Origin of the sequence: Olsenella kribbiana, assembly GCF_036408795.1 — a bacterium.
GTDB classification, from domain to species: Bacteria; Actinomycetota; Coriobacteriia; order Coriobacteriales; family Atopobiaceae; genus Olsenella_L; species Olsenella_L kribbiana.
Window position 1 is genome coordinate 56971 of sequence record NZ_JAZGJP010000007.1, and the last position, 56273, is coordinate 113243.

The following is a 56273-nucleotide window of genomic DNA, read 5'->3' on the forward strand; positions in this document are numbered from 1 at the left end:
CCGTCGGCGCCAAGGAGCTCATATGCAGAATAAGCGCCTGTTCGCTTATGCACTCATGCTGCCCTGTGCGGTGTTCATTACGCTCTTCCTGCTCATCCCCATGTTCGCCACCTTCCTGTCGACCGTCACCGGTACGGGTGCCTTCTCACTGGATGGGTATTGGCAGACGCTCACTGACACCTATTTCCAGCAGGTCTTCTGGCGCACCATCAGGCTGTCCCTGATCACGGTGGCCATCTGCATCCTGCTTGGCTTTCCGGCAGCCTACTATGTGGCACGTGTCGCGAAGAAGAAGAGCCTCTTCATCGCGATGACACTGTTCCCGCTCATGACAAGCCCGGTTGTGCGCTCGTTCAGCTGGATGGTGCTTCTCGGCAAGAAGGGCACAGCCAACACGCTTCTGCAGTCTCTTGGCATCATCTCTTCGCCCATTCCGATGCTCTACAACGAGTTCTCGATTGTCGTCGGCCTGGTGCAGCTTTTCCTTCCGCTGATGATCATCTCGACGGTGGGCGTGATGGAGAACATCGACGAAGACCTGATGCTCGCATCGAACAGCCTCGGTGCAAGCCGTACCACGAGCTTCTGGCGCATCATGTTCCCGCTTTCGGTGCCGGGCCTCATCACGGGCTCTGTGCTCGTCTTCTGCGGCAGCCTCACTGCCTATACGACACCTCAGCTCCTCGGCGGCTCCGATACGCGCATGCTGGCGACGCTGATCTATCAGGACGGCCTCTCGCTCAATGACTGGACCGCAGCCTCTGTGGTCGCAATCATCATGATCGTGATTGCGGTCATCGCAACGCTTCTTATCGGCAAGCTGGCCCGCAAGGTCAATCCGGCAGCAGCCTGATGCTGCAGCTTTCGAAGCAAGATTTTTCGGACGTTTAGGGAGACCCATGGCACTTCTGGAACTCAAGGATGTCACAGCCGGCTACGGCGACAACATGATCTTGAAGCATTACAACATCGCGATCGAGAAGGGAAAGCTCGTTTCCCTGCTGGGCCCTTCGGGCTGCGGCAAGACCACGACGCTGCGCCTGATTGCCGGCTTTTCTGAGCCCCGGTCGGGCGAGGTGCTCTTCGACGGCAAGGAAATCACCCGCATCCCCCCCCAACAAGCGCAACTTCGGCTTCGTGTTCCAGAGCTATGCGCTCTTTCCGCACATGACGATCTTCGACAATGTGGCCTATGGCCTCAAGATGCGCGGCGTCGGCAAGGCAGAGATTGCCGAGCGCGTTCCCGAGATGCTCAAGACCGTCGATCTCGAAGGGCTCGAGAAGCGCTATCCGCGCGAGCTTTCCGGCGGCCAGCGCCAGCGTGTCGCCCTTGCCCGTGCTCTTGTCATCAAGCCGGACCTGCTTCTGATGGATGAGCCACTCTCGAACCTCGATGCAAAGCTCCGCGTGAAGATGCGTGTCGAGATTCGCCGCATCCAGCAGGAGCTGGGCATCACGACCATCTACGTGACGCATGACCAGGAGGAGTGCTTCGCTATCTCCGATGAGGTCGCGATTATGAACAACGGCGTCATCGAGCAGATGGACGATCCGCAGCGCATCTACCAGCACCCTAAGACCGAGTTTGTCATGAACTTCGTCGGCTTCGACAACCGCATCGAGCTGGTACGCGAGGATGGGTTCTGGAAGGCCAAGGACGGCACGAAGATCGAGGCCGCAGAGCCGCTCGATGCCGCAGAGGCGCTTGCCTATCTCCGCTCGGACGATGTGGAGCTTGCGCCCTGGGGCACGGAGGCCAAAAACTCTGTTCCGGGCACGATCGATGTCAAGACCTATCTGGGCAGGCGCTATCAGTACAACATCACGACCCCGCTTGGCACGCTTGTCGCCCGCGTCGAGGATGGATCTGGCAAGGTGGGGGACAAGGTGGCGCTCGTGCTGCTGCCTGAACGCATGGCTCTTATCCGGAAGCCGCAGCACTAAAGGGGAGATGGCTTTCGGTTTGACAAGGGAGAACGAAAGGATGCCGCACACAATGAACAGCAACAATCTGAATCCGCAGGTGACCCGTCGCTCGATGCTCGGCCTTGTGGCTGCAGCAGGCTCTGCGCTTGCGCTCTCTGGCTGCGATACGGACTCTGATTCCGACGCCAGCTCGACGGGCACGGTTGCCACGATCGAGGGTGCCTACGATTCCAATGGTGCCCAGCTCGTGATCTCTACCTGGGGCTTCAACTCCGACCAGAAGCGCGAGCTCGTGTTCGAGCCGTTCGAGAAGGCCTTCAACTGCACGATCACGGTCGAGGAAGGCAACAACGGCGACCGTCTTGCCAAGATCCAGCAGAAGCCGGAGTCCTACGATATCATCCAGCTCTCCGACTACTACATGCAGCAGGCCATCGATGCCGGCCTCGTCGCCAAGATCTCTCCGAGCGATCTTTCGAATTATGATTCGCTCTACGACAAGGCAAAGACGCCCAACGGCGAAGACTATGGCCCGGCCTATACCTTCACCCGTCTCGGCATCGTCTATGACAAGTCCGTCATCACCGAGCCGATCACGTCCTGGGCAGATCTGTGGAGGTCCGACCTTGCCGGAAAGCTTACAATTCCCGACTTCTCCACGACGGCAGGCCCGTGGATGCTGAACATCGCGGCCGGCCAGCTTGGCCAGGAGCTCACGGCCGACAACGCCCAGGCTGCCATGGACAAGCTTGCCGAGCTCAAGCCGAACCTCGTGAAGATCTACACCAAGTCCTCCGACGTCGTGAACATGTTCAATCAGGGCGAGGTCTCCTGTGCCGTCATCCTCGACTTCTCGTCGCTGACGATCCAGGAGGCATCCGACGACTTCGTCTGGGTCGATCCGACCGAGGGCACCTGGGGTTCCACGAACGTCACCGATGTCTGCGCAAAGAGCGCCAATGCCGATCTTGCCAAGGCCTTCATCAACTACACCCTCGACAAGGACGAGCAGACCCGCAATGCGCAGACGGGCGACGCGCCGTCGCGTCCGGATGTCGAGCTCACCGAGGACGAGGCCAAGGGCATGACCTACGGCGAGGATGTCGTGAACTCCATCCAGCTGCCGGACCTCGAGCTGCTGATCGAGAACAAGGCGACGTGGCAGAGCATGTGGAACAACCAGCTCAACACGAACGCCTAGCACGCACCGTGCTCCCGGCGCCTCGCAGGGGCGCCGGGAGGTCATTGCACGCCTTTGCAGGGGAGAAGCATGAAGCGCCGCACAAACCATACTCTTGTTGCCATCCTGACCGCTCTGGTCTACCTCTTCCTGGTAGGCCCGCTTGTGGTCATCGCTGTCTCTTCGTTCGGCAAGGAGGAGTACCTGCAGTTCCCGATTACGGGCTTCACGACGAAGTGGTTCTTCCACATGTTCAAGGTGGGAGACTTCGTCCCTGCCTGCGTCATGAGCCTCGAGATTGCAGCGCTTGCGACCGTGCTTGCCCTTGCGATCGGCGTGCCTGCCGCCTATGCCTATAGCCGCCATGAATTCCCGGGCAAGGCTGCCATCAATGTCATCTTCCAGTCGCCTGTCCTTATCCCCGGCATCGTAATGGGCTTTGTCCTCATGCGCTACATCGTGGTCCTCTTCAATCTCCCGATCTTTGCAAGCCTCCTTGTCGGACACACGCTCCTGTGCATCCCCTATGTGATGCGCAATGTCGCCTCTGCCCTCCAGAATGTGGATGTCTCGGTCGAAGAGGCGGCTCTCTCGCTGGGCGCCACAAGGACGCAGATGCTCACCGGCATCGTGCTTCCGAACATCAAGTCGGGCATGCTTGCTGCCTGCATCCTGTCTGTGATCAATTCCTTCAACAATGTCCCGCTGTCGGTCTTTCTGTCTGGCCCGGGCACGACGCTTCTTCCCATCGCGATGCTGAACTACGTCGAGTACCACTTCGATCCTACTGTGGCTGCCCTATCGACCGCTCTTATGGGCGTCACCATCATCGTGATGATCGTCGTGGACAAGACGATGGGACTCGACAAGATCGCTTAGGAGCTTACCTATGAAGGCAGATCTTCTGCTGCAGGGCGCACAGGTCTTCGACAGCGCCTACCGCTGCTTCCGCACCGCTTCTGTCGCAATCCTGGATGGCAGGATCCTCTATGCCGGCACAGATGAGGAAGTCTTGAAGCAGATCGAGCCCCAGGAGGTCGCAGACCTTTCCGGACGCTGGGTCATTCCGGGACTCATCGATATCCATATGCATATCGAAAGCTCGATGGTCACGCCTCCGGTGTTCCTCAAGGCCGCCCTGCAGCATGGCACCTCGACCTGCATCGCGGAGCCCCATGAGATTGCCAATGTCTTCGGCACGGAGGGCATCGAGGAGTTCATCCGGCTTGCGCCGGCAGACGATCCGGAACATGCCGAGGTCTTCTTCGGGGCACCGAGCTCCGTTCCCTCGACAGATCTCGAGGATGCCGGCGCTGCTGTCACCCCTGAAGACATCTCTTTCCTTATGAAGAATCCCCGCGTGCGCTGCCTCGGTGAGGTCATGGATTGCCGTACGGTCATCTCCGACCCCGGATCGCGTGCCGCACGTGTCGTGAAGGCGGCCGAAGCATCCCGTACGGTGCCCATCATCGAGGGGCATGTGCCGGCATTTCTGGGCCTCGACCTTGCGCGCATCCTCTATGCCGGCATCGACTCGGACCATTGCGAGCAGACGCCCGAGCGCATGCGCCAGCGCTTCGAGATGGGCATGTTCGTCGAGGTGCAGCTCAAGTCCGTGACAAAGGAAAACATTGCGTATCTGGCAGCGCACCCCGAGCTCACAGGGCTCTGGAGCTTCGTGACCGACGATGTGATGGCGGACCAGCTCCAGCACGATCACCTTGCACGGGTCGTGCGCCAGGCAATCTCGTATGGCCTCGACCCTGCCTCTGCCATCATTGCAGCCACATCGTCTCCTGCAGCACGCATGGACCTGCGCGACAGAGGACGCATCGCCCCTGGACGCCTGGCAGACCTCGTCGTGCTCGATTCGCTTGAGGGCTTCCATGTGGCTTCTGTCATGCATCGCGGCTGCTGGGTGGACAGAGACTCTGCCGACACTTCGTCCCGCCATGACTTCCCTGAGCGCTACTACGAAAGCATCCACCTCGCGCCACGGACGCTGGACGATTTCGCGCTTTTGGCCCCCGAGGGTGCCGGCGCGACCGTCAGGGTGCACACGATGGAGATACAGAAGAGCTCGACCTTCACGCCGGATGTGGTGCGCGAGCTTCCTGTGAAGGATGGCCGCATCGACTGGAAGGGGACAGGCGGCCTTGCGCTGGCACGTGTCTTCGAGCGCCACCACGGCCTCGGCCTTTCGGGCACAGCCCTTCTTTCGGGCGCATGCCTCAAGGAAGGAGCCGTTGCCTCGACCTGGGTACATGACCACCACAACCTGCTCGTTGTCGGCGCAAATGAAGAGGACATGGTGCTTGCCGCGAATTCCGTCATCGCACGCCAGGGAGGCCTTGTCGTCGTGCGCGATGGCAAGATTGTGGCAGAGATGCCGCTGCCGGTAGCAGGCATCCTGACGGAAGATCCGCTTCCTTTGGCAGCGCAGAGGCTTGCAGCCGTGACACGTGCCCTCAAGGACCAGGGATGGGGCAACAGCAACCCGGTCATGTCCCTCTGCACGATTGCGCTTCCGGTCAGCCCGGCGCTCAAGGTGACCGACCGCGGGCTTGTGGATGTGCGCCAGGGAAAGCTGGTCGATCTTGTCCTTCCAGAGGGAGAGGAGGCATGAGAATGGCAAGAAAGGTCCTGATGGATGCCGATCCGGGAAACGACGATGCGCTTGCCCTCATGATGCTTGCGGCGCAGCCCGACATCGATCTGGTGGCGCTCACGACCGTGGCAGGCAATGTGCCGGCAGATGTGACAGCGCGCAATGCGCTCGACCTTGTGGCATTCCTCGGCCTCGATATCCCGGTCGCCCAGGGATCTGTACCTCTCCTTGCACCCTATGAGCGGCTCTCCGCGAGCCTCATGGGTCCGCGGGGACTTGGGGCTGCCGAGCTTCCTCACACAGAAGGCACGCTCTCGGAGCTGCCGTCTGCCGAGCTCATCTGGCAGATGCTGTGCCGCTATCCGCACGAGCTCGAGATTCTGGCGACAGGGCCGCTCACGAATCTGGCGCTGCTCATCCGGCTGCATCCTGAAGCACCCCGCCTCATCAAGCGGCTTGTCCTTATGGGCGGTTCGCGCTTCGGCGGCAATACGTCTCCTGCTGCCGAGTTCAATATCCATACCGACCCTGAAGCGGCACATATCGTGTTTTCCTCCGGTGTGCCGCTTTCCATGGTGGGACTCGAAGTCGGCTACGACCACCGGCTCAAAAGGGACGACTTTGCCCGCCTGGCCACGTGCGCTCCCCGGATCGGTGCCTTTGCAGGCCAGCTCTTCTTCTATCCCGGAACGCCGGAGCACAGCCTTTCCGGGCGCGGGTGGCCGGTCTTCGACTCCCTTGCCGCTGCCGTGCTCATCGACCCCCAGTGCGCCCAGACTGCCGAGTGGTTTGTTGATGTGGAGACCAAGGGTGCCCTTACGTACGGCGAGACGCTGATCGACGAGAAGGGGCGTCTCAAGCAGAAGCCCCAGACAAAGGTGGTCCTCGGCTATCCGCACGACCGCTATCTGGAATTGCTGACGCAGAGCTTGAAGGCGCTTGACTGAAGGCTTCGTCTGCTCGGCCCGGACAGGCGGGAGCATCCTCTGGAGATGGAGAAGCAGCCCAGAAACGTGCTCTGGGCTGCTTTTCTGGTTCTGGCACCTGCGATGCGGGCCTAGCTTGTGCGGGATGCTTCGGCTCTGCGCAGGAGCTGCTCTGCACGCTCGGCACGCGCGAGGAACTGCTCGAGGCTGAAGTATCCTCCAGCCTCCGCCCAGAGCTGGCCGTCTGCGTAGAAGCGGAGCGTCGGGGCAGAGAGCACATCTGCCTGGGCTGCAAGGGCAGGGTGCTCGTCGAGCGAGATGTAGACGGCTGCAAGCGGAAGATGCTCCGGTACCTTTTCGCGTTCGTCAAGCCAGGAATCAATCTTCTGGTGCAGCGCTCCGCAAGGTGCGCAGGATTGTGTCCCGAACTGAAGAAGCGCCAGGGGAGAGCTGGCGATGATATCCTCCAGCTGCTCTCCTGGCGCAAGCTCTCTCAGGTGCATCCTGAACTTAGAGCTGGGCGTCGATGCGGCCCTTGAGCATTGCCTTCGGCATGCCGCCCACCATCTGGTCCACGACCTTGCCATCCTTCAGGATGAAGAAGGCCGGGATGCTCATGACATTGAACTGCTGGGCGAGCTCGGGCTGCTCGTCGGAGTTGACCTTGCCGACCTTGAGGCGGCCCTCATACTCGTTTGCGATATCCTCGACAACCGGCATCATTGCACGGCAGGGGCCGCACCAGTCTGCGTAGAAGTCGACGAGGACGGGCTCCTTGCTGTCGAGAACCTCTTTCTGGAAGTTGTCGGCTGTGAACTGATACTCCATCGTGTCTACCTGCTTTCTTGTCTCATGCACGCTCTGCGTGCTTCGTTTTGTTGATACCCATTTTATGAGGTATAAAATGCGGAGCAAGTACGCAGTTTTAATAGATGTGGTAAGGAAAAACTGACCATGGCTACCGGCAAAAGCTCTCTGGCACCCTGCTTCGCAAGTGCCGATGCAAGTATCACGGGATCGGGATGCGCCCTGAGGCGTGTCCTCGACGCGGTGGGCGGCAAATGGAAGATCCTGCTCCTCGTTGCGCTCTCGCAGTCAGAGGAGCTGCGCTACGGCGAGCTCAGGAAGCTCGTCTTCGGTATCACGAACACGATGCTTGCCTCATCCTTGAAGGAGCTCGAGGCAGACGGCCTTGTGGAGAGGCATCAGTACGACGAGATGCCGGTGCGGGTCGAGTACCGTCTCGCGCCGCGTGCCCGCACCCTCATTCCCATCCTGATGGAGCTCAAAGATTGGGGAGAGGCCCATCTCATGCAGGCAGACGAAGCCTGATCAGGCCCAGCTGCAGCCGCCGTCGATCTCGGACCTGTCGCCGATGCCGAGCTCGTAGCGCTCCGTCGCCTTCATCATGTTGAGCTCGGCGAGCTCGATCTCCCCCTCGATATACGGCTCATAGAACTTGTCGATGCCGCAGGCATCGAGCGAGCAGTCGCCGCAGTCATCTCCCCAGGAGAGGGCTTCTGTGACGATCTGGATGCGCTCCTCGCGCGTGGTATCGGCAATCTTCGTGCTTCTCATAGCGTTCCTTCCGACCAGTCTGTCTCCAGTATGGCACGAAGAGGGAGGGCTGACATATGTTCTGCCAGCCCTCCCTCATGTTCGCTCCTGCCAGATTTTAGACGTTTCCGCACCGGACCCGGTCGAGATAGTTCTTCGCTACATCTGCCAGATGGTAGACGGTCTCCACGGGCGTCGGCTCGTCCGTGTTCATATGCCATCTTGGGAAGAAGCGGGTGATGTGGAGCGTGATGGGATCTCCTTCCGTCGGGATCTCCGAGAGCCACTTCGCGATGCTCTCCACATCCTCGTCCTTGTCATTCATGCCGGGGACGATCAGGGTCGTGACCTCGAGGTGGCAGGTCGGCGTCGCAGCCAGAATCTCGATTGTCTTCTGGACAGTCGCGAAGTCTCCGGCACAGTTGTCGTAGAACTTCTGGCTTGGTCCCTTGAGGTCGATGTTCGCCGCATCGATCAGGGGCGCAAGCTTGCGGATGATAGGCTCGTTTGCGCAGCCATTCGAGACAAGGATGTTCTTGAGGCCTGCCTGATGTGCCAGCACGCTGCAGTCGCGCACATACTCCCAGCTGACAAGCGGCTCGTTGTAGGTATAGGCAATGCCCGAGACGAAGGGACCTTCTTCCCGGAGCCTCTGCGCCGAAGCCACAAGCTCTATCGGCGAGACTTCCTTCCAGGGCACGCCGCCTTCTCCGGTCTGCGAGATCTGCCAGTTCTGGCAGAAGGGGCAGCGCAGGTTGCAGCCGTAGCTGCCGACGGAGAGCACCGTCGTGCCAGGCATGAAGTCGGAGAGCGGCTTCTTCTCTATCGGATCGAGCGCTATGGATGTAAGCCTGCCGTAGCTCTCAGAGACGATCTTCCCGTCTCGGCATGCACGGGCACGGCAGAATCCAGCCTGTCCCTCCTTGAGATGGCAGGCATGCGGACAGACCGGACAGGTCACAGTGCTCTCTCGCTTCTCTTCCATCAGATGTGTCTCACCACTTCGAATCGTTCGAGCTGGACGTCTTCCTCTTTCGGATCGATGCCGCCCTTGCGGGCTGCAATCTTCACCTGCTCCTCTGGCGTATCGATGCCGTCAAGATCGGGCAGCAGGAGCCCGCGCCTGCCGTCGGGCGTCGAGACGATGACGCCGAAGCGCCTTGGGTCGAGCTCAGAGAGGCTGTCGATCGGCTCGGGGTCTCCAAGCACATCGACCGAATAGACAAGCTCGGGAAGCTCCGATTCCTTCACGGCAGAGAAGCGCGGGTCTCTCGTGGCGGCAGAGATAGCGTTGGCGCAGATCTCCTCGGCGAGGTTTGCCCTGGTCGGTGCAATCGTGCCGATGCAGCCTCTGAGCTCGCCGTCCTCCTTCAAGGAGACGAAGCATCCAGCGCGGGGCTCTGTGAGCTCGGCTGGAAGGCTGGCATCAGGAACGATGCGCTTTCCTGTCTTCACATAGGTCTCGAGAGACCTTCTTGCCAGCTGGACGAAGGGGTCCTCATGCTCCTTGCGCTCGTGCATCTTCTCCGTGTGCGCTTCTTCGTACGCTTCGAGGAAGCAGCGGCTCTCGTCGCGCTTGTCGGAGGTCGGCGTGAAGGCGGCAACGCCGTAGCCGACACCGAAAGGGCCTTCGTGGGACAGAAGCTCTGAGGAGACAGGGATGCCGTCAAGCACTCCTGCCATGATCTGGAAGCTCCGAAGACCGCATTCTGCGGCACGGTCTGCAAAGCCCCGGTCCATCGTGAGCAGGCGCAGGAAGTCTCCTGTCTGGAAGATGTCGCAGATCTCCTTGTCGAACTCGGGGCCTTCCTTTGCATATCCATAAGGCCCATCAGCCTTGAGCTTATGGGAGAGGTCGCCCGAGGCGACGAAGACGCATTTGCGTCCGAGCTTCTCTGCGGCTGCCTGGATGGCCTGGCCGAGCTCATAGTGGGCAGCAGGGGAGAGGCCAGAGAGGCCGACACGCACATACTTCGCGCCCTTGTAGTGGTGCTCGATGAAATGGACCGGGATCATCGTTGCATGGTCGAGCGAGCTGTCCTGCTCATAGGAGGTGCCGGCAGAAAGGTGGCGCTCCTGCGCAAGCCTGTCGATCTCGTCCGTGAATTCCTCGTCGTAGGCAATCTCGTAGCGTGCTTCCGGTGCTCCGAACTGAGCGAAGGAGCCACGTGCTCCCTTGCCCGGAGAGATGTGGTTGTAGTCCCGGTACATCACGGTATGGGGAGAGGAGATCACTATCGTGTCAGGAGCTATGGCAGCGATGCGCCTGCCCACTTCCTCGTAGGCATCTATCGTCTTCTGGATGCCCTTCTCTTCGCCCCGGCCGACTTCGGGGATGATCAGTGGCGGATGCGGAACCGCGAATGCAGCAGCAATGCCCATGATGTGCCTCCCAAATGCGCATGCACGCGCGACAGAGCCTGCAATGCATTGCTGTATATACCCAGGCATAAACTTTTGAACATGTGTCGGGTTTCATAGACGGCAGGGTTCTGTCCTTGAAAGGACTATGTGCAGCAAAGAAACAGAAAGGCAGAGATAGCTGCTCTTTGGCTATGCTGGATTCGATGCAATGAGGAGGACGGGAGCCGATGGAACAGCGGAGCAGCAGAGGCAGCGTGCGCAGGGCACAGGGGCTTGCCCAGGCAGGAAGGCGTCCGGATGAGAGTCCGGAGGAGTTCCGTGCCTGTGCAAGGAAGCGCCGCTATGCGACGGCTGTCGAGGCGAAGAAGGCTGCAGCCCATGGTGCGCACAAGAAGGATGCGCCGCAGCTCTATGTCTATGCCTGTCCCTATTGCGGAGGCTGGCATCTCACGCACAGAAAGCCGCGCTCTTGAGTGCAGTTTTCGGACAGATGGGCATCCATCTGCCGTATGCTTGTCAGGAAGATGAGTGAAAGCTGCGGGAAGGGGAGCCCATGGACTTCGTATCCGACGATCAGATATTGCTCGGCAGGGAAGCGGAAAGCCGCCATGAGCTGCTCCGCATGCTCTGCGCACAGGCCGAGGCCCTGGGCATCGTGAAAGACGACGAGGCAGCCTATCAGGCCTTCCTGGCAAGGGAAGAGCTCGGTGCAACCGGTCTCACCGAAGGCTTTGCCGTGCCTCATGCCAAGAGCGCCACGATTGTACGCCCTGCGGTCATGGTCTGGAAGAACAAGACCGCCGTACCCTGGCCTTCCTTCGATGAGAAGCCGGTCGATATCGCGGTTGCCCTCTTCGTGCCTGAAGCAAACAGGGAAGAGCATATCCGTCTGCTTTCGAAGACGGCTGTCCTTCTGATGGATTCTGCCTTCCGCAAGATGCTCCGGGAGAGCGAGGACGCGCACACAATAGCTTCTGCCATCTCGGATGCACTGGCGCAGGAATAGCTGCCCTGCGTTTTCCTGTCCTTTTCCGCCTGCGCCCTTCCAGCATCCGCTGGGAGGGCATCTTCTTGGAGTATTTTGGGGCTTCGGAGATTTTTGGCTACGGGCTCCTTCTTCGGGTAGGTCTTATATGTGCGCGAAGGGAGCGAGAAGAGATGGACAGCATCGAGGAATGGAAAGGGCGTCCAAGCGCAGAGCTTCCGCTCGAGATTGTAGGCGCCTTGGCGAATCCGCATATCACATTGGTGCCTGAGGGGAAGGCAGAGGCTTTGGTGAAAGACTCCGCCCTGGCCCAGGAGACGGGATATAGGCTCGACGACGATGGAGTATGGCAGATTGCCATCTCCTCAAGCCTTCCCGGCGTCACGCCTGACATGCTGCGCTGGCTCTTCTGGTGGTGCCCCAAGGCGGACGAGCGCTTCTGTGCCCTCTATCCTGAATCGCATGAGACGATCCTCTTCCGTGAGTCGGACAGCTCCTATTTCGAGCGCGCCGAGCGTCCCCATTTCCAGGACAACATGGTCTATGTGACGGAGCGCGTAGGCAGAGAGGGGACAGCTTCTGCCATTCGCTTCGTGAAGCCGGAAGAGTGCGCGCTCGATCCGAAGAAGCTCCACCAGGAAGGCGTGCCCTATGCGCTCTGCGCAGAGATCGGCACGAACCGCGGTGCCATGATGCATACGCGCTTCATCGGCCTCTTCCACAAGACAGACGAAGGGCTCCATTTCACAGGCCGCTTCTGGGTTGGCTCCATGCTTCCCTGGAAGTGGATGAGGAAGAGGATGCACTCCGAAGAGGGTGCCCGTGCACTCTGCGAGCATGCCTCCATCGAGGCCAGGAACCTGGCAGAGCGCCTGCCTTCGCTCTATGAAGCCTATGGGCCAGGAGATGAGCGCTACAGGCAGGAACCTGAGCCGAAGAAGCAGAAGAAGCACAGGAAGCGCTGAGAAGAAACGAGGCCAGAAGCGCATGCTTCCGGCCTCGATGCTTTTCCATGCTTTGTGGCAAGATCACTTCTGCTCGGGCTTGTCTTCCTGTACAGACTGGATGAAGGCGACGGGGTCAATGGCAGGCAGGATGAAGCCATTGAGTGCCGTCTGCGCCGTGAGTGTCACGAAGTTCGAGCGCATGTGCGAGTAGAGCGCCATGACGCCCTGGGTGCGGAGCACCTCTGCCGGATCGGCGTCCTTGCCGAGAGCGGACTTCGGGACAGCGACCACGGTGTGGCCTTCAAGCGTCGAGCGCGCATAGACCTTGTCCTTGTTGCCGGTCTCGGTGAGGGCAAGCTTCACTGTCAGGGGCACATCGATGCGCCAGAGCGCCTCGTTGTCCTCTGTGGCCTCCTCGAGCGGCTGCGGGATGGTCGTGAGCGTGAAGCTCGCATCATAGGTATCGGGAATCTCCTCTTCTGCCGTGAACTCGACGCGGGTCAGGCAGAGGACCTCGATGCGGAGTGGTGAAAGAAAATTCTTGCTCATTGAGCGGATCCTTCCAAGCGTGCGGGGCCCGAAGGCCAATCCGGAATCATTCAGACTTCGATGGTAACGCAAATCCGTAGCCCCAAGCCTGGCACATCTGCAAGCGCAGAAAACGGGACAGGGGAGCTCCAAGGTGACCGTATGGCTTTTCAGGTCTGGACTCGTACCTCGGCTATGATGGGATGATGCAGAAGAGCCTGGAAGGGGAGGCAATGGCAGAGAAGAAGAGCGCAGGCACGCATGCAGCAAAGCATGTAGCAAAGGGCAGGAAGGCATCTTCCAAGAGCACTTCTTCTGCCAAGAGCGCCTCTTCCAAGAAGGGCAGCTCTGCCAAGCATGCGAAGGGCGGCAAGAGCAAGAAGAAGCTCACGAAGAAGCAGGAGCTCATCCGCCACCGCGTGAAGCTTGTGGCAATCATTGCCGCTATCGTCTGTGCCATCGCCGTCGGCATCCGCCTCTTCATCTTCGAGCCGACGGTTTCGGGCACATTCCATGGGGCAGAGCTTCCGAGTGCCGAAGCTATCGAGACGAGCCCCTATGACTGGAACTTCCTCCTCCGTGGTGTCGATGGCAGGCTCCACTATGTGGTCTCCGGCACAGAGGAGAGCAGGTCTGGCATCGATGTGTCGGCTCATCAGGGAGATATCGACTGGCACAAGGTGCGTGCAGACGGCATCTCGTTTGCAATCATCCGTCTTGGCTACCGCGGCACCGAATCCGGCACGATCCAGCTCGACGAGCGCTTCAGGCAGAACCTCCTCGGCGCCCAGATGGCTGGCCTCAACATCGGCGTCTACTTCTACTCGCAGGCAACGACCGTGGCGGAAGCCGAGGAAGAGGCAGACTTCGTGCTCTCGGAGCTTGGCGCCACGCAGCTTGTGTATCCGGTCGTCTTCGACTTCGAGCCGACAGGATCTGATGGGGCACGCATCTCTGGCATGAGCGCAGACGAGATGTTCGCCGTGGCAAAAGCCTTCTGCGACAGGATTGCTGCCTCAGGCAGGACTGCCATGCTTTACGGCAACTACTACGACCTTCAGGATATGGAGTATACGGGACTCTGGCAGTATGGCTATTGGCTGGCGTCCTATACGGACCTGCCGTCGGCTGACATCCCGTTTGCGATCTGGCAGTACTCGGCAGAGGGTACGGTCTCAGGGATCGATGGGTACGTCGATCTCGATATCGACCTCTCGAAGGTGCTCCAGGCTTCGCTTGCCTAGTCCCTACCAGGGAATGCTGTCATCGAAATCGCAGTTGTAGGGACCGGCATCCTCTGCCGCTCCGTCGTCTTCGCCCTGGGCGAAAGCATCCATCTCTTCCGGATCCCCGTAGAACTCTGCCTCGGTCACCTCGTGCCAGGAGTCATCGGTCCAGTCAACGACCTCGTCTTCTGCACGCGGACGGTTCATGAAGGCCGTGAAGGCAGCCTGGGCCTCCTCGGAGCGCTCCTCCTCGATCCAGCGGCTGCGCTCGGAGACGAGCGTCACGGCCTCGTCTGCTGCCTCCTCGAAGGAATGGGGACGGCAGCGGCGCAGGTATTCTGCCATGCGCTGCATCGTCTTGGGGCCGCGCACGTACTGCGCGAGCGCAAGGCCGAATTCCTTCGGGTAGCCAATCTCCTGCGCTGCCGACACGAGGTCCTGAAGCGCCTGTCCATACTCGTCCATCGTGGCTTCCTTTCTTTATGCATGCTTCCTTGCAAGCATAGCTGTCACGCCGGCTGTTGCAGCGGCAAGAACGGAGAGCGCACCTCCCACGAGGCCGAGCATGGAAAGGCCTGAGGCTGTCACGACTGCGCCGCCTACGGCCGTGCCGAAGGAGATGCCGACATTGAAGGACATGGGCTCAAGGGAGCTTGCAAGTGTCAGGGCCTTTGGATGGCGCGTGCGGGCAGCATGCATGAAGAGGGAGACGCAGGGAACGGAAGCCAGATACATGAGGAGGGCGAGGGCAAAGATCAGGACAAGGGCAGGGACGGCCGCTCCGCCGACTGCCCAGAGGCCTATGAGGACAGCAGCCTGCGCAAGGAAGGTGACGACCAGGGCGCGCACGCTGAAGCGGGAGTCGATCCAGCCGCCTGCGAGGTTCGAGATGAAGGTCACGGCGCCGTATGCCATGAGCGTCGTGGAAGCGGCAATCGTGTCCATGCCGAGGATGGTCTCGAGGTAGGGCGTCACGTAGCCGTAGAACGTGTAGACGGAGCCCTCGCCGAAGACGAAGATCAGCATGGCAGCAATGACCTGGGGCTCCTTGAAGAGGCATGCCTGCTCCCTGAACGTGGCAGGCTCGTCGGTCGCACCCTGGCGCGGAAGGAACCAGAGGCAGAGCGCGCAGGTAAGGATAGCGAGGGCCAGCACGCCGTACATGAAGACATGCCAGTTCGCGACATCGGCTATGAACTTGCCGGCAGAGGTTGCGACGACCATTGCGACGGAGTAGGACGCATAGACAAGCGAGAGGGCCCAGGAGCTCTTCTCAGGTGTCGTGAGCTCCGGGATGAACGTGAGGCCCACGGCCAGAAGCGCGCCCGAGACAGACCCGATCAGGATACGGGAGACCAGAAGGACAGAGAAGCTGGTGGCAAGGGCGGAGATGATGTTGCCGGCACAGAAGATGAGGCTATAGGCGAGAAGCAGGCTGTATCTCTTGAAACGTCCGCAGGAGAGCGCAAGCACCGGTGTCATGACCGCATAGGGCAGGGCAAAGAGGCTGATGAGCTGGCCTGCCGTGGCAAGGCTCACATTGAGGTCGGCTGCCAGGTCGGACTCGATGCCGATGACGGAGAACTCGGAGCAGCCGAGGGAAAATCCCAGAAGGACGAGGAGCGCCAGGCAGATACGGGCGCGGACAGGGGAGACGGAAGCTTGGACAGTGCTGGACAAGAGATGTGCCTCACTTTTCTGATCGGATGAGTCCTGTCAGCCTAGCATGCCTGGCATGGGCCAAAACCATCTTCACAGCGGCGCCATCTGCTGTGCTGCCTTGATGCTGTTCTGCAGCTGGCATGTCAGTACACCTTCCTGTCTGCCATGCTGTTTGGGTCTTCAGGAACTGCGTGAAAGGTGATTTCCAGTGACAGAGGAACAGACAGTCACAGGGGCTCCGCTCAAGCGCCGCCAGATGCTCGCGCTCATAGGCCTCGTCGTGGCAGCATTCGTCTTCAATACATCTGAGTTCATGCCGGTAGGCCTCCTTTCCGATATCGCGGCAAGCTTCGCTCTCACCGATGCCCAGGCAGGCTTCATGATCTCGGTCTATGCCGCAGGTGTCGCGGTGCTGTCCTTGCCGCTCATGGCATGGGCATCGCGCTTTGGCTTCAAGGAGCTCCTGCTCTCCGTCGTCCTCATCTTTGCGGCAGGACAGGTGCTCTCGGCCCTGGCACCGACCTATGCCTTCCTGATCTGTGCCCGTCTCGTCGTCGCCGTGGCCCATGCCATCTTCTGGTCGATTGTCATGATCTGTGCCTCGAAGGTGGCAGGTCCTGCTCACGAAGCCCAGGCCATGAGCATCGTGGCGACGGGTTCCTCGATTGCACAGATTGTCGGCATGCCGCTGGGACGTGCGATCGGCCTCGTTGTGGGCTGGAGGATGACCTTCGGGCTCGTAGGCGTCGTGGCTCTCATCGACCTTGCCTTCCTCTTCCGCGTCTTTCCTTCGCTTCCCAAGGTAGAGCGCTTCACGCTTTCCCGCCTTCCGCATCTGGCAACGTGTGCGCCCCTCATCGTGCTCTTCTGCGTGACCGTGCTTCTTGCGGGAGGGCACTATGTCGCCTATGGATATATCGAGCCGTACCTCAGGGACGTGGCAGCCTTCTCGGCCTCAGGCATCACGGGCGCCCTCATCCTCTTCGGCGTTGCCGGCCTTCTTGCCTCGGTGCTCTTCGGAAAGTTCTATGACGGACACAGGAGACGCTATCTTGCGGTCTCGACAGCAGCGTTCGCGCTTGCTCTCCTGCTGCTCCTTCCAGCATCCTCATCTGCCATCGGCGAGGCAGCGGATCTCGTGGTCTGGAGCCTCGGCCTTACCTCTTTCGGCATCGCCTTCCAGGCACTCATCATCGAGATTGCAGACCCGAGAGATGCCTCTGTCGCTATGGCTGCCTACTCAGGCCTCTACAATCTCGGCATCGGCGCGGGCACAGCCTTGGGCGGAACGGCACTCGATGGACTCGGTGCGGCATCGCTCGGCTTTGTCGGAGGAGGCCTTGCGCTTGCAGGCGCCCTTGCCCTTGACTTCCTGTTCCTTCCGCTTTATATGCGGGTCAGAGATGGCGTACGCAAGACTGCGTAGAGTGCGGGACGAAAACAGACAGGTGTCCATCCGTCTGCAGAAAACAGGCCTACATGCGGTCTGAAGCCGAAAGAGCGGGGTTGAGCACCTCACGTTTCGTGTCGGGCTCAAAAAATGTGCCCGGCCACTCTTACTGAAAAGAAGTTCGCGCCGCCACTTCACCCTTCCATTCTCCAGGCCGAATGGCATGCGGAAGAGTCGCCCGGAGAGCCTGAGATCGTCCGGCTCCTCGGAAAAAGACGATGGGGAAGGAGCGCTTCTCCTTCGTGCGCGCGGAGATTGTGCGCCTTGTACGGGCGGGCTTCGGCATCGAGAAGAGCGAATGCAGAGCCGCAGAGGCCGAAGGAGGCCCTGCCTCCCGGGCAAAGCGCTCCCTGCGCCAGGGACCCGAGATGAAAGGGACCCAGAAGGAGGCAGCGCTCAAGAGCCTCAAGAGGGCCGAGTATGTGCGCAGGCATGCTCATCGAAGACGTGTCCGATTCAGCGTCACAAGAGAAGACGAGAAAGCCCTTCTCCCACTACGAGGCGCTCTCTGCCGCCTCGCTGCCGCTCGAGGACTTATCGAGGGATCTTCGCGCCTAGGAGAAGATGGAGGCGGAGACCGAGGCCTTGCTCTTCGGCAACCATAGGTGCTCTATTTCAAGGACCGGGGAAGAAAGCAAAAGACCGGCCAGATGCTCCTGATAGCACGGCTTCACGAACGGCGGCGCCTGCCGGGAAGCGATTGTCTCTGCCCTAGGTTCCCGGGAGACAGGCGAGCTCGAGATGAAAGGCATCGAGATCCATGTGACTGAGATAGGGCGGGCAGACGACAGGCAGGCACAGGGCGTCTAACTGGGCGAGCACGTCGAGCGGCTTCCTGAGAAGCTCGCAAAGTAGCTCCGGCAGGGTGTTGCGGCTGCGTTCGAGGCAGGAGAGGATAGCGCTGCCTGACGAAATGAACGACAATGCTGATTGAAAACGGGTGCATGTCTGGATGGAGCTGGCATGGAAGAGCGTGGCGTGGACGGCAGGATACTCGGATATGACCCTTCGGACCCTCAGTCGATACTGGAGTATGCCGAACGGTTAGAAGGCCACACGCTCCGTCAGATGACGGATGCGGAGAAGATAGCTGATTCCAGGAAGCGCAAGGGCTCTTTCGGCAACGCTATGGAGGAATATTACTTCGACTATGCCCCGAACAGCAGCTCTGAGCCAGATTTCGCACAAGCTGGCGTCGAGCTCAAGACAACTCCGATGAAGCATGTGAGAAAGAATGACCTTGTCGCAAAGGAACGCCTGGTCATATCGATGATCGACTACATGGATGTCGTAAATGAAACGTTCGAGACAAGCCACTTCATGGAGAAAGCTAGGGATATCCTGCTTGTCACCTATCTCTGGGAGAAGGATACCGATCCTCTCGATTACGAGGTCATCATGGCAGATCTCTGGACCATTCCAGAAGAGGACCTGCCTCAGATAAAGCGCGACTGGGAAACTGTCGTCAACAAGGTGCGCGCGGGTCATGCAGAAGACATTTCGGGCTCGGATACGATGTATCTCGAAGCCTGCACGAAGGCGGCAACATCCGAGAATAGACGCAAGCAGCCGTGCTCGGATGTTCCAGCCAAGCCCCGTGCATGGGCTTTCAAGGCTTCCTATATGACTGCGATAGAACAAGGCCTGCTCGACAGGAAGACTGGAGCAGGAACCAGTCTTGCCAGGAAGGGGCAGGACATCAACCTTCTCGGGCTTGTGCGCGAACGGTTTGAGCCGTATTTCGGCCGGACAGAGGAAGAGCTTGCACAGCATTTCGGCATTTCGAAGTCGCTCAACCGCTGTGCACGCATAACCAAGCGGATTCTCGGAGTGGACGAGAATTCGAAGATCGAGGAATTCGAGAAGGCGAACATCAAGCCGAAGACCATGCGCATCAAGCGCAATGGCAGGCTGAAGGAGTCGGTGTCCTTTCCGTACTTTGACTACCGCAAGCTCGAGATGACAGATTTCGAAGATTCCGACTTCCACGATGAGCTGCTTCAGAAATACCTCTTTGTCATCTATCGGGAAGATGAGAGGGAAGATGGTGTCTATCGGCTTGCTGATGTCATGTTCTGGCAGATGCCGGACAAAGATCTCGATGAGGCGAAGCGCTGCTATGACCAGATGCGCCAGAATGTGAGAGAAGGGCATGCAGAGATATCGGTGAAGAGCACCGAGAACCGCTGCTGCCACGTGCGACCTCATGGCCAGAACGGTAAGGATACAAGGCCTCAGCCTCACGGCAGGCCGGTCGTGAAGAAGTGCTTCTGGCTGAATGCTGGTTATTTGAGCGACGAAATCGCCAAGGCCCTTTTCTGACAGCCATATGTGTCTGCGAAATGCGTCAGCTCTGTGTGTCCCGTCGAGCGTCCCGAGTTGTAGGTTCGGTTAGGTCGAGCGTTCCCTGCTGTAGGTTCGGTTAGTATAGGTGGGCACTGAGTCCACAGCAGCGATAGGAGAAACGTGGACAATGGCATCAAGATAGCCGAGCTCTTTGCAGGGGTTGGCGGGTTCAGGCTTGGCCTGGACGGCTACAGGAATCCGGAACACCCTGAGTGGGACCTGCCATCGGCAGGTCCTTTCAAGACCATATGGGCAAACAACTGGGAGCCGCCCGGAACGGCGGGGCGCCAGTTTGCTGCGCGCTGCTATGCAGCGCACTTCGGCGAAAATTCCATCATCAATGAGGACATTAATGCTGTCATGAACCAGGTCGAGGCCGGAGAGCGGAACGTTCCGTCTGTCGATATGGTTGTTGGCGGCTTCCCCTGCCAGGACTATTCGGTTGCGCGTCCGCTCTCTCAGTCGGGCGGCATCGAGGGCAAGAAAGGCGTTCTCTGGTGGGATATATACCGGTTCCTCAAGGTGCAGCTCGCCATGGATAAGGGCAATGCGCACTACTGCCTCTTCGAGAATGTGGACAGGCTGCTCAAGAGTCCTGCAGCGAGGCGTGGCCGTGACTTCGCTATCATCCTGAGCTGCCTTGCATCTCTTGGATACAACGTCGAGTGGCGCGTCGTCAACAGCGCTGCATACGGATTCCCGCAGCGCAGGAAGCGCATCTACATCTATGCAGAGAGGAATGCCTCCTGGGATCTCGAAACAAGGCTCGGCGACGGAATCATGGCAAGGGCATTCCCGATGCGTGAAGCGTCGGAGCGCAGCCATATTCTCATACCGGAAGATCCTTACGATGCCACGCAGCACTTCAACGAGGCAGGCTCCAAGATGTCTCCTTTTATGGAAGCTGGTGTCATGGTCGGACACGAGGTAGTCACCTGCAAGCCCGAAGAAATGTATGCTGGCAAACATGCCACACTCGGCGATGTGCTTGTTCCGGAGAGCGAAGTGCCGGAAGAGTTCTACATCCCGGACAAGCAGCTTCCCAGGTGGGAGTACCTCAAGGGTGCCAAGCGCGAGCCCCGCGTCGACAAGAAGACCGGACATGAATACTTCTACAGCGAAGGGGCTATGGCATTTCCAGACCTTCCGACGAATCCGTCGAGGACCATCTTGACAGGAGAGGGAGGCAAGGGTCCCTCTCGCTTCAAGCACATCATCCAGACCGAAGATGGACGATATCGTCGTCTTGTCCCGGAAGAGCTGGAACAGCTTCAGGGCTTCCCAAAGGGGTGGACGAACACCGGCATGACTGACGGAAACAGGGCCTTCTGCATGGGCAATGCGCTTGTTGTCGGCATTCCACATCTCATCGGCATTGAGCTGGCCAAAGAAATCGGCAAGTCTGAAGATTGAGACATGCCTGGTTGAACGGGGCAGACAAGCAGTGGTCTGTCCCGTCATCGTGCCGGTACGTCATGAGTCTCTATGCATGCTGCACCATGAAATAGCAGATATATTTCATTGCAGCAAATGTCTGACGCTCGGTGACGCCTATAAAACAGGATTCAGACAATCGGCGTGACGCTGCCTCGAAACCCTGAAGGTTCGTGGCGGCATGGGACTTTAGATATCATTCCTCTAATAGGCTTCCCGGAGCTTCTTCTCGAGCCTCTTGGAGATGTGGACGAGGATCATGACAATGATGTAGTAGATGACAGCGACAAAGATGAAGGGCTCGAAGGCACGGTAGGTGAGTGCCTGCACGGATTCGGCAGCGCGCATCATGTCGGCAAGCCCTATCGTCGCGACGAGAGACGAGCTCTTGAGCACCGTGATGACCTCGTTCACAAGGGCAGGAGCCACGGAGCGCAAAGCCTCCGGCAATATGATCTTCACCATCATGCTCCGGTAGGGAAGGCCAAGCGCGCGTGCCGCATCGTATTGTCCCCGGTCGACGCCCTGGATGCCGCCACGCAGGGTTTCTGATACCGTGGCAGACCCATTGAGCCCGAGCGTCAGCACCGACGCGGCAAACATCGTAATCTTGTAGCCTGTGAGCTGCGGCGTCGCGAAATAGGCAATGAAGAGAAGGACAATCAGGGGGATGCCTCTGAAGATCGAGGTGTAGAAGTCGAGTAGCGCCCTGAGCCAGCGTATCGGCAGGACCTTCAGCAGCGCTATCGCAGCTCCCAGGGCAAAGGCAAGAACAAGGGCGGCCCCTGTCACCTCCACGGTGGTCAGAAGGCCGCTCCAGAACAGGGGCATATAGGGATTGAGGACAGAGAAGTTCATGCCTGCGTCCGGGTGCTATTCACCGGTGCTGTCTCCGACGGTAGAGGTGCCGGCAGCAGCGAAGCCACCATCGCCCCAGACGAAGTCAGGACCGACATATTTGCTGATGTAGGAATCGATCGTACCATCCTCGAGCATGTCTGCGATGCAGCTGTCGAGTGCCGAGACAAAAGGAGCATCCTTCTGGGCCATGAGGCGGTAGACGCCGACATAGCTTTCGGTCTCGGAACGGCCAAGGAGTCCCAGCACGAGGCCGGGATTGGCATCGACCATCGACTGTCCCTCTGCGCCGTCGCAGACATAGGCATCGATCCTGCCGGCAAGCACTTCCTGCAGGCACTGGTCTCCGCCGTCATAGGTATGCACGTCGGCATCAGGCAGGACGGCTGTCACGAACTTGTTCTGGACCGTGCCGGTCGTGCAGGCAATGGACTTGCCCTTGAGCCCGTCGATGTCTTCGACCTTGTCTCCCATCGTGAGGACGCCGACGCGGGGCTCGTAGTAGCCGCGCGTGAAGTCAAAGGTCTCGAGCCTCTCTGCATTCGAGCTCATTGCCATCGTGAACGAGGTATCGGAGCTCTGTATCGTGGCAAGCGTCGCTGCAAACTCCTGCGGCTCGAAGTCATACGTGAAGCCAAGACGCGATGCCATTTCATCTGCGATTGCGATATCGAGGCCGACGGTCTTCTGGGAGCCGTCTGACTGCATCTCGATGTAGCGGTAGGGGGCAAACGCGTTGTCTCCAACGAAGGTGAGCTTCTTGCCGGAGATGTCATAGCTCGAAGAGCTGTCCGTGGAGGTGCTGGAAGAGCTTGAGCTCTGGGTCTGTCCGCAGGCAGTGAGCGCTACTGGTGCCAGGGCTGCCATACCTGCTGCAAGAGCGAGGAAGCTGCGGCGGCCCATGGGTGCGCTGAAGTTGCTGTGCTGTGTCGTGCTGTTCATGAAACTGCCTCCTGTCGAACAGATTTGGTTCAATCATTGTAGCCTGAAAGAATTCCTATTGCATTGCTAGGAAATATGGCGATATGGAATGGAAACGAAATGAGCACGTCAGCCGCACCGAAAAAGTCCCTGTTGCATGCCCCAAGGCTGCTGCCTGCACGGGAACAAACAGGCATTGCATACGAACATATTGTTTCCGTTGCCTCCCAAGAAGTTACGGCCTGGTAACCTCGTGAAAATATTTCAACAATCATGGATAAATATTCAATATTTAAGATACGGAACTGAAGGGCGCAGAAATCCTTCAAGGCTCTGTGCATCGGGTTCCCGCTCTTTGTCTGCTCAATGCACAGGGAAATGGTCGTCTGGGAGGTAGGGTATGTCGTATTCAATGTCTCGCCGCCAATTCGTCGGTATCGCTTCGGGCACGCTTGCTGCCACGGGGCTTGCTCTTGCTGGGTGCGGCAGCTCCCAGTCGAGCTCGAGTTCCGATTCCTCTTCCGGCTTCTCGAAGAGCTCCTATACGGTTGCGACCGATACGACCTTTGCTCCCTTCGAGTTCACCGATGCCTCGGGCAACTTTGTCGGTATCGATGTCGATATCCTTGCCAAGGCAGCAGAGCTTACCGGCTTCAAGTATGAGCTGAACTCGCTCGGCTTCGATGCAGCGGTCGCAGCCCTCGAGTCCAACCAGGCAGATGCTGTCATCGCCGGCATGTCAATCACAGATGCCCGCAAGCAGAAGTACGACTTCTCCGATCCCTACTATGATTCCTATGTCTGCATGGCCGTCAAGGCGGGCTCCTCGATTTCGGGATACGAGGACCTGAACGGCAAGACCGTCGCTGCCAAGACCGGCACGATGGGTGCGACCTGCGCAGAGTCCCTTGCCCCGAAGTATGGCTTCACGCTCACCTATTTCGATGATTCCTCGATCATGTACCAGGATGTCCTGACCGGCAACTCTGTTGCCTGCTTCGAGGACTACCCGGTCATGTCCTACGGCATCACCCAGGGCAACGGCCTCCAGATCGTGACGGAGGAGAAGGACGACTATTCCACGCCCTATGGCTTCGCTGTCATGAAGGGCAAGAACGCAGATCTTCTGTCTGCCTTCAACGAGGGTCTCTCCAAGATGAAGGATTCCGGAGACTACGACGCGATTGTGAACAAGTACCTGAAGGGCTAGTGCGTGCCGCTTCGGGCAGCCAAGAGATGACATCATGGGTGCCCGCCTTCGTGCGGGTGCCCCTTTGCTGTCTTGAGCCACAGGGTACAGGGAGGAAGCTTTATGGGTTTTGAATCTCTCGCCGCAACATTCGGCGATGTCTGGCCGATGCTGATGTCGGGCCTGGCAACGACGCTGCAGGTGACCATCATCTCGCTTGTCATTGCTATGCTCGTCGGCATTCTCGTCTGCCTCATGCACATCTCGCACGTGAAGGTGCTGAGAGGCATCGCAAAGTTCTATATCTGGATCATCCGCGGCACGCCGATGCTCGTGCAGGCCTTCTATCTCTACTTCGCAATGCCGCAGCTCATCCAGTATCTGGGCTATTCCGACTTCAGGATCGACGTCGTGACAGCCTCGATACTGACCCTCACGCTCAATGCAGGCGCCTATATCTCGGAGATCTTCAGAGGCTCGATCGAGGCGGTTCCTGCAGGCCAGATGGAGGCATCGCGTTCTCTCGGCGTCTCCTATGCCACCTCGATGCATAAGATCATCCTGCCGCAGGCAGTGCGCATCTGCCTGCCGACGCTCGTGAACCAGTGCATCATCACGCTCAAGGACTCCACGATCCTCTATGCAATCGGCCTGGGCGAGATCATGTACCAGGCACGCATCTATGTCGGGCGTACCATGGAATCGTTCGCGACCTACACGTGGGTCGCTGTGGTATTCCTGCTCATCACGAGCGTTCTCATGCTCGTCTCCCACACCATCGAGAAAAGGATGCATGTCTGATGTCTGAACCCAAGATCAAAGTCACGCAGCTCAAGAAGACATTCGGCGACAACCTCGTCCTCAACGGCATCGACCTCGAGGTCCAGCCAGGCGAGGTCGTCTGCATCATCGGTCCGTCCGGTTCCGGCAAGTCCACGTTCCTGCGCTGCATCAACAGGCTCGAGGAGCCTACCGGTGGTGACATTTCGATTGACGGCGAGTCCATCACGGCCAAGGGCGCCAATGTCGACCTCATACGCCGCCATGTCGGCATGGTCTTCCAGCAGTTCAACCTCTTCCCGCACTATTCCGTGAAGAGAAATGTCACGTTCGCGCCGGTCGAGCTCAAGCTCAAGACCCAGGAAGAGGCAGACAAGGACGCAGAGCGGCTGCTCACGCGTGTCGGCCTCGCAGACAAGATCGACGCAATGCCGAAAAGCCTTTCCGGCGGCCAGCAGCAGCGTGTCGCCATTGCCCGCGCCCTTGCTATGGATCCCGACATCATGCTCTTCGACGAGCCGACCAGCGCTCTCGACCCTGAGATGGTGCACGAGGTCTTGGACGTTATGCGCGAGCTTGCCGATTCGGGAATGACGATGCTCGTGGTCACGCACGAGATGGGCTTTGCCCACGACGTGGCCGACCGTGTCATCTTCATCGACGGCGGCGTCATTGTCGAAGAGGGCACACCCGAGGAGGTCATGGACCATCCCCAGAACGAGCGCACGAAGAGCTTCCTCTCGAAGGTGCTGTAATAAGCGTCCTTCATAGAGTGAAATGCAATCAGGGCGGAGCTGCCAGCCAGCTCCGCCCATTTTCTTGGAAATTGCCAGTTTCTGAGCTGTCAAAAAGACGCGGTTGCCTCTGGCGGTGTATTCGAAAATCAAACAATTATCTATCAGATATCAAACACATGTATCTAGCAGGTAGAATTAAGAAATAGATATTGAACATCTGTTGCAGTCACATGGCATTCCCTGTCAAGATGGATAGACCAGCGATGTCCGGATGCGGGCGGCGCCTCGATCTTTGGAGGTGTTGCCTATGGACGAACTTCATCTGCTCTTGAAGGGAATCCTTGAAGTCCTTCAGGCCCTCGTGCTCGTGGAGGGCCTCATCCGATCCACACTCGACCTCGTCGAGGAGGTGAGGAGACGAAAGAAGGAGCATAAGCATTGAACGGATAGTGCAGAGACGAAAACGGCCCGGTTGCATCCGGGCCGTCTAGTCAGTTAGTACTGCGCCGCCCGCAGACCTTTTTCACCGAAGATACGGGCATCGCTGGTACTGATTGAAGTATACCCCAGGCGTGCGACTGCCTGCACAGGTTACGGGGAAATTCTGGAGGCGTGCCGGCTGCTCTGCACAGCATGCTCAACACCCATGCCATATCTGACGGGATGGGGCAGCTGCGGCATGAAGCAAGTTTTCTGTGCTGGCAGATGTCTCTGCCGTGTACAACTGACGCATATCCGTGAGAAGGGATGGCTATGGCTACGATCGAGGATGTGTACGAGTTCCTGAAGCATACGGCACCGACCTATATGCTTGCGACAGTGGATAAGAAGGGAAACCCGAGGGTGCGTCCCTTCGGCACGGCAGACCTCTTCGAAGGCAGGCTCTATATCCAGACCGGCAAGAAGAAGGAAGTCTACAAGCAGATTGTTGCCCATCCTGAAGTGGAGATCTGTGCCTGGAAGGGCGCCGACTGGTGGCGCATACAGGGAGAGCTGGTGCCGGACGAGCGCATCGAGGCAAAAAAGCACCTGCTCGATGCCTATCCCGGACTCAGGAAGATGTACGACGAGAACGACGACAACACGATCGTGCTCTGCTTCAGGCATGCGACTGCCACATTCACCTCGCTTGCCGGCAAGCCATCCGAGACCGTGAGCTGGTAAGCGGAAGGCGCGCAGGCAGTGCAGCAGAGTCGCCCTCGGGCGGCTCTTTTCGTCTAGAGGATGCCTTCTGCCATAAGGAAGACGATGAGGAGGGCATCTATCGCAAGGAAGAGCCAGAGACCCCAGCGGAAGTAGGCCCTCCTTGTCTTGTGGTGGAAAAGATGCATGCCCAGAAGGGCGCCGGGGGTGCCTCCGGCAAGGCCCGCTCCCAGAAGGACTGCTTCAGGGATGCGGGAGCCGGCATGCACAGCCTGGCGCTTGTCGATAGCGAAAAGGGCAAAGGCTGCGAGGCTTGCAGCAAGGAGATAGATGGCAAGCGGCGTGTGGCCACGTGCAAGCGATGCGAAGAAGGCATCTGCCGTAACAGAGATGGCGCCCGATGCCAGGATCAGGATGAGGACCCAGAGGATGGAGAAGGCAAGGCCGCAGAAGAAGCGGGCGACTGTTGCTTTCGCTATGTGTGTGCGGGTCACGAGAAAGGCAGCAAGCGTGCCGAAGGCGCCTCCTGCGGCAGAGGCCACGGCCCAGAGCGGCCAGGGAAGAGGGTCTATGCCCTTCCGGTCACGTCCGAGATCGCAAAGCATGATTGCGAAGGCAACGAGGCTCACGGCAAGGATATAGGCAGGCAGGACAAGCTCGTGCGGCATGGTGGCTCCTTGGATTGGATCATCCCATGATAGCAGGCAGCACAGGAGGCTCCGGATTCGGCTCATCCTCCGATGCCCTCATCTGAACGGAAATACTGCTGTCTCGCATCCAATGCGCTGCACGCCTGAAAGCATGCTGGAAGACTGTCTTGCCATATCGCATGGAAGCAATATATGCCTCATCTTTTCCAGGGATGCGATGTCAGATGCCATCCCCTGCAGTAGGGGCAGCGGTAGACTTCGAGACCATAGGTACCGTGCTGGGCACAGGCGCGGGCGGTCTCTTCTGCCTCTGCGCGCGTTGCATAGCGCTGCTTCGAGAGGCAGGCCTTCATGAGGCGGGCTTCCTCCTTCTGGTCTGCCGCTTCGCGCTGATGTGCCTCTTCTGCGGCAAAGGCATCATCCATGCCGCCAAGGCCCGAGAGGAACTCCTCCCGCTCTCTCGCACGTGCCGAGTGCTTCCTGCTGCCCATGGTCTTCCTCCTGCTCTGCTTCAGGAGACATATTGCCGAAGAGTCCTGCTCTATGCAGAACGTAGGACCGATTCCTCCAAGCTCCCACAAGAAGGGCATGTCTGCCTGATATGTCTGGCATCTATGGCAGAAACGTATTTGGGGCATGGATGTCCTGATGGACCGAAGGGTAGAAAGAGACCGATGCAAGGGCTGTCCCGGCTGGGTGCCGGGATGCAGAGGAGGACATGATGGAAATTCCGGGAAACAAGTCGGTCATGACACCAGAAGGCGTCTATATCATCGCTACCTACGACGAGAACGGTGTGCCGAATGCGATGAATGCTGCCTGGGGCGTGCAGTGCGGAGAAGGGGAGATTGCCTTCTTCCTGGGCACGCACAAGACGACAGAGAACCTCAAGGCCACAGGCGCCTTCACGGTCTCATTCGGAACGGCGGATACCGTCGAGATATCTGACTATTTCGGCATTGCCACAGGCAGCAAGGTGAACAAGATCGAGCAGGCTGGCGTCCATGTCCATAAGAGCGCCCATGTCGATGCTCCTGTGATCGAGGAATATCCGCTCACGCTCGAATGCACGGTCGAGCTCTTCGACGAGGAGCATGGCCTGCTTATCGGCAAGGTCGTAGCGGAACAGGCAGATGAAAGCATCCTTACGGATGGCCATGTCGATCTCGGCAAGCTTCGTCCCATCATCTTCGACCCTTCCGTCAACGGCTACCGTGTGATTGGCGAACAGGTCGGCACGGTCTGGCATGACGGGCTGGGACTCATGAAGAAGTAGCTGGAGGCCGGCAAAGGAAATGGGGGCTGCCATATCGCTGTGGCAGCCCCCATTGCTCTGCAGCTGGATCTGCCTGAGCAGACCTAGTGGGGCGGCGGAGCTCTTTGGCAGGTGCAGGGGCTGGCCTACTGCCTCCGGAGGAGCTCTTCCATATAGAGCCCGACGCCTCCCTTGTCATTGTCTTGGACAATATGGTCTGCTGCGGCAAGGCATTCAGGCCGTGCATTTGCCACGGCCACGCCGTCTCCTGCTGCCTTGAGCATCGCGATATCGTTGCTCGAGTCGCCGAAGGCAACGGTCTCCTCCACAGGCACGCCCAGGTGGTCTGCCAGCCAGAGGAGCCCTGCTCCCTTGTCTGCGCCGTTCTTCGTGACTTCTACGTTGCAGGGCTGCGAAGAGGCCCTGATGAGGTCGGAAAACGAGTCCACGACTTCCCAGACCCTGTCTCTTGTGTCGTTGTCGAGATAGAAGATGTTGATGCGGCAGATGTTTTTGGCTGCATCGATCATGTCCTCGACGCTTCCCGGATAGCAGGTCCTGACTTCTTTGATGTGAATGCGGGTGGGCTCGGTCACGGGAATCTCGTCGAGGAAACGCCAGCGGTCCTCTGCGGTCAGGACATGGCCATCCGCGAAGAGGTCGAATGTTATGGGCAAGCCCTCGAGGGCACGGAAGAGCCGGCGGACCTCTTCTTTTTCGATGTCCACCTCATGAATCACTTCGCCGCGATCGAGATCTGCGACGAGGGCACCGTTGCAGCAGACGGCATAGTGGACACAGCCGTAGTCTGCAATGGCAGAAGGTATGCCATTGATGTTCCTGCCGGTGCAGGGGACAAACTGGATGCTTTTCCTGGATGCCTCTTCGAGCAGGGCGCGGTTTGCGTCCGGTATGGTCTTGTCTGCTGAGAGGAACGTGTCGTCCAGATCGGAGAATATGAGGCGTACCATGGGTCTCCCTTGCATAAGGGCCTGTGGGGTCCTTCTTGTCGTAGTTCTCAAGCCTATGCTTGTCCAAGACGAGATGGCAGGAATGCTCTGCGGTGCAGCCAGGTCCGCAGAGAAAGAACAGGATTCGGGGCGAGGAGCGGCATATGCGGTATACGAAATGCACATCTCTTGGGACAAGGCTCTCCTCTCTGGGGGCCGGCACCTGGTCCATGGCAGGGAAGAATGCCTATGGACTCGTCTTCGGAAGGGCTGATGAAGCGCGTCCGGTGGAGACGCTGCGCACGCTTCTCGACGAAGGCGTCAATGTGATCGATACGGCACCGATCTATGGGATGGACTCTGCTGCAGAGAAGCTTGTCGGCAGGGCGCTCCAGGATGGCTACCGCGAGAAGGCATTCCTTGTCACGAAGTTCGGCGACTATTGCAATGCCAAGACCGGTGCACGCGAGATAGATGACTCCAGGGAAGACATCCTGCGCGAGATCGAGGGGTCTCTCGAGAGGCTCAGAACCGACCATATCGACCTCTATCTCATGCACTATCCAGATGAGAAGGTGCCGGTCGAGGAGACCATGGATACGCTGAATGGCCTTCTGGAAACAGGGAAGATCTCTCATATCGGCGTCAGCAATGTCAGCATTCCTCAGCTTGAGGAGTGCATGCGCTATGCAAAGATCGATGCGGCCGAGCTCAGGTACTCGATGCTTGACAGGCAGAACGAAGAGACGATGAAGTGGGCACATGACAAGGGGCTGGCGACGCTCACGTATGGAACGCTCGGCGGCGGCATCCTGACTGGTGCCTTCAGGACCCTTCCTCACTTCGAGGAGAAGGATATCCGCTATACGTTCTATACCGGTTTCAAGGAGCCCCTGTTCTCGAAGGTGCAGAAGCTGCTTTCCGATATGGATACCGTTGCAGCGAAGCATGGGCGCCCCGTCTCCCAGGTAGCGCTTGCCTGGACAATGCAGAAGGAGTTCGTGACGACAGCTCTTGTGGGATGCTCATCTCCTGCGAGGGCGAAAGAGAACTGCGCCGCTGCGACGCTCGAGCTCACGGCAGACGAGATGGCGCTTCTGGATGAGTCCATCGAGAGCAATCTCGCCTAGCTGGCTGCATTGTCTTCGGGCTGCTGGACAGGCTTTTCTTTCAGCAGCTCATCGACGAGGGCATCAGCTACAGCGAACTGCGTGAATCGGGAATTGAGATCGATCTGGTTGATGCTGAGCGTGTCGGATGCTGCATGCAGGGCGATGCCTGCCATCTTGCAGAGCGGACTCTCCCGGTCAGAGCAGATGCAGATGATCGTGGCCCTGTTCTTCTTCGCTATCGCTGCGGCCTTCACGACCGGTATGGTGCGGCCACCGGCCGAGAAGATGACGATAGCATCGCGGTCTGTGAAGGCTGCTGCATCGCGATAGACAAAGGGCGGATCGAGATAGCGCCGGCATGGCCTGCCGATGCGTGCCAGGTATTCGGAGAGATACTCTGCTGGAAACTCAGACAGTCCCCGCCCGAAGAGGACAAGGCTCTCTGCCTGCCAGATTGCCTCTGCCGCCTGGGACAGAAGCGCCATCGACGGATCGCGCAGGGTAAGACGCGCCTCTCTGAGCAGCGCATCCTGCGCAGCTGTGGCGCGGTAGGCGGAAATGCCGTCCTGTGCGGCGATGGCGCGTCCCTTCAGCTCGTTTCTGATCAGGAAGCGCAGCTCGGCATAGCCTGACAGATGGAGCTTCTTGCATGCGCGCTCGATGACAGGGGCAGAGGCGAAGCTTGCGGCGGCTGCCTGGTCCAAGCTCCATCCTGCAATCTCCGCGAGATGCAGCTCTGCGAAGTAGAGGAAATCGAGCTCGCCTGGTGTGAGCGTCGAGAGGATATCGTCCCGGAATGCCTCGATCATGCGCGTGCCTCCTTTTCGATGACCTGGCCGGTGTGGTGGCGATGGGAATAGGTGCGGGCTATCTCGTCTGCAATCGCGACGATGCCCAGGCGCGAGGCAATGCGGCTGTCTGTCCTCGGTGCACTGGTGGCCAGAAGGCAGATATCGCAGAACGTGACAAGGTCGCTTGTGAGGGAGCTGGTGATGCCTATGACAAAAAGGCCACGGTTATGGGCCTCTCTCGCAAGGGCAAGCGTGGACCCTGTGCCCGAGACGCTTGCACAGAGCACGACCGCATCGGGTCCGGCGCTTGCTATAGCATCAAGCGAGAGCTCGTCATTCGGCATGCAGATCGTGGGGCAGGAAGCCGAGAAGAGGTAATGGTGCAGATACTCAAGTGCCGTATGCGTGAGGCCGCCGCCGACAAGGATGACGGTATCGCGCTCGGCAAGCAGATCGGCTGTGCGCTCGATATCTGTTGCCTGGTTGAGATGGGAGGTCGCCGCTGTCTCTGCAAGGATGTCCCGCTGGGGCATGGATCCTGCAGAAACGGCAGGATGCTTCTGCCTTCTGAGCGCGAAGCGGTACTCCGTGTAGCCCGAATAGCCCAGCTTGCGTGAAAGTCTGACCACAGTTGCGGCCGAGCATCCAGCCTTGGCTGCCAGCTCTCTTGCACTCAGGTCAGGTACCGTCTGGGCATGGGACTGGATATAGCGCAGCAGGACAAGCTCTGCTGATGTGAAGCTTGATGTAGCGGCATCTGGCATATGTTCTGCTCTCCTCTGGGTCCTAAGCTGCATGAGCGTGTTTCTGATTCTGAAACATGTAACAGATTATGGCACGAGTTTCTGTAACAGCTCCAGGCTCTTCTGGGAGATTCTCTAGGCGCTATCTTCATGGTGCACGCAGGGAAGAGAAAAAAAGACCCAAAGTACCTGCGCAGATATGCGGATCGGCAGGACAGTGGCATGCCTGCTCATATCTATCTGAGAGGTGGATGCAATGGCAGAGAAGCGTTACAACGTATGCATCGTCGGCGGCGGAAGCACCTATACACCGGGCTTCCTGAAGAGCTTCGTGAGGCTCCAGAAGGACTTCCCGCTCAGCAGGCTGGTCCTCTTCGATATCGATGGCCCGCGTCAGGAGCCGGTGGGCAAGTTCGGAGAGATCCTGTTCCGCGAGATGTATCCGGATGCAGAGATCAGCTACACCACGGATGAGAAGACCGCCTACACGGGCATGGACTTCATCTTCATGCAGATGCGCTCCGGCGGACTCGAGGGCCGTTGGTCGGACGAGCACACCTGCTTCGACCATGGCATCATCGGCCAGGAGACGGTCGGTGCCGGCGGCATGGCGTACGGCATGCGCTCCATCGGCGACATGATCCACGCAATCCATGCCATCCGCCAGTATTCGCCCAATGCCTGGTGCCTGAACTACTCGAATCCTGCAGCAATCGTCGCAGAGGCGCTGCGCCGCGAATTCCCGGATGACAAGCGGATCCTGAACATCTGCGATCAGCCGGAAAACGTCGTGCGCTCCACCAGCCGTCTGCTCGGCGTCGACTGGAATGACCTCGAGCCGGTCTATTTCGGCCTCAACCACTATGGCTGGTTTACCCACATGTACTACAAGCCGACGGGCGAAGACCTCATGCCCAAGATTCGCAAGCTTGTCCATGAGAAGGGCTTCCTGCCGCAGGATGCAGAGCAGCGCGATCCTTCCTGGCTCGAGACCTATGGCAACGTCAAGATGATGATGGAAGACTACCCTGAGTACCTTCCCAACACCTATGACCAGTACTACCTCTACCCGCTCTACAAGTTCCAGCATCTGAACGAGGAGCGCATGGCTGCCGGCAACAAGACCCGTGCAGACGAGGTCATCGAAGGCCGCGAGAAGCGTGCATTCGGCGAATGCCACCGCTGCATCGATGCCGGCACAACCAAGGGCATTGTCGACATCCACTCCGATGCGCATGCTGAGATGATGATCGAGGTGGCGTCTGCCATCGCTCACAATACGGGCCGCCGCTACATCATCATCACCGAGAACAATGGCCTCATCGACAACATGCAGGACGACGCTATGGTCGAGGTTGTCGCCGAGCTTACCGCCAATGGTCCGCGCCCGATGGGTGTCGGCAATATCCCGCAGTTCTATCTCGGACTCCTGGTCCAGCAGGTGTCCTGCGAGAAGCTGCTTGTCGACGCCTATTTCGAGCATAGCTATCAGAAGGCACTCGAAGCGCTGACGCTCAACCGTCTCGTGAACGATACGAAGAAGGCCCACGAGATTCTCGACGTCCTGATCCAAGAGAACAAGGACTACTGGCCAGAGCTCAAGTAGGGCACGCAGAATCAAACGACGTGCGAAGCGGTCTGCGTCAGGCTGGGAGGCAAGCATCTGGCGCAGACCGATCTGCCCGCATGCTGCGAAGCAGCAGGCTTCATTCCTATGACAGGGGACATGTGCGACAAGGGGGAAACATGGGAGAGAAGAATCAGAGAGGCAGTGTCATGGATTACCTCTCGAAACTTGGCCAGAGCCTGATGCTGCCGATTGCAGCGCTCTCGGCGGTCGGCCTGCTTCTGGGTGTCATGAGTGCACTGACGAAGGATGCAGTCATTGCAGCCGTGCCGGCTTTTGCGCCAACGGCGCCGGTCGGATTTGTCTTTGCTACGATCAAAGCGGTCGCAAACGCGGTCTACGCACAGATTCCTGTGCTGTTTGCCATCTGCCTTGCTCTCGGCCTTGCCAGGAAGGACAAGGAGATCGCGGCATTCGCCGGCTTTGTCGGCTATTACACGTTCATCGCTGCGGGCGCGGCGATGGTCAAGAGCGGCCTGTTCGATTTCAGTTCTCTCGATACGGCAACCGTGCTCGGCGTCGAAGGTGCACCGAACATGTCTGCCTTCGGAGGCATCCTTGTAGGCTGCCTTGCAGCTGCCCTGCATGACCGCTTCATCGATACGAAGCTTCCTGTTGCCATCTCCTTCTACGGCGGCAAGCGCTCTGTCGCTATCGTCGTCTTCGTCGCGATGCTCATCCTGGGCATTCTCTCGCCCTTCATTTGGCTTCCGCTCTCGATTGCCATCATGGCGCTGGGCACAGCAATCGCGAGCCTGGGCAACTTCGGCGTCTTCCTCTTCGGACTGGCAGAGCGCGGCCTCATTCCGACCGGCCTGCACCACATCATCAACCAGCTCTTCCGCACGACTTCGATCGGCGGCGTGCTCAACGGGACAGAGGGCTGCCTCAACATCTTCTACCAGTATGTCGACACCATGGGCACTGCAGCCCTGTCCGATTACACCCGTTATCTTGCAGAGGGCAAGTTCGCATTCATGCTCTTCGGCCTTCCCGCTGCTGCTCTTGCCATCTACCGCTCCACGCCCGAGAACAAGCGTGACGGCGTCAAGGCGCTTGTGGTCGCCGGCGCTGTGACGGCCTTCGTCTCCGGCATCACCGAGCCGCTCGAGTTCTCGTTCCTGTTTGTGGCACCGGTGCTCTACGCCTTCCACTCCGTGATGGCGGGCCTTTCCTTCATGCTGACGCACATGCTCGGCGTCTCCATCGGTGGCACAGGTGGCGGCATCATCGACTTCTTCATCTGGGGCGTCCTGCAGCCAGGCTCGAAGTGGTACATGATCATTCCGCTCGGTGCGGTGTACTTCTGTGCCTACTACTTCGTGTTCTACAAGTACCTCACGGCAAAGCACATCACGATCGATGCACCGGATGATTCGGCCGAGGTGGCAAACGAGGCAAAGGTGGCCGAAGGAGTCATGACGCCGCAGCTTACCTATATCGTCGAAGGCCTGGGCGGCGTTGACAATATCGTCAACATCAACAACTGCATCACGCGGCTGCGTGTCGATGTGAAGGACATGTCGCTCATCGACGAGGATATGCTCAAGAAGTCCGGCAGCATGGGCGTGAAGAAGATGTCCGATACCCATATCCATGTCATCTATGGTCCTGCAGTCGAGAACATCGCGACACAGCTCCACGCAGCACTCAAGATGTAACGGTACTGGAAAAGATAGAAGCAATAAGAGGCAGGCAGACCCTTCGGGGTCTGCCTGCTTGTCTTTGCGCTGCATTGCCGTGCCTTCCGAGCTCTGCCCACAGATGCTGCTTCTCGCTTCCGAGGAGAACACCTACTGCACAGGGCAGACCATCTATGTGGATGGCGGACTGACCTCTCAGCTCTGATACATGGGCAGATTTAGAATTGACAGGCCGGGACCCTTCTGCATCGCAGGGCCCCGGCCTGCTCTGTGACAACTCTATGTAAAGCCCCATTCAATCTGACATGCTAGTTACGGCTAGAGTAAGCTTTGTCTTGCAAAACATTGATATGTCAAAGAGTGGAGCTGGCAATGTCTGAAGATGAAAGGGGAGCCGAAGCGCCCCGGGAGGGCCGCACCCTCACCGATATGCACATGCTGGTGGTCAGGGCCTACCATGCCCAGACGAACTATCTCAGGGCCCAGGTCGCCCATGCCGGCCTGGGTCCGGGACAGCCGAAGGTGCTGAGCTATCTCGCCGTGCACGGACCTTCGTCGCAGTCCGATATCGCACGCTTCTTCGAGATCGACTGTGCAGCCGTGTCGCGCATGTTCGACTCCCTGCTGAAAGGCGGCTTTGTCCGTATCTTCAAGGGGTCCGATGCCCGCATGAGGCAGGCAGAGCTCACCCAGAAAGGCCATGAAGCGCTTGCTGTCTGGGAGGCAGCCTGCGATGAAGCGGATGACATCATGCTTTCCGGCCTCACGGAAGAGGAGAGGCAGGCGCTTGCGAAGGGGCTCGCGAATATCCATGACAGCTTCGCGTGCCTGGAGAAGAAGGAGGCGCATGGTGCCTAGAGAAGCCATTGCCGGCAGAAAGGCTCAAAGCGCAGGGGCGGCCGATCTCAAGATCGTGGGCGCTGCCCTGAAGCCCTACCGCCGTGCTTTCCTCATTGCAACCGTATGCGCCTTTGCCGAGGCGACGCTCGAGCTCTTCATCCCGTTCATGATGGCGCAGATGGTGGACGTGGAGATTCCTGCCCAGGATGTGCACGGCATCTTCCTCGTCGGTGCCGAGATGGTTGCCCTTGCTGTCATCGCGGGCCTGCTGGGCCTTGGCTATGCGCGCTTTTCCGCTATTGCCTCGATGGGGTTTGGCGCGAACCTGCGCGAGGCAGCCTACGCCCATGTGCAGAAGCTCTCGTTCGCGAATCTCGACTCGTTCGAGACCTCGTCTCTGGTGACGCGTCTCACGACCGACATCACGGTGATACAGAATGCGCTGGTCCAGGGCTTCAGGCCGCTTCTGCGCAGCCCTGTCATGCTTGTTATGGGGCTCGTTCTGTCCTTCTCCATGAGCGCGAGGCTTGCGGTCGTCTTTGTCGTCGTCCTGCCCTGCCTGGCGTTTGCGCTCTTCCTTATTGTCTCGCATGCAGCGCCGCTCTTCGCGAAGCTCCAGACCTCGATGGACCGGCTCAATTCCGTCCTCGAGGAGAATCTTGTCGCGATACGTGCCATCAAGGCCTACGTGCGGGAGCCTTGGGCCGAGGAGCGCTTTGCCGAGGTCAACAGGAAGCTTGCCGGCACGGCTACCCAGACGTTCTCTACAGCCGTCTTGAACCTGCCAGTCTTCCAGCTCTCGATGAACGTGACGAGCGTCGCGCTCCTGTGGTTCGGAGGCCAGCTCATCCTGGCAGGAGAGCTCGGGGTGGGCGCGCTCACCGGCTTCATGAGCTACGTGCTCCTGATCATGAACTCGCTCAACATGTTCTCCAATGTGTTCCTGCTGCTGGCGCGCGCGCTCACGAGCATCCACCGCGTGGGCGAGGTGCTTGAAGAGACGCCGGTGTTAGCACAGCTGCCCCGTGGCAAGGCGCTCGGGCAGGTGCCTGATGGCAGCATCGCGTTCAGGGACGTGAGCTTCCAGTACGCAGCCGATGCGGAAAAGCCGGTGCTCTCGCATATCAGCTTTGCGGTCCCTGCCGGAGGGACCCTGGGCATCCTTGGCGGCACGGGCTCCGGCAAGAGCTCCCTCGTGCAGCTGCTGGCACGCCTCTACGATGTCTCCGAAGGTACGGTCGAGGTCGGGGGACACGATGTACGCGACTATGCATTGCCGGCCCTGCGCGATGCTGTTGGCATCGTGCTCCAGAAGAACGTGCTCTTCACCGGCACGGTGAGGGAGAACCTGAAATGGGGCAATGAGGAGGCAACGGATGCAGAGCTCCTCGAAGCCTGCCGGATTGCCTGTGCAGACGAGTTCCTCAAGCGCATCGGCGGCCTGGACGGAGACCTGGGACATGGAGGGTCGAATGTCTCAGGCGGCCAGCGCCAGCGCCTCTGCATCGCGCGCACGCTCCTGAAGAAGCCGAAGGTCCTGGTCTTCGATGATTCCACGAGCGCTGTGGACATGACAACAGATGCAAGGATCAGGAAGCATCTTGCAGAGCTCACCGATGTCACGAAGGTCATCGTCGCCCAGCGCGTGGCATCTGTGGCCGAAGCAGACAAGATCCTGATATTGGATGACGGAAAGATCGAAGGCTTCGGCACGCACGAGGAGCTTCTGGCAAAAGACCCGATCTATCAGGAGCTCTGCCACTCGCAGGGCATGCTCGGAAAGGAGGCATGAGATGGCAGGAAGAGGAGCAGCTCCGGCGCGTCCCGAAAACCTCCGGCATACCCTCAGGATCCTTCTGGGATACATGGGCCATGCAAAGATGCAGATGCTCGCGGTCGCCGTGCTCGTGACCATCGCAGGTGCCGGCAACCTCTTCGGCACGTACATGATCAAGCCGGTCGTGAATGCCGTGGCGGCAGGGGAGTATGGCCGCTTCGTGCACCTCGTCGTGCTCACGGCCATCATCTATGCCCTGGGCGTCGCCTCTGCCGTGGGCTATACGCAGATCATGGTGAGGGCAGCGCAGAAGGTCGTCTTCGATATGCGCCGCGATCTCTTCGCGCATATGGAGCACCTGCCGCTCTCCTGGTTCGACCGTACCCGTACGGGTGACGCGATGAGCTTCTTCACGAACGATGTGGATACTGTCTCCGAGGCCTTGAACAACGGCTTTGCCGCCATGGTGCAGGCTGGCATCCAGATGGTGGGCACGCTCATCCTCCTCTTCGTCCTCGACTGGAGGCTCACACTCATCACCGTTGCCTGCGATATCGTGATCTTCTTCTATATCCGCTTCTCGGGCACGCGCTCGAAGCGCCTCTTCTCCAAGCAGCAGAAGACTCTGGGAGAGCTTGATGGCTACGTCGAGGAGATGATCTCTGGCCAGAAGGTCGTGAAGGTCTTCAACCATGAGAAGGAGAATATGGCAGGCTTCAGGGCCTTGAACGCAAGCCTCCAGAAGTCGGGAACCTCTGCCCAGGCCTATGCTGCCACGATGATTCCGGCAACGGTCTCGATCAGCTATGCGAACTACGCAATCGTCGCCGTGGCAGGAGCGTTCCTTGCGCTTTCCGGCTCCATGGATGCAGGATCTCTGGCAAGCTATCTTGTTTTCGTGCGCCAGGCAGCGATGCCGATCAACCAGTTCACGCAGCTGGGCTCGTTCATGCTGACCGCCCTGGCCGGAGCCGAGCGCATCTTCCAGGTGCTCGAGCTTCCGCAGGAAGAGGACGAGGGCACGGTGCGCCTTGTCTGCACGGCAAGGGATGAGTGGGCCTGGAAGAAGGAAGACGGCGAAGAGGTGCCTCTCAAGGGCGATGTGCGCTTCCACGACGTGACCTTCGGCTATGTGCCGGGACAGACCGTGCTCAAGGATCTCTCCCTCTATGCAAAGCCAGGCCAGAAGATTGCCTTTGTCGGTTCCACGGGTGCTGGCAAGACGACGATCACGAACCTCATCAACCGCTTCTATGCGCTGAATGCAGGTCAGATCACCTACGACGGGATCGATATTTCCGACATGCAGCTGGGAGCCCTCAGGGAGTCTCTCGGCATGGTCCTTCAGGACACGCACCTCTTCGAGGGGACCGTTGCAGACAACATCCGCTTCGGCAAGCTCGACGCAACTGATGAGGAAGTGCGGAAGGCAGCAAAGATTGCCAATGCCGACTCCTTCATCAGCCGCCTTCCCAAGGGCTACGATACGAAGATTGCAGCAGACGGTGCGAACCTCTCGCAGGGCCAGCGCCAGCTTCTTGCAATCGCCCGTGCTGCCGTGGCAGACCCGCCGGTCCTGATCCTCGATGAGGCAACATCGAGCGTCGATACACGTACCGAAGCCCTGATTCAGCGTGGCATGGATGCCCTCATGCAGGGTCGCACTGTCTTCGTTATCGCCCACCGTCTCTCGACCGTGCGCAATGCGAACGCGATCATGGTGCTCGAGCACGGAAAGATTGTCGAGCGTGGCACGCATGAGGAGCTCCTGGCCCAGAAGGGCGAGTACTGGGAGCTTGCAACCGGTGCCCTCGAGCTCGAGTAGAACAGCTCATATACGCACGAAGAAAGCCTCGGACACCTGCGTCCGAGGCTTTCTGCTACCTATGCTGGCTTCTCTGGTGCGTATTGTGGCCTTGCGGCTTCCTGCCGGCTTGCTGTGTGCGCTTGCTCGCCTGCTGGGGTTTCGGTCCCTTGCCGTGGTGATGGTGCGGAGCGCCCTTTTCCTGCCGGGGTGGCCTTGTCGGCTTCACGAGGCACTTCGGTCCATAGCCGATGAGGTCCTCGCGATGCGCCTTGTGGAGGGCCTCGACGACAAGGTCGTAGTTGTTCGGGTCGCGGTACTGGATGAGGGCACGCTGCATAGCCTTCTCATGCGGGTTAGTGGGGCAGTAGACCGGCTTCATCGTCCTGGGGTCGAGCCCAGTGTAGAAGATGCAGGTCGAGACCGTGGAAGGCGTGGGGTAGAAGTCGCTTACCTGCTCGGGGTTGTAGCCAAGGTCGCGGCAGAACTCGGCAAGCTTCACGGCCACCTGCATCGTCGATCCCGGGTGGCTGCTCATGAGGTAGGGAAGGACATACTGCTCCTTGCCTGCCTCCTTGCTGTACTTCTCGAATTCCTTGCAGAACCCCTCATAGAGATCGTTCGAAGGCTTGCCCATCACATCGAGGACCTCAGAGCATACATGCTCAGGCGCCAGGCGCAGCTGTCCTGAGGTGTGGTATTCGGCCAGCTCCTTGATGAAGGTATGGTCGGTATCGAGCATCGCATAGTCGAAGCGGATGCCGCTTCGGATGAAGACCTTCTTCACTCCTGGAAGCTCGCGGAGCTTCCTCAAGAGGTGCACATAGCGCTTGTGGGAGACCGTGAGGTTCTTGCAGGGGGTAGGCGACAGGCAGCGCCTGTTCGTGCAGGCGCCTGCCGTTGCCTGCTTCTGGCAGGCGCGGACCATGAACTGGGCCGTCGGCCCTCCCACATCGTGGATATAGCCCTTGAAGTCGGGATCGTGGGTCATGGCCTCAGCCTCGCGCAGGAGCGATTCCTCGCTTCTGGCCTGGATGATCCTGCCCTGATGGAAGTTGAGGGCGCAGAAGGCGCACTCGCCGAGGCAGCCCCTGTTGCTTGCAAGGGAGAACTTCACTTCCTTCAAGGCAGGGATGCCGCCTTCTGCGTCATACATCGGATGCGATGCACGCGTATAGGGAAGCTCATAGACTTCATCGAGCTCCTCTGTGGAGAGCGGCTTTGCCGGCGGGTTCTGGATCACGTAGATGTCATGCGGATAGGGCTCGACAAGCGCGTGCGAAAGGAACGGATTGAGGTTTCGGCACTGGATGCCGAACGACTCTGCGTAGACCTTCTTGTCGCTGTTGAGTTCGTCCCAGGAGGGAAGGATCACAGGCCGGTCGCACTGCTCATAGCTCCGGGCACGGTAGACCGTTCCCTGGATCCAGGAGATGTCTTTTGCTTCTATGCCGGAGGCAAGGGCATCTGCGATCTCCACAATCTGGCGCTCTCCCATGCCATAGACGATAAGGTCGGCACCGGAATCGAGGAGTATCGAGCGCTTCAGCTTGTCAGACCAGTAGTCATAGTGGGCAAGCCGTCTGAGCGATGCCTCGATGCCGCCCAGGATGATCGGCGTGTGCTTGTACGTGCGCCTGATGAGGTTGCCATAGACCACGTCAGCATGGTCCGGGCGCTTGCCCATGACGCCACCAGGGGTGTAGAAGTCCTCGGTTCTGTGGTGCTTTGCCACGGTGTAATGCAGGACCATCGAGTCCATGTTGCCGCCGCAGATGAGGAAGCCGAGCTTCGGCTCTCCCAGGATCGTGACAGAGGCAGGATCGTGCCAGTCGGGCTGGGGGATGATGCCGACACGGTAGCCATGCTCCTCGAGGACACGGGAGATGATGGCAGGGGCGAATGATGGATGGTCCACATAGGCATCGCCGATTACGAAGACGAAGTCGCACTGGTCCCAGCCACGCGCTTCCATGTCAGCCTTCGAGACCGGCATGAACTGGTCGCGGGTAGGCTTCGGCGTCACGGGAGGAACAGGTCCTCCGTGCTTCGAGTGATGCTCTGCCTTCTGCTGCGGCGCATGCTGTGCATGAAGTGCCTTCGGAGCATGCTGGTGCTGTGCCTTGGGCTTGCCTGCGCCCTGTGCATGCGCATGGCTGTGCTCATGGGCAGACGGCCCCTTCTTCTGTTCGGGTCCCTTCCTGCCTGAAGGCTTCGGTCCGTATTTCTGCATGGCTCACACGCCCCTTGGATCTAAAGAACTGTCAGCATAACGATAGCGGATGGAAGGGGAGATGAGATGGGAAGATGTAGTGTGCTAGCTGTGCAATGCACAGGGAGGAGAAAGGAGCTTGCGGCCGCCGCAAGGCTTTCAGGGATATGTAGAAAGGGGCTTTAACGACCCATATATCGCAAATTTTCCGAGATTGGGTCGTTAAGCCATCCCTACTGCTGTCCTACAGGAGAGCGATCTGGCATTGCAGTGAGTCCTTACGAGATGTTGCTTGGTAGCTATCTGGCTGGCCTTAGATGACAAGGAGGTAGGTCTCTTGTGCCATTTTTACCCTACACCATGTTCCTGGAAGTTGGCGTGTAGGGTAAAACGCATTGCTCCGAGATACGAAGGAGTCCCTGCAAATGCGCGAGGACTTCTGAACAGACAACACGATTCTCTTTGCGGGGAATACAAGAGGACTTACTCTGCTGTGGACGTATTTTCTTCTGTCTGCGCGTCTGATTCCTCTTGAGCGTCGGCCTTCGCTTGGGCGATGAGCCATGCGTTTCTGAGCTCATCAAGTGTCTTGTGGGTCTTTTCATCGATGGCCCACTCATATACGTCTACTGAGCTCCATCCATATATACCTTGAAGCCACGCATTGAGACTGATGACATTGCCAGAAGCGAGCTTTACTTTTCCATCCTGCAGTAGAGTTACGCGCTGATCTTCATGATTCTTGGCATAAAGGGTCGCGCCTACGTCTACGACTCCAGCTTCAATGAGCTGCTTGATTCTTGGCTTGCTCTTCCTTGTGCGTCCGCTCACCCTTCTTGATTTGCTTGTTTGGGAGGTGGTGTGCGAGACGCCAACATAGAGGTCTTGATAGGAGCCAAGCGGCAGAATCTTTGTGGAGTGAATCAGCGTATTATCTCCGACCTGATAAGGGGTCAGACGATAGCAGGAGATATCGACATTGTTTGCATCGAGCCAGGCAACAGCAGAGATAGTCTGGTCGTCAAAATCAGAGGCAACAAGAATGATGCGCTGTTGCGCATTGAAGGTCTGAATATCATTGTCGTCGATGAACTGGTTGAGCTTGCGTGTAGCAACTTCTGTTGACGTGAGCTTGTCGGTATCAGTGAATTCGCCCTTGTGCTGTTCGACGTAGCGGCCATAGACATATTGGACAAGCTCATCAATTGTTGTGATGCTAGCACAGGTGGCTGCATATCGAATTGCCTGGAATTCGAAAGCCTCAGCACGCATCTTGATATCGGCTGGGTCTCTCTTGATTTCAATAAGGACGATGTTGCCATCCCCATCCAGAGCAGTAAGATCGCTTCTGGCCTTTTCCTCATTCACAACCTGTTCGCCAATGACGAGCATGTTCTCGTCATCATCACATACCAATTCAATGTGCTTGCGGAGGAGGTCTTCGACGTCGCTTTCCTTCATGCCCAATTCAGCGAATGTCTTCTCAACAACATTGCCTTGATCTTCATCGTCCATCAGATAGAGCATCTGAGTCTCCTCTCGATGATGCCATCTCCGTCCAGCATGGCCTTTAAGTGCTCTGCGTTGCCGATGGGGCTTGAACGCTATTCGCGACTTTATACAGAGCTGAAAGAAAATTGTTGTACAACAAAGCCAGAGACTCTTGCCTGCGGCGAACGGTATGGCAGCATGATTGCGCTTGGCTTTGATGGCTCCTTCTGTCCTATGTTTTTAGAATACTAAGCATCTGGGCAATCTGCACTGGAATGCTGGATGGTGTCTGACGGGGTGAGATTATCCAGAAGAATGGATTACATCAATCTGCATATTGTCAAGCATATTTTTGTGAGTGGAAGAATAAGCTGGTGAACGTTCTTCAGGCTGTTGTTTGCGTGCATAGGCGTCCGAATGGGCTATCTGACAGTTTTTCTGCAGCAGCCAGTTTCCTTGTGCAAGCCTTTTACCTGCTGAAATAGAGCACACATCTTGGGTATACGCCGCATTGACTGGAACTCGAGGAAGGTGTATGCGCTGGTAGCCAGCACAGTCCGAGAGGGAAGGCCGAATTGCGTGCCGAGCGCGTTTCTATGCGGTATCATAGATGCCGTATGGGTTCAATCCGTATTGGGAAGTACCGGTTTGGGCGCGTAAAGTGCTGCAGGACTTGTCCTGCGGCCGCACGTTTGCACAGCCGCCGCAAGGCGGACCGTATCGCTTCGAAGGAGAGGATATGGCAAGAAAGTTCAAGTCGATGGACGGCAACGAGGCCGCTGCGTGGGTCTCGTATGCGTTCACCGAGGTGGCGGGCATCTACCCGATCACCCCGTCCAGCCCAATGGCAGACCACGTCGATCAGTGGGCAGCCCAGGGCCTGAAGAACATCTTCGGCACGCCTGTCAAGGTTGTCGAGATGGAGTCTGAGGCAGGTGCTTCAGGCACCGTGCACGGTTCCCTTGGTGCTGGTGCTCTGACGACCACCTACACGGCATCTCAGGGCCTGCTCCTCATGATCCCGAACATGTACAAGATCGCTGCTGAGGGACTGCCTGCAGTCTTCCACGTCAGCGCCCGTACGGTCGCGACCCATGCTCTGAACATCTTCGGCGATCACTCTGATGTCATGGCTTGCCGCCAGACCGGCTTTGCCATGCTCGCTGAGGGTAATGTCCAGGAGGTCATGGACCTCGCTCCTGTGGCACACCTTGCTGCCATCGAGGGCGGCGTGCCGTTCCTGAACTTCTTCGACGGCTTCCGCACGTCCCACGAGATCCAGAAGGTCGCTATGTGGGACTTCGACGACCTCAAGGACATGCTCGACATGGACGCTGTCCAGCGCTTCCGTGACCACGCACTCAACCCTGAGCATCCGCATGCCCGTGGCGCGCACGAGAACGGCGATATCTTCTTCCAGCATCGTGAGGCCTGCAACGCGACCTACGACAAGCTTCCTGAGATCGTCCAGGCATACATGGACAAGATCAACGCGAAGCTCGGCACGAGCTATCACCTGTTCGACTACTATGGCGCCGAGGACGCAGACCGCGTCGTCGTCTGCATGGGCTCCTTCTGCGATACGCTCGAGGAGGTCATCGACTACCTCAACGCCCACGGCGAGAAGGTCGGCCTCGTGAAGGTCCGCCTGTACCGTCCGTTCGACATCAAGTCCTTCGTGGCAGCACTCCCGAAGACCGTCAAGAAGATCGCTGTCCTCGACCGCACCAAGGAGCCGGGCTCCATCGGCGAGCCGCTCTACGAGGATGTCGTCGCTGCTCTCTACGAGGCAGGCCGCTCTGACCTCGTCGTGACCGGCGGCCGCTATGGCCTGGGCTCGAAGGACGAGCCGCCTGCGGCAGCATTCTCCGTCTACGAGGAGCTCAAGAAGGACCAGCCGAAGCGCGAGTTCACGATCGGCATCGTCGACGATCTCACGAACCTCTCGCTCCCGATGGATCCGGATGCTCCGAACACCGCAGCCCCTGGCACCATCGAGTGCAAGTTCTGGGGTCTCGGCGGCGACGGCACGGTCGGCGCGAACAAGAACTCCATCAAGATCATCGGCGACCATACCGACAAGTATGTCCAGGCATACTTCCAGTATGACTCCAAGAAGACCGGCGGCGTGACGATCTCCCACCTGCGCTTCGGCGATTCCCCGATCCGCTCGCCGTACTACGTCACGAAGGCCGACTTCGTCGCCTGCCACAACCCCTCCTACATCATCAAGGGCTTCAAGATGGTCCGCGATGTCAAGCCGGGCGGCACCTTCCTCGTGAACTGCCAGTGGTCTGACGAAGAGTTCGCCGAGAAGCTTCCTGCCGAGGCAAAGCGCTACATCGCGAAGAACAACATCTCCGTCTACCTGATCGACGCTATCGACCTTGCTGCCAAGGTTGGCATGGGCAAGCGCACGAACACGGTCCTTCAGTCCGCGTTCTTCGCTCTCGCCAAGGTCCTGCCTGCTGAGGATGCTCTCCAGTACATGAAGGATGCTGCTGAGAAGTCCTATGCCAAGAAGGGCCAGGCCATTGTCGAGGCCAACTGGAAGGCAATCGATGCCGGCGCAACCGCATTCCACAAGTTCGAGGTGCCTGCTGACTGGGCAGATGCTCAGGATGCACCGAAGACCCTGACGCTCGAGGGCCGCGAGGCTATCGTCAAGCAGGTCAAGGATCTCCTCACCCCGATCAACCTGATGGACGGCGACTCCCTGCCCGTCTCTGCCTTCAAGCAGAACCCGGATGGCCAGTGGGAGCTCGGCGCTTCTGCCTACGAGAAGCGCGGCACCGCTGTCATGGTTCCTCGCTGGGATTCCTCGAAGTGCATCCAGTGCAACAGCTGCGCCTTCGTCTGCCCGCACGCAACCATCCGTCCGGTTGTCATGAACGCCGATGAGGCTGCTGCTGCACCTGCTCAGATGCAGATGACCGACCTCAAGGTCCCGAAGGGCACCGGCTACAAGTTCACGATCGCTGTCTCCCCGCTCGACTGCATGGGCTGCTACAACTGCCTGTACGTCTGCCCGAAGTCTGATGTGAAGGAGGGCGGCGCCCTCACCATGGTTCCTCAGGAGGAGGAAGCTGCTCAGGCAGAGGTCTGGGATTACGCCGTCAACAAGGTCTCCGAGAAGTCCGAGCTTGCCAATGACAAGACCCCGAAGGCATCTCAGTACCACAAGCCGCTGCTCGAGTTCTCCGGCTCCTGCGCAGGCTGCGCCGAGACGTCCTATGCACGCCTTGTCACCCAGCTCTTCGGCGACCGCATGTTCATCTCCAACGCCACCGGCTGCTCCTCGATCTGGGGCAACCCGGCAGCAACCTCGCCGTACACGGTCAACGCTAACGGCCATGGTCCGGCTTGGAACAACTCGCTCTTCGAGGACAATGCTGAGCATGGCATGGGACTCGAGGTTGGCTACGAGGCAGAGCAGAACCGTCTGGTCGCAGCAACTGAGAAGCTGCTCGAGACCGAGGGCCTGTCTGACTCCTTCAAGGACGCTGCAACTGCATGGCTCGAGAACCGCAATGATTCCCTGAAGTCCCGTGCTGCTGCTGACGCCTACATCGCACAGCTCGAGGACAACGGCTCCGATGCTGCCAAGGAGATTCTCGCGGACAAGTCCTTCCTGTCCAAGAAGTCCTTCTGGATCTTCGGCGGCGACGGCTGGGCATACGATATCGGCTTCGGCGGACTCGACCATGTCCTCGCCTCTGGCCGCAATGTCAATGTCTTCGTCTTCGATACCGAGGTCTACTCCAACACGGGTGGCCAGGCATCCAAGGCTTCCAACCTCGGCCAGGTCGCGCAGTTCGCTGCTGCCGGCAAGACCACGAAGAAGAAGTCCCTTGCCGAGATCGAGATGAGCTACGGCTACGTCTACGTGGCACAGGTTGCCATGGGCGCCAATATGGCTCAGACCCTCAAGGCCATTGCCGAGGCTGAGGCCTACGACGGACCGTCGCTGGTCATCGGCTACAGCCCCTGCGAGATGCACTCCATCAAGAAGGGCGGCATGATGCACTGCCAGGAAGAGATGAAGCGTGCCGTGGACTGCGGCTACTGGAACCTCTTCCGCTTCAACCCCGCTGCACCGGAAGGCAAGAAGTTCACGCTCGACTCCAAGGAGCCGAAGGGTGGCTATCAGGACTTCCTGATGAACGAGGCACGCTACGCTTCCCTGACCCGCTCCTTCCCGGAGCGTGCAAAGGAGCTCTTCGCCGAGAACGAGGAAGCTGCCATGGAGCGCTACGCGCACCTGCTCAAGCTCAAGGATATGTACGCCGACGCATAAGGCATACGCGCTTCAGAGCCTGATGTAAGCTCGAAGGACCGGAACCGAAAGGCTCCGGTCCTTCTTTTGTGAAGCTGCTATTTGCCCACGACATGAAAGCGCCCCAACCAGCCTGTGCTGGATGGGGCGCTGCTTGTATATGCGTGCGCTTCTATGCCGGCGTGGCTTCGCTCCAGACGTGTCCGCACTTGTTGCAGAGATAGACATTGATAATGTTGCCAAGGCCATCCGGGTAGCTCTGCGTGCAGGTCACGTCGTCAGAGCCGCAGACCGGGCAGTCGGGGCAGGCCAGATAGGCATCGAGCTCGTCTCCTGATATCTCATGCACTCCCATGGCTACTCCTCGTCGTCGGTATAGGCGTTCGAATAGGCTGCCTTCGCAGAGATGCCGGGAAGCGACCCGATGCGTCCTGCCAGGGCAGAGATCGTGTCATCCGTCGCATCGACAGCGACGCTGATAACGTTCAGGTGATGGGCACGGTAGGGGATGCCCATGCGGCCAATGATGCAGGATGCATACTCATGCAGAAGGTCGTTCAGGGCACTGACAGAGCTGGGATCTTCCACGATGATGCCGATAACGGCGACACGGGTCTTCAAAGGGTGCCTTCTTTCAGTCGGGCTTCATGTCCGCTTGGACTGAGTCTTCCATGCGGCGTTATACTCATATGTACCCGATTTGGAAGGCAGCACGAGCGGTGCTGCATGACAGGAAGGCATTGCATATGCAGAACATGACACGCCGCGAGGTTCTTGCGGCAATGGCTGGTCTTGGACTTACGGGCTTCCTCGGAGCCTGCGGCAATTCCTCTCAGACCGCATCTTCCACCACGCAGACCGAAGAGAAGACAGACGACGTTGTCGTCCGTGTTGCATCTCTCAAGGGCCCCACGACCATCGGCCTTGTGAACATGATGAACGATACGGCAGGCATTCCTGCTGACGGAGGGGATCTCTCCCAGGCAGGAGAGGCTGAGGAAGGCTCTGGAATCACCTATGCCTACCAGATGTCCTCTGCTCCTGACGAGGTGCTGCCGCTCGTGATTCAGGGCACGGCAGATATCGCCCTCATTCCTTCGAATGCGGCAGCTGTCCTCTACAACAAGACGAAGGGCAAGGTCCAGGTCATCGACCTCAACACGCTTGGTGTCCTCTCTGTCGTCACGGGAGACTCCTCCATCCAGCAGTTCGAGGACCTCGCCGGCAAGACCGTCTACATCTCCGGCAAGGGCTCCTCTCCTGAGTACGTTATGAACTATCTCCTCGAGCAGGCAGGCATCGCAGACTCCGTCACGATGGAGTGGCAGAGCGAGCACACCGAGGTGGCATCGGTGCTTGCCTCGGATCCTTCGGCCGTGGGTGTGCTTCCGCAGCCCTTCACGACGGCGACGCTTGCCCAGAACTCTGCGCTCTCTGCTCCTATCGACCTTACGGATGTGTGGGAGAAGTACGCAGGAGACACCGGCTCCCTCTATGTGATGGGCGCCACAATCGTGCGCTCCGAGTTTGCGGAGCAGCATCCGCAGGCCGTGGCCGACTTCCTCTCCCGCCATGCAGAGTCTGTCCGGAAGTGCACAGACGACGTGGCAGGAACGGCAGCGCTTGTCGTCGAGGCTGGCATCGTCGCAAAGGAGCCTATTGCCGAGAAAGCAATACCGCAGTGCAACATCGTATGCATGACCGGCGACGAAATGAAAGACGGGCTCTCAGGCTACCTCCAGGTGCTCTATGATGCGGATGCAAGCTCTGTGGGCGGAGCTCTTCCTGAGGACGACTTCTACTACAATGCCTAGCTCTGTGCCTGAGAAGAAGCATTCAAGCTGGACCTCGCACATTGCTGTCGCTGCCTTCTGGATTTTGGTCTGGGAGGCAGCGAGCCTTCTTGTGGGGAGTCCGATCCTCTTTGCAGGACCCATCGATACGGTGCTGCGCCTGGTGAGCTTTGTGCCCGATCCTGCCTTCTGGGAAGCGCTTGCGCTCTCGTTTGCGCATATCCTGGCAGGATTCCTTGCAGGCTTTGCTGTGGCGCTCGTGCTGGGCTTCCTCTCCCACAGGTATAGGCTCATGCGCGAGCTTCTGGCACCCTTCTTCGATGCCCTGAAATCGATTCCCCTTGTCTGCATCATCGTGCTTTTGCTCCTCTGGGTAGGCTCGAAGAAGGTCTCAGGACTCGCAGTGTTTCTGGCGGTATTCCCTGCGGTCTATTTCAGCATGCTTGAAGGGCTCGATGCCCAGGACCCCAAGCTCCGCGAGCTCCTGCATGCAATGCAGACATCGGGCATGAGGATATTTCTCGCTGATACCTGGCAGCAGCTTCTGCCCTTCCTTCTGGGGACCGCGAGGAATGTGTGCGGGATGGCATGGAAGGCAGGCGTGGCAGCTGAGGTCATAGGCACTCCCCGGGGCACGATCGGCGAGGCAGTCTACCAGTCGAAGCTCCTGCTTGAGACAGCAGACCTCTTTGCCTGGACCATAGCGATCGTGGCAGTATCCTGGGCCTGCGAGAGGGTCTTCCTGGCACTGCTCAAGGCAAGCGGCAAGGGAGCACTTCGTCTAGCACTCAGAGGACGGCGCAAGGCAGAATCTGGAGATGCTTCAGCCAAGGTGTCTGTTCGCGATCTCACATTGGGATATCCTGCGGCAGATGGGGCATCTCCGACGGTTCTGGCACAACATCTGGCCTTCACGCTTCCGGCAGGCACAAGATGGATCCTGACGGATGCCTCGGGTGCCGGCAAGACAACCTTCATCAGCTGTGTATCGGGGCTCTCAGAGCCGCTCTCAGGCTCGATAGAATGCCCACACGACATATCGCTCATGTGCCAGGAGGCACGGCTTGTAGAGGCCTATACGCCTGAAGAGAATGTGGAGCTCACTTCTGTGCTCGTATGCGATGAGGCGGAAGCGCTTCTTCGGGAGCTTCTGCCCGAGGATTGTCTGGGCAGGGCCGTGAGCGAGCTTTCGGGAGGCCAGAGACGGCGCGTCGAGCTTGTCCGTGCCCTTGCCCATGCATCAGGGCTTGTGCTTCTCGATGAGCCCTTCGCCTCGCTCGACGAAAGAACACATAAGGAGGCTGCTGCCTTCATCCTGAGGCATCTGGAAGGCCGCACGCTCATCGTTGCCTCCCATGCACAGGGAGACCGGGAGCTTGTAGCTGCTGAGGAGCTCGAGCTTTTCGGCCGCTAGGCGCAGAAAGCAGAATCTTGCTGTTGAGGTGGACCCCAATCTCCGCACACTGCTAGGCAGTGAACCTTCCTGCATGCTCCATGGGGGTCAGCCATCCTGGACGCTCCTGCCCCCTGCGATCGCTGCAGCAGTCGGCGTGCCTGCCGGCAGGCGCCATGGCCCCCTCGGAGGGAGATGCGCCGCGTCTCCCATCTGCTCCTCCATCCGTCCCCAGAAGCTCCCGATGCATGCATTGTCCCAGCAGCAGGCCTGCCTGGACATGGACTGCCGGATTCCGGGCTCCCTGGGCCTGTTCGGATGCCGTCGGGAAGGCCAGGCCCCTGGTCCGGCCATATGTGTCCAAAACGGGCCTCTCTGCCATCTCGGCCTTCCCGCGCGCCCTGATGGCCCTCTGCCTCTCCGCGGCTTTCTGCCTTCATGGCAGCGTCTCATGCATTCTTCCCTGAGCCGCTCCGAGCAGACGAGCGATTCCGTCCTGACCTCGTCCACCGCATCCAGCGGGATGGGATGGGCGCGCTCTTCCTTCGCGAACCTGCCATCGATCATATATGGAGCCCCGTTCCGACCGTGGCCCGCTGCCGGGCGGAATCGAACTGTTTCGCGATTCCGAATCGGTTGTGCGGAATACGGGGTCCAGGTCATCGTCTGCTTCACCCAGAGACATCTTCTGAGGCGGAAGTATGTTCGGGGGGTGCTCCCTGAGGCAGTGTGCTTGTCGCGTCCTGTGATTCCGCATGCGCAGCGGCGAGTGTGTCATTCAGGACAGAAAGCACCTTCTCGCGTATTTGGGCAGACTGCTTCAGGGGAATCGGGACCTTCTCGAAATCGCCGAGCTGTATCTCCTCACGGGATACCTTCGAGACATACAGGACATTTACGGCGTAGCTTCTGTGCACCCGCACGAAATAGCCAGGGAAACGGCTGAGCAGGTTGGTAAGCGAATCGCGGATTCTGAAACGCTCTGTCTTCTGGCAGACACAGACATACTGGTGCTGCGCTTCGAGATAGAGCACGGAACGTGGCACTACGACATGGGTCACGCTATCAGAATCCTTCAGGATGAGGGGCTTTTCTTCCGGCAGAAGGGAGACCGGCTGCATATTCCTGGAGTCTTTCACGAAGAATTCCCGGATGCCCTCGGATGTGTGCTCGAGCACAGGTGCCGAGATGTGCAGATGCACAAGCTTCGGGCCTTGGGCAGTGAGCCGCCAGATAAGCGTTGCGCGCCCATTGATATCAGGCTTGTCCTGACGCAGCACCCGAGCGCAGACGAGCGTGACACAGGTATGCGTATCACGGTAGATGCTGGAGTTGGAATCTATCGCATATTCAAGCTGTGCAAGCAGGGGCTGCGCCTTGACGCAGAAGTCGACGATTGCAGATTTGCCAGATCCTGGCGCTGCAGCAAAAGGCCCGGCAAAGGTGCAGTCCTCTGCAAGAAAGGGGATGCATTCCTTCACGTGGCAGGCCATCAGCTGGAGGATGAACTCCCGCGAGATGGATGTCGGATCGGACCTGAGCAAGCTGCCTCTTATCCGCAACATGAGGAATATAAGAACAGCATCAAGCTTATCTGAAAGTGCTGATTGATTCATTTTCTTTCAATCCTGTTTGGGCGTCATTCAGACCAAAGTGGCTTTAAGGAAAAAGTTTGCTGTTAAAAAAAGACACAGTTCGTCCTACACACAGGCAATAACGAAAGCATATGAGGCTGCTCATGAAGAAGACGCTTGAATGGACACATCCAGCATTGCATCTCGTTCAGAAGGCACTTGTGGCTGCTGTCGCAATCATCGCGGCAGTGGGGCTCTTCGCCGTGCCTGTGCCTGCATATGCAGACAGCACGCTCTCGCTGCCTGCGCCTGATCACGCAAAAACTGCCGTGCTTGATCCTAAAACAGGCAAGATTACGATTACGCTCAGCGTTACGGGCAAGACTGACGCAAGCCAGTCTACGACCAGTGCGAATGTCATCGTTGTCCTCGATACTTCTGGATCGATGGACCAGGTTGTCAGCCACTCTGGCACTGTGCACTATGTCGCAGAAGATAGCTGGGGCAACGGTGGACAATATGGTCTTGTTAACGGCGAATATGTGCAGCTTACTAGAGAGATCAGTTGGTGGAGCTATACCTATTACTATACCGATTCAGATGGCAACCAGGTGGAGTATACAGGTCAGCGCTATAAGCAATCTACCGATGTGACTCGTTTGGATGTAGCGAAGCAGGCACTTTCTAATCTTGCCGACCAACTCATCTCTTCGTCCGATAGCACCGTGAAGATTGCCCTCGAGACATTCTCAGATAATGGCAATGAGGTAAGCGATTATTACGGCGCAGGACATGCTGATGACTTCAAGAGCCTTGTGAATGGAACCGTTGCTGATGGTGGCACGAACTGGGCAGATGCTCTCGCAAAGGCGAATGAAAAGGCTGCGGATCCGGCAGAGAAGTCTACTCCTACTTATATCGTCTTCCTGTCTGATGGCAAGCCGACGTATGGCATGTACAATGGTTATCGCTATGGTGATGGCACCGAGAGCCAGAAAAACTTGAGCTACCTCGATGATTTTGTCACTGATGCTGTCAATACGGCAAATGCGAGGCCAGACAATGTCTATGGCTTCTATGCAATCTATACCGGCTCTGATGCCAAATCTAGCATGAACAGCTTTGCTGGCCGCACAAATGCTTCGCCGGACGGAGCTGCAATAGACGGTTCGGATAGTACCGCTCTCAACAATGCGTTCAACAAAATTGTCACGACTATCCAGTCGAGCATTTCTTATACCAACGTCAAGATCACTGACCCCAATTCTGATTTTGTGGAATATGTTCTCCCCACGGATTCTAACGAGCCGACATTTACCTATACGAAGGGTGGCGAGACTTGGGGCGATGCACCTGCTGCCTATGTCGAGAATGACAGTGTTGTATGGGATCTCGGCAACCGCACGCTTGATCCAAACGTGACCTATTCCGTAAGCTTCGAAGTCAAGCTTAAGCAGGAAGCATACAATGCTGCTGCTCCGGCGGGTGACGAGACTCCAGTTACAACTGTTGATACCAATAAAATGGCGCAGCTTGCCTATAGCACTGTGATTACGAAGGACGGTAAAGCTGGTGACCCGACCGTCCAGGACCCTGTTGCTATTCCATCGCGTCAGGTAGATGTTCCGACATCTAAGCTTGTCATCACGAAGACCTGGGTTGGCGAAGGCGACAAGCCGAGCTCCATCACGCTTAAGATTAAGCAGGACGGTCATGACTATAAGACAGTGACTGTGCAGCCGGATGCCGCTGGCAACTGGGCGACCACGGTTGATGTTGCCACTGGTCCTGATGGTCATTCCTACACCATCGATGAGGAGCCAATCAGTGGTTGGACAGAGACCACTAAGGCCGCCGGTGTCACCTTCAAGAACCTCTTCACTGAGTACAGCGGCCAGAACATCGAGAATACTTTCCAGTCCGGTAAGCTGACTCTTACGAAGAAGATCAAGGGCAATGCTGCAAACACTTCCGACACGTTTAAGTTCGATCTGAGCTGCCCCGAGCTCAAGAACAAAGAGTTCACGAGTGGAAACAAAACCATCTCGTTCGATAGCGATGGTAAGGCGACTGTCGATCTCACCAACGGTGAGAAAATCGAGCTGGACAATGTTCCTGCCGGTAAGGCCATCGATATCACTGAGCGTGCTTCGGATACTCCAAATGCGCAGATGACGACTGTGGCCGAGGTCGGCAACACTACTACGACCTTTAAGGACGGCCAGGACAAGAAAGTCCGTGCGACTGTTGCAGATGGCGGAACCACGGAAGTTGTCTACACTAACCAGATAAAAATTGCTCCGGACACTGGTCTTGATATCTCCACTACATCTCAGGGCGTGCTTCTTGGTGTGGCTGCAGCAGGTGCAGCAACGCTTGCAGCAGCTGCCATAAGGAAGAACCATGGCGAGCGAAAGGAGAAGTAGACGGCAGAGCACTGGGCGCCAGGGCCAGATGGCACAAGAGCCCCAAGATCCGCAGGAGCTATCCCTGGAGCTCATAGCGCAGAAGCTCGACCAGCTCACATGGCGGCACAGCCTCATGGGAGTGGACGAGCGGGAGGTATGGCACGTAATAGAGAGGCTGGACGAGATGTACCGGCAGCTCTACCGCGAACAGGAAGTTCGCTACGAGGCTCTTCTCAAAGAAGCCAGACAGCAGCACCTGACGTCATCCCCCTCCGACGAAACGAGACCTCTCGTAGTCAGAAATCCACAACGGATTCGTGGCTAGAAGGGTTCCATGCAGATATTCTCCAAGCTCCGACTCACGAGGCAATCGAGAAGCGAAGAAGACGCTTCGAGACCCAGAGGTCGGTAGCGGGTACCTTGCTCAAGCTCCTGATATTCGTTGGAGCTCTGTATCTGGTCTTCTCTACGGTCTTCGGGTTCTTCCGGGTTGCAGGCAATGCAATGCGGCCGACGGCAGGAGATGGGGACCTGGCACTGACGACGAGGATCTTCGACTCGCTTGAGACGAACGATCTGGTCGTGTACGAACACAGCGGAGTGCTTCAGCTCGGACGTGTGGTTGCACAGCCAGGAGATTCGGTCGAGATTGACGATGACGGAGACCTTCTCGTCAACGGCAACCTGCAGGCTTCGGTCACGCAGGGAGCCACAGAGAAAGGATCGGGTTCCTTCGAATACCCGGTTGTCCTGGGGGATGGGCAGTACTTCATCCTCAACGACGACAGAAGCTCTACCCAAGACTCGAGAGAGCTTGGTCCGGTTGGTCTTAACGAGGTCAGAGGAAAGCTCATAGCACTCCTCAGACTCCGTGAGATATAGGTAAGTCCTTAGAGGAAGGGATTCATCATGAAGTTCACTACGAAGAAGTTTGGGAGCATCGCTACTGCTGCAGTGCTTGCAGGCACCATGGCATTCATGCCGGCAACTGCATTTGCTGTCTCGTTCAACGATGAAGCTTCCAGCACTGTTGCTGGAACCACCGTCTTGAACAAGGAATGGGACGCTGCATCTGCTACACAGTTCAACAATACAGAGACTTTCAAGTTTGATGTGAAATACATCGGTGGGTCTAAAGTCGGTTCTTGGGATTATACCGAGAGCAAA

At 58.4% G+C, this 56273-nt stretch carries 54 protein-coding genes and 1 pseudogene (1 of these 55 running past the window's edge); 35 read left to right on the forward strand and 20 right to left on the reverse strand.

Annotated elements, in window-relative coordinates; genetic code table 11:
* Positions 1-22 precede the first annotated feature (22 nt).
* The 7 genes and pseudogenes from VXJ24_RS06255 (at position 23) to VXJ24_RS06285 (ending at position 6661) form a co-directional block, all read left to right on the forward strand.
* Positions 23-853: an ABC transporter permease gene (locus VXJ24_RS06255; protein ID WP_330972064.1), complete on the forward strand. Its 831-nt coding sequence runs from the start codon at positions 23-25 to the stop codon at positions 851-853.
* A gap of 94 nt (positions 854-947) precedes the next feature.
* Positions 948-1323 (forward strand): annotated as a pseudogene (locus tag VXJ24_RS06260) (ABC transporter ATP-binding protein); the annotation flags it as partial.
* A 267-nt stretch (positions 1324-1590) separates the two neighbouring features.
* On the forward strand, positions 1591-1944 hold the full coding sequence (locus VXJ24_RS06265) for a TOBE domain-containing protein (RefSeq protein ID WP_330972124.1): 354 nt from the start codon (positions 1591-1593) through the stop codon (positions 1942-1944).
* Positions 1945-1996: 52 nt separating this feature from the next.
* Positions 1997-3127 carry an ABC transporter substrate-binding protein gene (locus tag VXJ24_RS06270; RefSeq protein WP_330972065.1) on the forward strand — a complete coding sequence of 377 codons (1131 nt, stop codon included), beginning with the start codon at positions 1997-1999 and terminating at the stop codon, positions 3125-3127.
* Between the two features lie 69 nt (positions 3128-3196).
* Positions 3197-3985 carry an ABC transporter permease gene (locus tag VXJ24_RS06275; RefSeq protein WP_330972066.1) on the forward strand — a complete coding sequence of 263 codons (789 nt, stop codon included), beginning with the start codon at positions 3197-3199 and terminating at the stop codon, positions 3983-3985.
* Between the two features lie 10 nt (positions 3986-3995).
* The gene (locus VXJ24_RS06280) at positions 3996-5732 is read left to right on the forward strand and encodes an adenine deaminase C-terminal domain-containing protein (protein ID WP_330972067.1); all 1737 of its coding nucleotides are present in this window, start codon (positions 3996-3998) and stop codon (positions 5730-5732) included.
* Between the two features lie 2 nt (positions 5733-5734).
* Positions 5735-6661, forward strand: a complete 927-nt coding sequence (locus VXJ24_RS06285; RefSeq protein ID WP_330972068.1) for a nucleoside hydrolase — start codon at positions 5735-5737, stop codon at positions 6659-6661.
* Positions 6662-6771: 110 nt separating this feature from the next.
* Here the strand turns inward: VXJ24_RS06285 and VXJ24_RS06290 are convergent, their stop codons facing one another.
* Both VXJ24_RS06290 and trxA read right to left on the reverse strand, forming a co-directional pair.
* Positions 6772-7143, reverse strand: a complete 372-nt coding sequence (locus tag VXJ24_RS06290) for a thioredoxin family protein (RefSeq protein ID WP_330972069.1) — start codon at positions 7141-7143, stop codon at positions 6772-6774.
* Positions 7144-7150: 7 nt separating this feature from the next.
* Complete coding sequence (gene trxA, locus VXJ24_RS06295; protein ID WP_330972070.1) at positions 7151-7468, reverse strand: thioredoxin; 318 nt, start codon at positions 7466-7468, stop codon at positions 7151-7153.
* Positions 7469-7594: 126 nt separating this feature from the next.
* On the opposite strand from trxA, the gene VXJ24_RS06300 reads away from it, so the two are divergent.
* The gene (locus VXJ24_RS06300) at positions 7595-7972 is read left to right on the forward strand and encodes a winged helix-turn-helix transcriptional regulator (RefSeq protein ID WP_330972071.1); all 378 of its coding nucleotides are present in this window, start codon (positions 7595-7597) and stop codon (positions 7970-7972) included.
* Here the strand turns inward: VXJ24_RS06300 and VXJ24_RS06305 are convergent, their stop codons facing one another.
* The 3 genes from VXJ24_RS06305 to amrA all read right to left on the reverse strand — a co-directional run bounded on the left by VXJ24_RS06305 (position 7973) and on the right by amrA (position 10579).
* Positions 7973-8218: a hypothetical protein gene (locus VXJ24_RS06305; RefSeq protein WP_330972072.1), complete on the reverse strand. Its 246-nt coding sequence runs from the start codon at positions 8216-8218 to the stop codon at positions 7973-7975.
* Positions 8219-8315: 97 nt separating this feature from the next.
* Positions 8316-9182 carry an AmmeMemoRadiSam system radical SAM enzyme gene (gene amrS, locus VXJ24_RS06310; RefSeq protein ID WP_330972073.1) on the reverse strand — a complete coding sequence of 289 codons (867 nt, stop codon included), beginning with the start codon at positions 9180-9182 and terminating at the stop codon, positions 8316-8318.
* A complete protein-coding gene (amrA, locus tag VXJ24_RS06315; protein WP_330972074.1) occupies positions 9182-10579 on the reverse strand; it encodes an AmmeMemoRadiSam system protein A in 1398 nt (465 codons plus the stop codon). Before amrA ends, amrS begins: the two co-directional genes overlap by 1 nt.
* 209 nt (positions 10580-10788) lie before the next feature.
* On the opposite strand from amrA, the gene VXJ24_RS06320 reads away from it, so the two are divergent.
* From VXJ24_RS06320 to VXJ24_RS06330, 3 genes are all read left to right on the forward strand, one after another.
* Complete coding sequence (locus VXJ24_RS06320) at positions 10789-11034, forward strand: hypothetical protein (protein ID WP_330972075.1); 246 nt, start codon at positions 10789-10791, stop codon at positions 11032-11034.
* Between the two features lie 80 nt (positions 11035-11114).
* Positions 11115-11567, forward strand: a complete 453-nt coding sequence (locus VXJ24_RS06325) for a PTS sugar transporter subunit IIA (RefSeq protein ID WP_330972076.1) — start codon at positions 11115-11117, stop codon at positions 11565-11567.
* Between the two features lie 152 nt (positions 11568-11719).
* Positions 11720-12511: a DAPG hydrolase family protein gene (locus VXJ24_RS06330; RefSeq protein ID WP_330972077.1), complete on the forward strand. Its 792-nt coding sequence runs from the start codon at positions 11720-11722 to the stop codon at positions 12509-12511.
* A gap of 63 nt (positions 12512-12574) precedes the next feature.
* Here VXJ24_RS06330 and VXJ24_RS06335 read toward each other — a convergent pair whose 3' ends face one another.
* Complete coding sequence (locus VXJ24_RS06335; protein ID WP_330972078.1) at positions 12575-13042, reverse strand: hypothetical protein; 468 nt, start codon at positions 13040-13042, stop codon at positions 12575-12577.
* A 212-nt stretch (positions 13043-13254) separates the two neighbouring features.
* Between VXJ24_RS06335 and VXJ24_RS06340 the strand changes: the two genes are divergently transcribed.
* Positions 13255-14265 carry a glycoside hydrolase family 25 protein gene (locus VXJ24_RS06340; RefSeq protein ID WP_330972079.1) on the forward strand — a complete coding sequence of 337 codons (1011 nt, stop codon included), beginning with the start codon at positions 13255-13257 and terminating at the stop codon, positions 14263-14265.
* 3 nt (positions 14266-14268) lie between these two features.
* On the opposite strand, the gene VXJ24_RS06345 is transcribed toward VXJ24_RS06340, so the two are convergent.
* Entirely contained in the window at positions 14269-14712 is a 444-nt protein-coding gene (locus VXJ24_RS06345) for a hypothetical protein (RefSeq protein ID WP_330972080.1), read from the reverse strand.
* A gap of 15 nt (positions 14713-14727) precedes the next feature.
* Positions 14728-15927 carry an MFS transporter gene (locus VXJ24_RS06350; protein ID WP_330972081.1) on the reverse strand — a complete coding sequence of 400 codons (1200 nt, stop codon included), beginning with the start codon at positions 15925-15927 and terminating at the stop codon, positions 14728-14730.
* A gap of 190 nt (positions 15928-16117) precedes the next feature.
* Here VXJ24_RS06350 and VXJ24_RS06355 point away from each other — a divergent pair, with 190 nt between their 5' ends.
* From VXJ24_RS06355 to dcm, 4 genes are all read left to right on the forward strand, one after another.
* The gene (locus tag VXJ24_RS06355; RefSeq protein WP_330972082.1) at positions 16118-17335 is read left to right on the forward strand and encodes an MFS transporter; all 1218 of its coding nucleotides are present in this window, start codon (positions 16118-16120) and stop codon (positions 17333-17335) included.
* A 444-nt stretch (positions 17336-17779) separates the two neighbouring features.
* Positions 17780-17917: a hypothetical protein gene (locus tag VXJ24_RS06360; RefSeq protein WP_330972083.1), complete on the forward strand. Its 138-nt coding sequence runs from the start codon at positions 17780-17782 to the stop codon at positions 17915-17917.
* A gap of 405 nt (positions 17918-18322) precedes the next feature.
* Complete coding sequence (locus VXJ24_RS06365) at positions 18323-19681, forward strand: Sau3AI family type II restriction endonuclease (protein WP_330972084.1); 1359 nt, start codon at positions 18323-18325, stop codon at positions 19679-19681.
* Between the two features lie 144 nt (positions 19682-19825).
* Complete coding sequence (gene dcm / locus VXJ24_RS06370; protein WP_330972085.1) at positions 19826-21118, forward strand: DNA (cytosine-5-)-methyltransferase; 1293 nt, start codon at positions 19826-19828, stop codon at positions 21116-21118.
* A 225-nt stretch (positions 21119-21343) separates the two neighbouring features.
* On the opposite strand, the gene VXJ24_RS06375 is transcribed toward dcm, so the two are convergent.
* Complete coding sequence (locus tag VXJ24_RS06375) at positions 21344-21997, reverse strand: amino acid ABC transporter permease (RefSeq protein ID WP_330972086.1); 654 nt, start codon at positions 21995-21997, stop codon at positions 21344-21346.
* A gap of 15 nt (positions 21998-22012) precedes the next feature.
* Positions 22013-22939: a substrate-binding periplasmic protein gene (locus tag VXJ24_RS06380; RefSeq protein ID WP_330972087.1), complete on the reverse strand. Its 927-nt coding sequence runs from the start codon at positions 22937-22939 to the stop codon at positions 22013-22015.
* Between the two features lie 379 nt (positions 22940-23318).
* On the opposite strand from VXJ24_RS06380, the gene VXJ24_RS06385 reads away from it, so the two are divergent.
* The 5 genes from VXJ24_RS06385 to VXJ24_RS06405 all read left to right on the forward strand — a co-directional run bounded on the left by VXJ24_RS06385 (position 23319) and on the right by VXJ24_RS06405 (position 26788).
* Positions 23319-24128, forward strand: a complete 810-nt coding sequence (locus tag VXJ24_RS06385; protein WP_330972088.1) for a transporter substrate-binding domain-containing protein — start codon at positions 23319-23321, stop codon at positions 24126-24128.
* Between the two features lie 102 nt (positions 24129-24230).
* Positions 24231-24908 (forward strand): amino acid ABC transporter permease, encoded by a 678-nt coding sequence (locus VXJ24_RS06390; protein ID WP_330972089.1) that lies wholly within the window; start codon positions 24231-24233, stop codon positions 24906-24908.
* The gene (locus tag VXJ24_RS06395; RefSeq protein WP_330972090.1) at positions 24908-25642 is read left to right on the forward strand and encodes an amino acid ABC transporter ATP-binding protein; all 735 of its coding nucleotides are present in this window, start codon (positions 24908-24910) and stop codon (positions 25640-25642) included. The genes VXJ24_RS06390 and VXJ24_RS06395 overlap by 1 nt, the downstream gene beginning before the upstream one ends.
* Before the next feature lie 289 nt (positions 25643-25931).
* Positions 25932-26066: a hypothetical protein gene (locus tag VXJ24_RS06400; protein ID WP_330972091.1), complete on the forward strand. Its 135-nt coding sequence runs from the start codon at positions 25932-25934 to the stop codon at positions 26064-26066.
* 311 nt (positions 26067-26377) lie between these two features.
* The gene (locus VXJ24_RS06405; RefSeq protein ID WP_330972092.1) at positions 26378-26788 is read left to right on the forward strand and encodes a pyridoxamine 5'-phosphate oxidase family protein; all 411 of its coding nucleotides are present in this window, start codon (positions 26378-26380) and stop codon (positions 26786-26788) included.
* A 53-nt stretch (positions 26789-26841) separates the two neighbouring features.
* Here the strand turns inward: VXJ24_RS06405 and VXJ24_RS06410 are convergent, their stop codons facing one another.
* Both VXJ24_RS06410 and VXJ24_RS06415 read right to left on the reverse strand, forming a co-directional pair.
* A complete protein-coding gene (locus VXJ24_RS06410) occupies positions 26842-27435 on the reverse strand; it encodes a DUF1294 domain-containing protein (protein ID WP_330972093.1) in 594 nt (197 codons plus the stop codon).
* A gap of 179 nt (positions 27436-27614) precedes the next feature.
* Positions 27615-27908 carry a hypothetical protein gene (locus VXJ24_RS06415; RefSeq protein WP_330972094.1) on the reverse strand — a complete coding sequence of 98 codons (294 nt, stop codon included), beginning with the start codon at positions 27906-27908 and terminating at the stop codon, positions 27615-27617.
* Between the two features lie 227 nt (positions 27909-28135).
* Here VXJ24_RS06415 and VXJ24_RS06420 point away from each other — a divergent pair, with 227 nt between their 5' ends.
* Positions 28136-28693 (forward strand): flavin reductase family protein, encoded by a 558-nt coding sequence (locus VXJ24_RS06420; protein ID WP_330972095.1) that lies wholly within the window; start codon positions 28136-28138, stop codon positions 28691-28693.
* A gap of 125 nt (positions 28694-28818) precedes the next feature.
* Here VXJ24_RS06420 and VXJ24_RS06425 read toward each other — a convergent pair whose 3' ends face one another.
* A complete protein-coding gene (locus tag VXJ24_RS06425; protein WP_330972096.1) occupies positions 28819-29643 on the reverse strand; it encodes an HAD family hydrolase in 825 nt (274 codons plus the stop codon).
* Positions 29644-29786: 143 nt separating this feature from the next.
* Here VXJ24_RS06425 and VXJ24_RS06430 point away from each other — a divergent pair, with 143 nt between their 5' ends.
* Entirely contained in the window at positions 29787-30752 is a 966-nt protein-coding gene (locus tag VXJ24_RS06430) for an aldo/keto reductase (RefSeq protein WP_330972097.1), read from the forward strand.
* Here VXJ24_RS06430 and VXJ24_RS06435 read toward each other — a convergent pair.
* Positions 30749-31543 (reverse strand): MurR/RpiR family transcriptional regulator, encoded by a 795-nt coding sequence (locus VXJ24_RS06435; protein ID WP_330972098.1) that lies wholly within the window; start codon positions 31541-31543, stop codon positions 30749-30751. The genes VXJ24_RS06430 and VXJ24_RS06435 overlap by 4 nt on opposite strands.
* Positions 31540-32289 (reverse strand): MurR/RpiR family transcriptional regulator, encoded by a 750-nt coding sequence (locus tag VXJ24_RS06440; protein WP_330972099.1) that lies wholly within the window; start codon positions 32287-32289, stop codon positions 31540-31542. The genes VXJ24_RS06435 and VXJ24_RS06440 overlap by 4 nt, the downstream gene beginning before the upstream one ends.
* A 235-nt stretch (positions 32290-32524) precedes the next feature.
* On the opposite strand from VXJ24_RS06440, the gene VXJ24_RS06445 reads away from it, so the two are divergent.
* The 5 genes from VXJ24_RS06445 (at position 32525) to VXJ24_RS06465 (ending at position 39980) form a co-directional block, all read left to right on the forward strand.
* Positions 32525-33874, forward strand: a complete 1350-nt coding sequence (locus VXJ24_RS06445) for a family 4 glycosyl hydrolase (protein WP_330972100.1) — start codon at positions 32525-32527, stop codon at positions 33872-33874.
* A gap of 140 nt (positions 33875-34014) precedes the next feature.
* The gene (locus VXJ24_RS06450) at positions 34015-35556 is read left to right on the forward strand and encodes a PTS transporter subunit EIIC (protein ID WP_330972101.1); all 1542 of its coding nucleotides are present in this window, start codon (positions 34015-34017) and stop codon (positions 35554-35556) included.
* Positions 35557-35910: 354 nt separating this feature from the next.
* Positions 35911-36396 (forward strand): MarR family winged helix-turn-helix transcriptional regulator, encoded by a 486-nt coding sequence (locus VXJ24_RS06455; RefSeq protein ID WP_330972102.1) that lies wholly within the window; start codon positions 35911-35913, stop codon positions 36394-36396.
* Positions 36386-38170 (forward strand): ABC transporter ATP-binding protein, encoded by a 1785-nt coding sequence (locus tag VXJ24_RS06460; RefSeq protein WP_330972103.1) that lies wholly within the window; start codon positions 36386-36388, stop codon positions 38168-38170. Before VXJ24_RS06455 ends, VXJ24_RS06460 begins: the two co-directional genes overlap by 11 nt.
* 1 nt (position 38171) lies before the next feature.
* Positions 38172-39980 carry an ABC transporter ATP-binding protein gene (locus VXJ24_RS06465; RefSeq protein WP_330972104.1) on the forward strand — a complete coding sequence of 603 codons (1809 nt, stop codon included), beginning with the start codon at positions 38172-38174 and terminating at the stop codon, positions 39978-39980.
* Between the two features lie 55 nt (positions 39981-40035).
* Here VXJ24_RS06465 and VXJ24_RS06470 read toward each other — a convergent pair whose 3' ends face one another.
* Positions 40036-42192, reverse strand: a complete 2157-nt coding sequence (locus tag VXJ24_RS06470) for a YgiQ family radical SAM protein (protein ID WP_330972105.1) — start codon at positions 42190-42192, stop codon at positions 40036-40038.
* A gap of 462 nt (positions 42193-42654) precedes the next feature.
* Positions 42655-43698, reverse strand: a complete 1044-nt coding sequence (locus VXJ24_RS06475) for a restriction system modified-DNA reader domain-containing protein (protein ID WP_330972106.1) — start codon at positions 43696-43698, stop codon at positions 42655-42657.
* A gap of 703 nt (positions 43699-44401) precedes the next feature.
* Between VXJ24_RS06475 and nifJ the strand changes: the two genes are divergently transcribed.
* Entirely contained in the window at positions 44402-47959 is a 3558-nt protein-coding gene (nifJ, locus tag VXJ24_RS06480) for a pyruvate:ferredoxin (flavodoxin) oxidoreductase (protein WP_330972107.1), read from the forward strand.
* Positions 47960-48110: 151 nt separating this feature from the next.
* Here the strand turns inward: nifJ and VXJ24_RS06485 are convergent, their stop codons facing one another.
* Both VXJ24_RS06485 and VXJ24_RS06490 read right to left on the reverse strand, forming a co-directional pair.
* The gene (locus VXJ24_RS06485) at positions 48111-48293 is read right to left on the reverse strand and encodes a hypothetical protein (RefSeq protein WP_330972108.1); all 183 of its coding nucleotides are present in this window, start codon (positions 48291-48293) and stop codon (positions 48111-48113) included.
* A 2-nt stretch (positions 48294-48295) separates the two neighbouring features.
* On the reverse strand, positions 48296-48559 hold the full coding sequence (locus VXJ24_RS06490; RefSeq protein WP_330972109.1) for a TM1266 family iron-only hydrogenase system putative regulator: 264 nt from the start codon (positions 48557-48559) through the stop codon (positions 48296-48298).
* Between the two features lie 125 nt (positions 48560-48684).
* Here VXJ24_RS06490 and VXJ24_RS06495 point away from each other — a divergent pair, with 125 nt between their 5' ends.
* Both VXJ24_RS06495 and VXJ24_RS06500 read left to right on the forward strand, forming a co-directional pair.
* The gene (locus VXJ24_RS06495) at positions 48685-49752 is read left to right on the forward strand and encodes an ABC transporter substrate-binding protein (protein ID WP_330972110.1); all 1068 of its coding nucleotides are present in this window, start codon (positions 48685-48687) and stop codon (positions 49750-49752) included.
* Positions 49753-49843: 91 nt separating this feature from the next.
* Entirely contained in the window at positions 49844-51145 is a 1302-nt protein-coding gene (locus VXJ24_RS06500) for an ATP-binding cassette domain-containing protein (RefSeq protein ID WP_330972111.1), read from the forward strand.
* A gap of 650 nt (positions 51146-51795) precedes the next feature.
* On the opposite strand, the gene VXJ24_RS06505 is transcribed toward VXJ24_RS06500, so the two are convergent.
* Positions 51796-52668, reverse strand: coding sequence for a LytTR family transcriptional regulator (locus VXJ24_RS06505; protein WP_330972112.1), 873 nt, complete (start codon positions 52666-52668; stop codon positions 51796-51798).
* A 194-nt stretch (positions 52669-52862) separates the two neighbouring features.
* Here VXJ24_RS06505 and VXJ24_RS06510 point away from each other — a divergent pair, with 194 nt between their 5' ends.
* The 4 genes from VXJ24_RS06510 to VXJ24_RS06525 all read left to right on the forward strand — a co-directional run.
* Positions 52863-55124 (forward strand): VWA domain-containing protein, encoded by a 2262-nt coding sequence (locus VXJ24_RS06510; protein WP_330972113.1) that lies wholly within the window; start codon positions 52863-52865, stop codon positions 55122-55124.
* Positions 55125-55152: 28 nt separating this feature from the next.
* On the forward strand, positions 55153-55431 hold the full coding sequence (locus VXJ24_RS06515) for a hypothetical protein (RefSeq protein ID WP_330972114.1): 279 nt from the start codon (positions 55153-55155) through the stop codon (positions 55429-55431).
* 95 nt (positions 55432-55526) lie between these two features.
* On the forward strand, positions 55527-55988 hold the full coding sequence (gene lepB, locus VXJ24_RS06520) for a signal peptidase I (protein WP_330972115.1): 462 nt from the start codon (positions 55527-55529) through the stop codon (positions 55986-55988).
* A gap of 27 nt (positions 55989-56015) precedes the next feature.
* Positions 56016-56273, forward strand: the start of a protein-coding gene (locus tag VXJ24_RS06525) for a DUF7601 domain-containing protein (protein WP_330972116.1). 837 nt of this gene lie beyond the right edge of the window; 258 of the gene's 1095 nt are visible here — the first part of the coding sequence; the start codon lies at positions 56016-56018; its stop codon lies off the right edge, out of view.

Coding starts and splice junctions, on each gene's coding strand:
- VXJ24_RS06345 (WP_330972080.1), bottom strand. CDS start 14,712: ATGGACGAGTATGGACAGGCGCTTCAGGACCTCGTGTCGGCAGCGCAG.
- VXJ24_RS06485 (WP_330972108.1), bottom strand. CDS start 48,293: ATGGGAGTGCATGAGATATCAGGAGACGAGCTCGATGCCTATCTGGCC.
- VXJ24_RS06335 (WP_330972078.1), bottom strand. CDS start 13,042: ATGAGCAAGAATTTTCTTTCACCACTCCGCATCGAGGTCCTCTGCCTG.
- VXJ24_RS06375 (WP_330972086.1), bottom strand. CDS start 21,997: ATGAACTTCTCTGTCCTCAATCCCTATATGCCCCTGTTCTGGAGCGGC.
- VXJ24_RS06255 (WP_330972064.1), top strand. CDS start 23: ATGCAGAATAAGCGCCTGTTCGCTTATGCACTCATGCTGCCCTGTGCG.
- amrS (WP_330972073.1), bottom strand. CDS start 9,182: ATGGAAGAGAAGCGAGAGAGCACTGTGACCTGTCCGGTCTGTCCGCAT.
- amrA (WP_330972074.1), bottom strand. CDS start 10,579: ATGGGCATTGCTGCTGCATTCGCGGTTCCGCATCCGCCACTGATCATC.
- VXJ24_RS06475 (WP_330972106.1), bottom strand. CDS start 43,698: ATGCTCTATCTGATGGACGATGAAGATCAAGGCAATGTTGTTGAGAAG.
- VXJ24_RS06515 (WP_330972114.1), top strand. CDS start 55,153: ATGGCACAAGAGCCCCAAGATCCGCAGGAGCTATCCCTGGAGCTCATA.
- VXJ24_RS06265 (WP_330972124.1), top strand. CDS start 1,591: ATGAACTTCGTCGGCTTCGACAACCGCATCGAGCTGGTACGCGAGGAT.
- VXJ24_RS06380 (WP_330972087.1), bottom strand. CDS start 22,939: ATGAACAGCACGACACAGCACAGCAACTTCAGCGCACCCATGGGCCGC.
- VXJ24_RS06425 (WP_330972096.1), bottom strand. CDS start 29,643: ATGGTACGCCTCATATTCTCCGATCTGGACGACACGTTCCTCTCAGCA.
- VXJ24_RS06390 (WP_330972089.1), top strand. CDS start 24,231: ATGGGTTTTGAATCTCTCGCCGCAACATTCGGCGATGTCTGGCCGATG.
- VXJ24_RS06270 (WP_330972065.1), top strand. CDS start 1,997: ATGAACAGCAACAATCTGAATCCGCAGGTGACCCGTCGCTCGATGCTC.
- VXJ24_RS06330 (WP_330972077.1), top strand. CDS start 11,720: ATGGACAGCATCGAGGAATGGAAAGGGCGTCCAAGCGCAGAGCTTCCG.
- VXJ24_RS06400 (WP_330972091.1), top strand. CDS start 25,932: ATGGACGAACTTCATCTGCTCTTGAAGGGAATCCTTGAAGTCCTTCAG.
- VXJ24_RS06495 (WP_330972110.1), top strand. CDS start 48,685: ATGCAGAACATGACACGCCGCGAGGTTCTTGCGGCAATGGCTGGTCTT.
- VXJ24_RS06435 (WP_330972098.1), bottom strand. CDS start 31,543: ATGATCGAGGCATTCCGGGACGATATCCTCTCGACGCTCACACCAGGC.
- VXJ24_RS06465 (WP_330972104.1), top strand. CDS start 38,172: ATGGCAGGAAGAGGAGCAGCTCCGGCGCGTCCCGAAAACCTCCGGCAT.
- VXJ24_RS06450 (WP_330972101.1), top strand. CDS start 34,015: ATGGGAGAGAAGAATCAGAGAGGCAGTGTCATGGATTACCTCTCGAAA.
- VXJ24_RS06360 (WP_330972083.1), top strand. CDS start 17,780: ATGTGCGCAGGCATGCTCATCGAAGACGTGTCCGATTCAGCGTCACAA.
- VXJ24_RS06440 (WP_330972099.1), bottom strand. CDS start 32,289: ATGCCAGATGCCGCTACATCAAGCTTCACATCAGCAGAGCTTGTCCTG.
- VXJ24_RS06340 (WP_330972079.1), top strand. CDS start 13,255: ATGGCAGAGAAGAAGAGCGCAGGCACGCATGCAGCAAAGCATGTAGCA.
- VXJ24_RS06325 (WP_330972076.1), top strand. CDS start 11,115: ATGGACTTCGTATCCGACGATCAGATATTGCTCGGCAGGGAAGCGGAA.
- VXJ24_RS06280 (WP_330972067.1), top strand. CDS start 3,996: ATGAAGGCAGATCTTCTGCTGCAGGGCGCACAGGTCTTCGACAGCGCC.
- VXJ24_RS06460 (WP_330972103.1), top strand. CDS start 36,386: ATGGTGCCTAGAGAAGCCATTGCCGGCAGAAAGGCTCAAAGCGCAGGG.
- VXJ24_RS06300 (WP_330972071.1), top strand. CDS start 7,595: ATGGCTACCGGCAAAAGCTCTCTGGCACCCTGCTTCGCAAGTGCCGAT.
- VXJ24_RS06410 (WP_330972093.1), bottom strand. CDS start 27,435: ATGCCGCACGAGCTTGTCCTGCCTGCCTATATCCTTGCCGTGAGCCTC.
- VXJ24_RS06405 (WP_330972092.1), top strand. CDS start 26,378: ATGGCTACGATCGAGGATGTGTACGAGTTCCTGAAGCATACGGCACCG.
- VXJ24_RS06320 (WP_330972075.1), top strand. CDS start 10,789: ATGGAACAGCGGAGCAGCAGAGGCAGCGTGCGCAGGGCACAGGGGCTT.
- VXJ24_RS06285 (WP_330972068.1), top strand. CDS start 5,735: ATGGCAAGAAAGGTCCTGATGGATGCCGATCCGGGAAACGACGATGCG.
- VXJ24_RS06305 (WP_330972072.1), bottom strand. CDS start 8,218: ATGAGAAGCACGAAGATTGCCGATACCACGCGCGAGGAGCGCATCCAG.
- VXJ24_RS06290 (WP_330972069.1), bottom strand. CDS start 7,143: ATGCACCTGAGAGAGCTTGCGCCAGGAGAGCAGCTGGAGGATATCATC.
- nifJ (WP_330972107.1), top strand. CDS start 44,402: ATGGCAAGAAAGTTCAAGTCGATGGACGGCAACGAGGCCGCTGCGTGG.
- VXJ24_RS06510 (WP_330972113.1), top strand. CDS start 52,863: ATGAAGAAGACGCTTGAATGGACACATCCAGCATTGCATCTCGTTCAG.
- VXJ24_RS06470 (WP_330972105.1), bottom strand. CDS start 42,192: ATGCAGAAATACGGACCGAAGCCTTCAGGCAGGAAGGGACCCGAACAG.
- VXJ24_RS06420 (WP_330972095.1), top strand. CDS start 28,136: ATGATGGAAATTCCGGGAAACAAGTCGGTCATGACACCAGAAGGCGTC.
- trxA (WP_330972070.1), bottom strand. CDS start 7,468: ATGGAGTATCAGTTCACAGCCGACAACTTCCAGAAAGAGGTTCTCGAC.
- VXJ24_RS06395 (WP_330972090.1), top strand. CDS start 24,908: ATGTCTGAACCCAAGATCAAAGTCACGCAGCTCAAGAAGACATTCGGC.
- VXJ24_RS06445 (WP_330972100.1), top strand. CDS start 32,525: ATGGCAGAGAAGCGTTACAACGTATGCATCGTCGGCGGCGGAAGCACC.
- VXJ24_RS06385 (WP_330972088.1), top strand. CDS start 23,319: ATGTCGTATTCAATGTCTCGCCGCCAATTCGTCGGTATCGCTTCGGGC.
- VXJ24_RS06455 (WP_330972102.1), top strand. CDS start 35,911: ATGTCTGAAGATGAAAGGGGAGCCGAAGCGCCCCGGGAGGGCCGCACC.
- VXJ24_RS06430 (WP_330972097.1), top strand. CDS start 29,787: ATGCGGTATACGAAATGCACATCTCTTGGGACAAGGCTCTCCTCTCTG.
- VXJ24_RS06275 (WP_330972066.1), top strand. CDS start 3,197: ATGAAGCGCCGCACAAACCATACTCTTGTTGCCATCCTGACCGCTCTG.
- VXJ24_RS06415 (WP_330972094.1), bottom strand. CDS start 27,908: ATGGGCAGCAGGAAGCACTCGGCACGTGCGAGAGAGCGGGAGGAGTTC.
- VXJ24_RS06365 (WP_330972084.1), top strand. CDS start 18,323: ATGGAAGAGCGTGGCGTGGACGGCAGGATACTCGGATATGACCCTTCG.